The organism is Microbacterium resistens (assembly GCF_021172025.1).
Lineage (GTDB): Bacteria > Actinomycetota > Actinomycetes > Actinomycetales > Microbacteriaceae > Microbacterium > Microbacterium resistens.
The window spans coordinates 680629-737691 of sequence record NZ_CP082781.1; the positions used below are offsets into that span (position 1 = coordinate 680629).

The 57063-nt window shown below is 71.4% G+C and carries 51 protein-coding genes and 1 pseudogene (2 of these 52 cut by a window edge); 32 read left to right on the forward strand and 20 right to left on the reverse strand.

All coding sequences use genetic code 11. The annotated features are described in order from the left end of the window. The 3 genes in view from K8F61_RS03210 to nhaA are tightly spaced (at most 50 nt apart) and all read right to left on the reverse strand, a layout consistent with a single transcriptional unit that may run on beyond the window. Positions 1–159: the start of a YidH family protein gene (locus tag K8F61_RS03210; RefSeq protein WP_067242749.1), read on the reverse strand. It extends 201 nt beyond the left edge of the window; only the first 159 of its 360 coding nucleotides appear in the window; the start codon lies at positions 157–159; the stop codon falls past the left edge of the window. Next, on the reverse strand, positions 156–1157 hold the full coding sequence (locus tag K8F61_RS03215) for a formylglycine-generating enzyme family protein (protein WP_231820659.1): 1002 nt from the start codon (positions 1155–1157) through the stop codon (positions 156–158). Before K8F61_RS03215 ends, K8F61_RS03210 begins: the two co-directional genes overlap by 4 nt. A gap of 50 nt (positions 1158–1207) precedes the next feature. Further along, positions 1208–2425 carry a Na+/H+ antiporter NhaA gene (gene nhaA / locus K8F61_RS03220; protein WP_231820660.1) on the reverse strand — a complete coding sequence of 406 codons (1218 nt, stop codon included), beginning with the start codon at positions 2423–2425 and terminating at the stop codon, positions 1208–1210. Positions 2426–2561: 136 nt separating this feature from the next. Between nhaA and K8F61_RS03225 the strand changes: the two genes are divergently transcribed. From K8F61_RS03225 to K8F61_RS03240, 4 genes are read left to right on the forward strand one after another with little or no spacing between them, the layout of a single operon-like run. Next, positions 2562–3155 (forward strand): TetR/AcrR family transcriptional regulator, encoded by a 594-nt coding sequence (locus K8F61_RS03225; RefSeq protein ID WP_231820661.1) that lies wholly within the window; start codon positions 2562–2564, stop codon positions 3153–3155. Between the two features lie 35 nt (positions 3156–3190). After that, positions 3191–3955 carry a glucose 1-dehydrogenase gene (locus tag K8F61_RS03230; RefSeq protein WP_231820662.1) on the forward strand — a complete coding sequence of 255 codons (765 nt, stop codon included), beginning with the start codon at positions 3191–3193 and terminating at the stop codon, positions 3953–3955. A 34-nt stretch (positions 3956–3989) separates the two neighbouring features. Next, a complete protein-coding gene (locus tag K8F61_RS03235) occupies positions 3990–4589 on the forward strand; it encodes a CueP family metal-binding protein (RefSeq protein ID WP_231820663.1) in 600 nt (199 codons plus the stop codon). A 39-nt stretch (positions 4590–4628) separates the two neighbouring features. Next, the gene (locus tag K8F61_RS03240; RefSeq protein WP_336246444.1) at positions 4629–6659 is read left to right on the forward strand and encodes a glycoside hydrolase family 2 protein; all 2031 of its coding nucleotides are present in this window, start codon (positions 4629–4631) and stop codon (positions 6657–6659) included. Here K8F61_RS03240 and K8F61_RS03245 read toward each other — a convergent pair. Together K8F61_RS03245 and K8F61_RS03250 are read right to left on the reverse strand one after the other, a co-directional pair. After that, a pseudogene (locus tag K8F61_RS03245) lies at positions 6585–6833 on the reverse strand (nuclear transport factor 2 family protein); the annotation flags it as partial. The gene K8F61_RS03240 and the pseudogene K8F61_RS03245 sit on opposite strands and share 75 nt — an antisense overlap. Positions 6834–6854: 21 nt before the next feature. After that, positions 6855–7610, reverse strand: a complete 756-nt coding sequence (locus tag K8F61_RS03250; protein ID WP_231820664.1) for an SDR family oxidoreductase — start codon at positions 7608–7610, stop codon at positions 6855–6857. A 63-nt stretch (positions 7611–7673) separates the two neighbouring features. On the opposite strand from K8F61_RS03250, the gene K8F61_RS03255 reads away from it, so the two are divergent. After that, positions 7674–8357 carry a TetR/AcrR family transcriptional regulator gene (locus K8F61_RS03255; protein WP_067242727.1) on the forward strand — a complete coding sequence of 228 codons (684 nt, stop codon included), beginning with the start codon at positions 7674–7676 and terminating at the stop codon, positions 8355–8357. Here K8F61_RS03255 and aspS read toward each other — a convergent pair. Further along, positions 8354–9655: an aspartate--tRNA(Asn) ligase gene (gene aspS, locus K8F61_RS03260; protein WP_231820665.1), complete on the reverse strand. Its 1302-nt coding sequence runs from the start codon at positions 9653–9655 to the stop codon at positions 8354–8356. The two genes, K8F61_RS03255 and aspS, sit on opposite strands and share 4 nt — an antisense overlap. Before the next feature lie 289 nt (positions 9656–9944). Here aspS and K8F61_RS03265 point away from each other — a divergent pair, with 289 nt between their 5' ends. The 6 genes from K8F61_RS03265 (at position 9945) to K8F61_RS03290 (ending at position 14603) form a co-directional block, all read left to right on the forward strand. Further along, positions 9945–10262, forward strand: a complete 318-nt coding sequence (locus K8F61_RS03265) for a YciI family protein (protein WP_067242723.1) — start codon at positions 9945–9947, stop codon at positions 10260–10262. A 52-nt stretch (positions 10263–10314) separates the two neighbouring features. After that, the gene (locus K8F61_RS03270) at positions 10315–10809 is read left to right on the forward strand and encodes a methylated-DNA--[protein]-cysteine S-methyltransferase (protein WP_219086752.1); all 495 of its coding nucleotides are present in this window, start codon (positions 10315–10317) and stop codon (positions 10807–10809) included. 116 nt (positions 10810–10925) lie between these two features. Next, the gene (locus K8F61_RS03275) at positions 10926–12026 is read left to right on the forward strand and encodes a flavin-containing monooxygenase (protein ID WP_231821506.1); all 1101 of its coding nucleotides are present in this window, start codon (positions 10926–10928) and stop codon (positions 12024–12026) included. A 35-nt stretch (positions 12027–12061) separates the two neighbouring features. Beyond that, positions 12062–12850 (forward strand): DUF3592 domain-containing protein, encoded by a 789-nt coding sequence (locus K8F61_RS03280; RefSeq protein WP_231820666.1) that lies wholly within the window; start codon positions 12062–12064, stop codon positions 12848–12850. Beyond that, complete coding sequence (locus tag K8F61_RS03285) at positions 12850–13377, forward strand: hypothetical protein (protein WP_067242718.1); 528 nt, start codon at positions 12850–12852, stop codon at positions 13375–13377. The genes K8F61_RS03280 and K8F61_RS03285 overlap by 1 nt, the downstream gene beginning before the upstream one ends. 32 nt (positions 13378–13409) lie before the next feature. Beyond that, positions 13410–14603 carry a glycoside hydrolase family 3 N-terminal domain-containing protein gene (locus K8F61_RS03290; RefSeq protein ID WP_231820667.1) on the forward strand — a complete coding sequence of 398 codons (1194 nt, stop codon included), beginning with the start codon at positions 13410–13412 and terminating at the stop codon, positions 14601–14603. Here K8F61_RS03290 and K8F61_RS03295 read toward each other — a convergent pair. The 3 genes from K8F61_RS03295 to K8F61_RS03305 form a co-directional block, all read right to left on the reverse strand. Continuing rightward, the gene (locus K8F61_RS03295; RefSeq protein ID WP_231820668.1) at positions 14543–15484 is read right to left on the reverse strand and encodes a 3-methyladenine DNA glycosylase; all 942 of its coding nucleotides are present in this window, start codon (positions 15482–15484) and stop codon (positions 14543–14545) included. The two genes, K8F61_RS03290 and K8F61_RS03295, sit on opposite strands and share 61 nt — an antisense overlap. 46 nt (positions 15485–15530) lie before the next feature. After that, complete coding sequence (locus K8F61_RS03300) at positions 15531–16559, reverse strand: App1 family protein (RefSeq protein WP_231820669.1); 1029 nt, start codon at positions 16557–16559, stop codon at positions 15531–15533. Positions 16560–16784: 225 nt separating this feature from the next. Then, positions 16785–17432: a DedA family protein gene (locus K8F61_RS03305; protein WP_067242710.1), complete on the reverse strand. Its 648-nt coding sequence runs from the start codon at positions 17430–17432 to the stop codon at positions 16785–16787. A gap of 96 nt (positions 17433–17528) precedes the next feature. On the opposite strand from K8F61_RS03305, the gene leuS reads away from it, so the two are divergent. The 5 genes from leuS (at position 17529) to K8F61_RS03330 (ending at position 25872) form a co-directional block, all read left to right on the forward strand. Then, on the forward strand, positions 17529–20111 hold the full coding sequence (gene leuS, locus K8F61_RS03310; RefSeq protein WP_231820670.1) for a leucine--tRNA ligase: 2583 nt from the start codon (positions 17529–17531) through the stop codon (positions 20109–20111). 4 nt (positions 20112–20115) lie between these two features. Continuing rightward, positions 20116–21906: an SGNH/GDSL hydrolase family protein gene (locus K8F61_RS03315; protein ID WP_231820671.1), complete on the forward strand. Its 1791-nt coding sequence runs from the start codon at positions 20116–20118 to the stop codon at positions 21904–21906. A 118-nt stretch (positions 21907–22024) separates the two neighbouring features. Beyond that, positions 22025–22675, forward strand: a complete 651-nt coding sequence (locus K8F61_RS03320) for a ComEA family DNA-binding protein (protein ID WP_231820672.1) — start codon at positions 22025–22027, stop codon at positions 22673–22675. 104 nt (positions 22676–22779) lie between these two features. Beyond that, positions 22780–25059: a ComEC/Rec2 family competence protein gene (locus K8F61_RS03325; RefSeq protein WP_231820673.1), complete on the forward strand. Its 2280-nt coding sequence runs from the start codon at positions 22780–22782 to the stop codon at positions 25057–25059. Between the two features lie 147 nt (positions 25060–25206). After that, positions 25207–25872 carry a DsbA family protein gene (locus tag K8F61_RS03330; RefSeq protein ID WP_231820674.1) on the forward strand — a complete coding sequence of 222 codons (666 nt, stop codon included), beginning with the start codon at positions 25207–25209 and terminating at the stop codon, positions 25870–25872. A 9-nt stretch (positions 25873–25881) separates the two neighbouring features. Here the strand turns inward: K8F61_RS03330 and putP are convergent, their stop codons facing one another. Beyond that, positions 25882–27393, reverse strand: coding sequence for a sodium/proline symporter PutP (putP, locus tag K8F61_RS03335; RefSeq protein WP_231820675.1), 1512 nt, complete (start codon positions 27391–27393; stop codon positions 25882–25884). A gap of 146 nt (positions 27394–27539) precedes the next feature. Between putP and holA the strand changes: the two genes are divergently transcribed. Further along, on the forward strand, positions 27540–28589 hold the full coding sequence (gene holA, locus K8F61_RS03340) for a DNA polymerase III subunit delta (RefSeq protein WP_231820676.1): 1050 nt from the start codon (positions 27540–27542) through the stop codon (positions 28587–28589). Positions 28590–28672: 83 nt separating this feature from the next. Here the strand turns inward: holA and rpsT are convergent, their stop codons facing one another. Further along, positions 28673–28933 (reverse strand): 30S ribosomal protein S20, encoded by a 261-nt coding sequence (gene rpsT, locus K8F61_RS03345; RefSeq protein WP_067242701.1) that lies wholly within the window; start codon positions 28931–28933, stop codon positions 28673–28675. A 220-nt stretch (positions 28934–29153) separates the two neighbouring features. On the opposite strand from rpsT, the gene K8F61_RS03350 reads away from it, so the two are divergent. Further along, positions 29154–30434, forward strand: a complete 1281-nt coding sequence (locus tag K8F61_RS03350; protein WP_231820677.1) for an MFS transporter — start codon at positions 29154–29156, stop codon at positions 30432–30434. Here K8F61_RS03350 and K8F61_RS03355 read toward each other — a convergent pair. The 6 genes from K8F61_RS03355 to K8F61_RS03380 form a co-directional block, all read right to left on the reverse strand. Further along, positions 30358–31107 (reverse strand): alpha/beta fold hydrolase, encoded by a 750-nt coding sequence (locus K8F61_RS03355; protein ID WP_231820678.1) that lies wholly within the window; start codon positions 31105–31107, stop codon positions 30358–30360. The two genes, K8F61_RS03350 and K8F61_RS03355, sit on opposite strands and share 77 nt — an antisense overlap. Before the next feature lie 92 nt (positions 31108–31199). Continuing rightward, positions 31200–31352, reverse strand: a complete 153-nt coding sequence (locus K8F61_RS03360) for a hypothetical protein (RefSeq protein ID WP_157517848.1) — start codon at positions 31350–31352, stop codon at positions 31200–31202. Between the two features lie 201 nt (positions 31353–31553). Beyond that, a complete protein-coding gene (locus K8F61_RS03365) occupies positions 31554–33269 on the reverse strand; it encodes an ABC transporter family substrate-binding protein (protein ID WP_231820679.1) in 1716 nt (571 codons plus the stop codon). Positions 33270–33374: 105 nt separating this feature from the next. Beyond that, complete coding sequence (locus K8F61_RS03370) at positions 33375–35432, reverse strand: ABC transporter ATP-binding protein (RefSeq protein ID WP_231820680.1); 2058 nt, start codon at positions 35430–35432, stop codon at positions 33375–33377. Then, on the reverse strand, positions 35429–36349 hold the full coding sequence (locus K8F61_RS03375; protein ID WP_231820681.1) for an ABC transporter permease: 921 nt from the start codon (positions 36347–36349) through the stop codon (positions 35429–35431). The genes K8F61_RS03370 and K8F61_RS03375 overlap by 4 nt, the downstream gene beginning before the upstream one ends. A gap of 1 nt (position 36350) precedes the next feature. Then, positions 36351–37334, reverse strand: a complete 984-nt coding sequence (locus K8F61_RS03380) for an ABC transporter permease (RefSeq protein WP_231820682.1) — start codon at positions 37332–37334, stop codon at positions 36351–36353. 245 nt (positions 37335–37579) lie between these two features. Here K8F61_RS03380 and lepA point away from each other — a divergent pair, with 245 nt between their 5' ends. The 5 genes from lepA to hemW all read left to right on the forward strand — a co-directional run bounded on the left by lepA (position 37580) and on the right by hemW (position 43604). After that, entirely contained in the window at positions 37580–39430 is a 1851-nt protein-coding gene (gene lepA / locus K8F61_RS03385; RefSeq protein ID WP_231820683.1) for a translation elongation factor 4, read from the forward strand. A 4-nt stretch (positions 39431–39434) separates the two neighbouring features. Continuing rightward, positions 39435–39926 carry a DUF1990 family protein gene (locus K8F61_RS03390; RefSeq protein WP_231820684.1) on the forward strand — a complete coding sequence of 164 codons (492 nt, stop codon included), beginning with the start codon at positions 39435–39437 and terminating at the stop codon, positions 39924–39926. Between the two features lie 257 nt (positions 39927–40183). Further along, positions 40184–41527, forward strand: a complete 1344-nt coding sequence (locus tag K8F61_RS03395) for an HNH endonuclease signature motif containing protein (RefSeq protein WP_231820685.1) — start codon at positions 40184–40186, stop codon at positions 41525–41527. 178 nt (positions 41528–41705) lie between these two features. After that, a complete protein-coding gene (locus K8F61_RS03400) occupies positions 41706–42359 on the forward strand; it encodes a DUF1990 family protein (RefSeq protein WP_067242682.1) in 654 nt (217 codons plus the stop codon). A 27-nt stretch (positions 42360–42386) separates the two neighbouring features. Beyond that, positions 42387–43604 (forward strand): radical SAM family heme chaperone HemW, encoded by a 1218-nt coding sequence (hemW, locus tag K8F61_RS03405; protein WP_231820686.1) that lies wholly within the window; start codon positions 42387–42389, stop codon positions 43602–43604. Between the two features lie 61 nt (positions 43605–43665). On the opposite strand, the gene K8F61_RS03410 is transcribed toward hemW, so the two are convergent. The 3 genes from K8F61_RS03410 to K8F61_RS03420 are packed head-to-tail and all read right to left on the reverse strand — an operon-like array spanning position 43666 to position 48868. After that, complete coding sequence (locus tag K8F61_RS03410) at positions 43666–45090, reverse strand: carboxylesterase/lipase family protein (protein WP_231820687.1); 1425 nt, start codon at positions 45088–45090, stop codon at positions 43666–43668. Then, positions 45087–47507: an alpha-L-rhamnosidase-related protein gene (locus tag K8F61_RS03415; protein ID WP_231820688.1), complete on the reverse strand. Its 2421-nt coding sequence runs from the start codon at positions 47505–47507 to the stop codon at positions 45087–45089. The genes K8F61_RS03410 and K8F61_RS03415 overlap by 4 nt, the downstream gene beginning before the upstream one ends. Then, on the reverse strand, positions 47504–48868 hold the full coding sequence (locus tag K8F61_RS03420; protein WP_231820689.1) for an MFS transporter: 1365 nt from the start codon (positions 48866–48868) through the stop codon (positions 47504–47506). The genes K8F61_RS03415 and K8F61_RS03420 overlap by 4 nt, the downstream gene beginning before the upstream one ends. A gap of 98 nt (positions 48869–48966) precedes the next feature. Here K8F61_RS03420 and K8F61_RS03425 point away from each other — a divergent pair, with 98 nt between their 5' ends. The 9 genes in view from K8F61_RS03425 to era are tightly spaced (at most 55 nt apart) and all read left to right on the forward strand, a layout consistent with a single transcriptional unit that may run on beyond the window. After that, a complete protein-coding gene (locus K8F61_RS03425; RefSeq protein ID WP_231820690.1) occupies positions 48967–50196 on the forward strand; it encodes a PucR family transcriptional regulator in 1230 nt (409 codons plus the stop codon). A 43-nt stretch (positions 50197–50239) separates the two neighbouring features. Further along, the gene (gene hrcA, locus K8F61_RS03430) at positions 50240–51274 is read left to right on the forward strand and encodes a heat-inducible transcriptional repressor HrcA (protein ID WP_231820691.1); all 1035 of its coding nucleotides are present in this window, start codon (positions 50240–50242) and stop codon (positions 51272–51274) included. Positions 51275–51322: 48 nt separating this feature from the next. Next, positions 51323–52432 carry a molecular chaperone DnaJ gene (gene dnaJ / locus K8F61_RS03435; RefSeq protein WP_231820692.1) on the forward strand — a complete coding sequence of 370 codons (1110 nt, stop codon included), beginning with the start codon at positions 51323–51325 and terminating at the stop codon, positions 52430–52432. 12 nt (positions 52433–52444) lie between these two features. Beyond that, positions 52445–53173: a 16S rRNA (uracil(1498)-N(3))-methyltransferase gene (locus tag K8F61_RS03440; protein ID WP_231820693.1), complete on the forward strand. Its 729-nt coding sequence runs from the start codon at positions 52445–52447 to the stop codon at positions 53171–53173. 55 nt (positions 53174–53228) lie between these two features. Beyond that, the gene (locus K8F61_RS03445; RefSeq protein WP_067242665.1) at positions 53229–53576 is read left to right on the forward strand and encodes an HIT domain-containing protein; all 348 of its coding nucleotides are present in this window, start codon (positions 53229–53231) and stop codon (positions 53574–53576) included. A gap of 52 nt (positions 53577–53628) precedes the next feature. After that, positions 53629–54669: a PhoH family protein gene (locus tag K8F61_RS03450; RefSeq protein ID WP_231821507.1), complete on the forward strand. Its 1041-nt coding sequence runs from the start codon at positions 53629–53631 to the stop codon at positions 54667–54669. Continuing rightward, positions 54666–55127 carry an rRNA maturation RNase YbeY gene (ybeY, locus tag K8F61_RS03455; protein WP_067242660.1) on the forward strand — a complete coding sequence of 154 codons (462 nt, stop codon included), beginning with the start codon at positions 54666–54668 and terminating at the stop codon, positions 55125–55127. The genes K8F61_RS03450 and ybeY overlap by 4 nt, the downstream gene beginning before the upstream one ends. Next, positions 55124–56431 carry a hemolysin family protein gene (locus tag K8F61_RS03460; protein ID WP_067242658.1) on the forward strand — a complete coding sequence of 436 codons (1308 nt, stop codon included), beginning with the start codon at positions 55124–55126 and terminating at the stop codon, positions 56429–56431. Before ybeY ends, K8F61_RS03460 begins: the two co-directional genes overlap by 4 nt. Further along, positions 56421–57063 carry the 5' portion of a GTPase Era gene (era, locus tag K8F61_RS03465; protein WP_231820694.1) on the forward strand. Its footprint extends 323 nt past the window's final position, so only the first 643 of its 966 coding nucleotides appear in the window; the start codon lies at positions 56421–56423; the stop codon falls past the right edge of the window. The genes K8F61_RS03460 and era overlap by 11 nt, the downstream gene beginning before the upstream one ends.

Sequence of the window (57063 nt, forward strand, 5' to 3'; positions counted from 1 at the left end):
TTCCGGGAGGGAGAGGGCTTCGAGGGCGAACGCGGCGGCGTACATGGCGAGGGCCGTGCGCAGCCAGGCCAGGAACGTCCGTTCGTTGGCGAGGCTGAACCGCGGGTCCGGCTCCTCGCCGTCGCGGTAGACGCGGGAGGGGAAGCGTCGGGTCGTCATTCGGCGGCCTCCTCGGCACGCAGGGAGACGGTGCGGAACCCGGCGTTGCCCATGGAGGAGTCGGGCGTGTTCGACGACCGTGCCGAGTTGCGGTAGCGGTTGCAGTAGGAGATGTGGCAGAGGTAGCTGCCGCCGCGGAGCACGCGGGAGCCCGCCGTGAGCGGTCCGACGGGATCGACGGCGTCGCCGCGGCGGTAGGCTCGCGGATCGAACCCGTCGGCGCACCATTCCCAGACGTTGCCGACGGTCTGCCACAGGCCGTATCCGTTCGGGGCGAACGTCCGCACGGGCGCCGTGGTCAGGTAGCCGTCCTCGGCCGTGTTGATCCGCGGGAAGACGCCCTGCCAGATGTTCGCGCGCCATCCTCCCTCGTCGACCTCGTCGTCGCCCCAGGGGTACTTGGCGCCGTCGAGGCCGCCGCGCGAGGCGTACTCCCACTCGGCCTCGGTGGGCAGGCGGCGTCCGGCCCAGGCGCAGTATGCCTGGGCGTCGTTCCAGCTCACGTGGGTCACCGGGTGCTCCTCCATGCCCTCGATGTCCGAGAGCCGGCCGCCCGGGTGCGCCCAGTCCGCGCCCCGCACCCCCAGCCACCACGGCGTCCCGCCGGCCGGACCCATCACGTCCGACGGCTCGGCGGCGAGGGCGAGGTGGAACACAGCCGAGAACCCGAAGGTCTCGGCCTCGGTCCGGTAGCCGGTGTCCGCGACGAATCGCGCGAACGCCGCGTTGGTGACGCTCGTCTCATCGATGTCGAACCCGGTGACGGTGACGCGGTGCCGCGGGGTCTCGCCGTCGGCGGGGTTCTCGTCCCCGGACGAGTCTCCCATGGTGAACGACCCGGACGGGATCCGCGCCTGGGGGATCGTGTGACGTCCGGACGCCGGGGCGGGCGCCGGAGCGGCGGCGGTCGTGCTCAGGCTGAGGAACGAGGAGCGGCCGGGCGTCCCGCACCCGCACCCGCATCCCGGGTCGGCGGCGGCGTTCGGGGTACGGGTCATCCGCCCATCGTATCGGCGCCCGAGGGTCCGGTCGGGGGGAACGGCCGCGGTCACCGGACGCCGGCGGCGTCGGGCTCGGACGCGCGTCGGCGGCGCGCGGCGGCGACGCGCAGGCTGACGGCCGCGGCGGTCGCGGACAGCAGGCTGCCCGCCAGCACCGCCAGCTTGGCGGCATCGGCCGGGCCGGTCTCGTCGAACGAGAGACCGGCGATCAGCAGCGACACGGTGAACCCGATGCCGGTCAGCATCGCGACGGGGACGAGGTCGCGCAGGAGGATGCCGTCCGGGAGACGGAGCGGGGTCGTCCGGGTGACCAGTGCGGTCACGCCGAGAACGCCGAGCAGCTTGCCCGCGAACAGGCCCGCGACGATCGCGATCACGACCGGCTGCGCGACCACTGCGGCGATGCCCTCTCCGTCCACGACGGTGACGCCCGCCGAGAAGAACGCGAACAGGGGCAGTGCGACGCCGGCCGCCCACGGGCGCACGAGGCGCTCATACCGGTGCGTCCTCGTCTCGGTCTCGCCATGGCGCCGCCGCGCGGGGACGCTCAGCCCCAGCAGCACGCCGGCGATGGTCGCGTGCACGCCGGACTCGTGCATGAAGTACCACGACGCGCCCGCGACCGGGAGGAGCATCCACCACGAGGCTCGACGGCTGCGCGCGAGGAGGGCGAAGACGACGACGGCCACGAGCGAGAGCGCGAGCGCGACGAGGTCCACGGATCCGGTGTAGAACGCCGCGATGACGACGATGGCGAGGAGGTCGTCGACGACCGCGAGGGTGAGGAGGAAGACGCGGACCGCCCGGGGGAGGCCTCGGCCGAAGATCGCGAGCACGGCGAGGGCGAAGGCGATGTCCGTGGCGGTCGGGATCGCCCAGCCGGCGAGGGAGGCGGCATCGTCCGCCAGGAGGACCACGCCGACGAAGACCAGGGCCGGCAGGGCCATCCCGCCCACGGCCGCGAGGACGGGGACGGCCGCCTCGGCGGGCCGGCGGAGCGATCCCGCCACCAGTTCCTGCTTGAGCTCGACCCCGACGACGAAGAAGAACACGGCCAGCAGGCCGTCGGCGGCCCAGGCCGAAAGGGAGAGGTCGAGATGCAGCGCGCCGGGGCCGACGACGAACGACGACGCGGCGGCGTAGCTCTCGCGCCAGGGGGAGTTGGCCCAGACGAGCGCGACGGTCGCGGCGGCGACCAGGAGGGCTCCTCCGGTGGTCTCCTTGGTCAGGGCACGGGAAAGACGGGACAGGGGTGCGACGGGCATAGAGCGTCCTCGGTTCGGCGTCCGCCGACGGGTCCGCCGGCTCGAATCGTCGACCAGGCTTCCCGACACACCGCCTCCAGACTATCAGGGCCCTCGTGGTAGTGACAGTTACCCGCACAACGAGTACGATGGGAGGATGCCTCGCGCTCGGCTGTCGCCCACCGACCTCTCGGACGTGTCGCGTCGGTGCATCGCCGCTCTGGTCGACGGGGGCGGGGACACGACCACGACCGTCCTCGTGGCGGCGTCCGGTCTGTCCGAGCGCACCTTCTTCCGCTACTTCCCGAGTAAGGCGGACTGCATCCGCCCGGTCCTGGAAGCCGGCTACCGGCGATTCGTGGCCGAGGTCGTCGACCGGCTCGCGGCAGGTTCTGCGGGCACGCTCCTGGACCTCGCGCGTGACGCCTTCGTGGGCGCCTACCGCGCGGACGAGCTGCCCCGGGACGAGAGGTTCGTCCACCTGCTCGTGGAGATCCCGGCGTATCGCCGCGTCTGGCTCGAGATCAACGAGGACACGGCGCAGGCGCTGGCCGCCGCACTGGCGGAGCGGACCGGCGCAGGGCCGGACGAGATCGCCCTGCGGCTGACGGCCGACGAGATGACGCTGCTCGCGGTGTCGTCACTGCGCGTCATGGTCCGCTCCGGTCTGTCCGCTGCAGAGGCTGCGGATCTCGTCGTCGCGGCGCGGCGGCACGACCCCCTCGACCGGTCGACGGCGGACGCCGTCTGAGAAGAGGCCGCTGCGGCGGCGGGAAAGGACACATCATGGATCTGAACGGCAAGGTGGTGCTCGTCACGGGCGGGGCGAGCGGACTCGGGGAGGCGTTCTGCCGGGGCATCGTCGCGGCCGGGGGAAGCGTCGTCATCGGGGACATCGCCGAGGAAGGCGGCCAGGAGGTCGCGAGCCACCTGGGGGAGCGGGCGCACTTCGTCCGTCTCGACGTCACCTCCCCGGAGAGCTGGGAGAGCGCGATCGCCGCGACCGAGGAGCGGTTCGGCCGCCTCGACGGCTTGGTGAACAATGCGGGCGTCAGCGCGTCGGGAACGCCGGTCGCCGACGAGCCGCTGGAGACCTTCCAGCGCATCATCCAGATCAACCTCGTCGCGGTGCACATGGGCATCCATTTCGCAGTGCCCGCCCTGCGACGTGCCGGCGGTGGATCGATCGTGAACATCTCCTCCGCGGCCGGGCTGTTCGGGCTGGCCCTGACGAGTGGATACGGCGCGGCGAAGTGGGGCGTACGCGGTCTCACGAAGGTCGCCGCCGTCGAGCTCGGGCGCGAGCGGATCCGCGTCAATTCGATCCACCCCGGGATGATCCTCACCCCGATGACGGCGTCCATCGGGCTCACCGCCGACGAGGGGGCCTTCCCGAACAACCCGTACCGGCGGGTGGGACGACCGGAGGAGCTCGTCGGCACGGCCGTGCTGCTGCTGTCGGACGCCTCGTCGTACACGACCGGTGCCGAGATCGCCGTCGACGGCGGCTGGACGGCGGGGCCTACGATCGAGTATGTGACGGGCCAGTAGGCCCGGGATCCCCACCCCGAGGAGAGGACCACCCGTGACGACTCCGATCCCGCGCCGGCGACGCTGGACCGCCGCCGTGGCCGTCGTGGCCGCTCTGACTCTGGGCGGCTGCGCCGCCGCTCCCTCGGCGGGCGGCCAGGGGCCGGAGTCCGGGGCCGCGCTGCTGGCCGATCACGGGCTGGCGGGCCTCGACGCCGTGGGAGTGGTCGACGCGCTCGACGCGTTGCCCGTGGCCGAACGCTCGACGGAGCTGATGGCATCGGTCCGGCCCGACGCGGTCCTGCTCAGCGACGCCCGGGGGCGGGAGACCCGTCTGGAGATGCCCGGGGATCAGGTGTACCTCTCCGTGGCGCCGTATCGTTCCCGCACGCACGAGTGCTTCTTCCACAGCCTGACGACGTGCCTGGGCGAGCTCGGCGTCACGGAGGTGCACGTGACCGTGACGAGCGTCGACGGCGCCGTCCTGATCGACGAGACGCGACGGACGTTCGACAACGGCTTCGTCGGCCTGTGGGTCCCGCGCGGGGTCGAGGGCACGCTGTCCGTCTCGGCGGACGGACGGACCGGGACGGTGCCGTTCTCGACCCTGTCCGATGAGGACCCGACCTGCATCACGACCCTGCAACTCGCCTGACTCGGCGGGATCCCCGCCCGCACGCGGAACGGAACGACGATGATGACGGCCCCGCCTCCTGCGCCCTCCCCGCTCCGCGCGAGCCGGCTGGAGCCCGCGCGTCCGCGCCCGCAGCTCGTGCGCTCGTCCTTCCTGGAACTCGGCGGCACGTGGGGGTTCGCGTACGACGACGCCGACGAGGGCGTCGCGCGGTCGTGGTTCGACGGTCGTGAGCTCGGCGGCGCCATCACCGTGCCCTTCCCGCCGGAGTCCCCGGCTTCGGGCATCGGGGACACCGGCTTCCACCCGGTCGTCTGGTACCGCAGGGAGATCGCCGCGACCGAGATCACCGCGGCCGGCCACCGCCGGGGGAACCGGCTGCTCCTCCACTTCGGAGCGGTGGACCACACGGCGGAGGTCTGGCTGGACGGGCGACGCGTCGGCGGGCACCGGGGAGGGCACACGCCGTTCACGGTGGACCTCACGGACGCGTGGGAAGACCTTGTCGGCCGCCCCGTCGTCCTCGTCGTCCGTGCCGAGGACGATCCACGGGACCTGTCTCAGCCGCGCGGCAAACAGGACTGGGAACGGGAGCCCCACGAGATCTGGTACCACCGCAGCACGGGGATCTGGCAGCCCGTGTGGATCGAGTCCGTGCCGCCCCAGCACGCGACGGGTCTCCGTTGGCGCACTGACCGGGCCCGGGGGACGGTCACGGCCGAGGTCGCCCTCGCGCAGCGGAGTCCCACGCGGGTGAGGGTCGAGATCACCGGCGACGATCAGCTCCTCGGGGCTGCGACGGCGGAGGCGGACGCGTCGGCGGTCGCCGTGACCGTTCCGCTCGCCCGCCTTCGGGACGGCCCCGCCTCCGAGGACCTGCTCTGGCGCCCCGGGGCGCCGACGCTGCTCGATGCGCGCGTGCGCGTCGAGACCGGGCAGCAGGAACCCGACGAGGTGGCGAGCTACCTCGGGCTGCGCTCCGTGGCCTGCGCGGACGGGGCGTTCCTCGTCAACGAACGCCCCGTGGTGCTGCGATCCGTGCTGAGCCAGGGGTACTGGCCCGCGTCGCACCTCGCGGCGCCGGATCCGGACGCGCTGCGCCGGGAGGTCGAGCTGATCCTCGCGCTCGGGTTCACCGCGGTGCGCATGCATCAGAAGGTCGAGGACGAGCGCTTCCTCTATTGGGCGGACCGGTGCGGGCTGATGGTGTGGGCGGAGATGCCCGCCGCGTACCGGTTCGACGACGACGCGATGCGGGCGACGACCGCCGAGTGGACCGAGGCGGTGGTCCGCGACCGGAACCACCCGAGCGTGGTCACCTGGGTGCCGCTGAACGAGAGCTGGGGCGTGCCGGACATCGCGACCCGTCCGGAACAGCGGGCGTTCGCCGAGTCCCTGTACCTCCTGACGAAGGCACTGGACCCCACGAGGCCCGTGGTCTCCAACGACGGCTGGGAGCTCGCGGCGTCCGACATCTGGACCGTACACGACTACGAATCCGACGGCGAGGTCCTGCGCCGACGATACGACGTGGCCGCGGACGAGCTGCGATCGTTTCTCGACGGGATCGGCCCCGCAGGGCGGCGGCTGCGTCTGCCCGGCACATCCGATCACGCAGAGCCGGTGATGCTGACCGAGTTCGGCGGCGTGAAGTGGGACCCCGACGCCTCGGAGCCCGGGGCGTGGGGATACTCGGAGGCGGCGGACGAGGAGGACTTCGCCCGGCGGATCGAGGAGATCCTCTCTGCCGTCCGGGCGGCCACCCGCGGCGTCGACGGGCGCCGCGATGGACTCGCGGGGTGGTGCTGGACCCAGCTCGCCGATACCCGGCAGGAGCGCAACGGCCTGCTGACGGGCGACCGCCGGCCGAAGCTGCCCCTCCACCGCCTCCGCGGCATCATCGAGGGGCGCTCCGGCGGGCGATCACCCGCCGGGTCAGCCTTCGCGGATGGTCATCCGGCGGATCCGGTCCCCCTGGAGGTCGAACGTGAAGGCGGAGCGTCCGTTCGCGTAGGACGAGCTCCAGTCGCCGACGACCGTGACGCGCCCGTCCTCGGCTTCGACGGACTGGACGGCGAGGCGTCCCGCTGAGCCGAGGAACTCCTTGTCGCTCCAGGCCTTGATCTGCGCGCGACCGGTGAACACGCGTCCCCAATCGTCGACGGAGCCGTCGTCGGTGAACGCGCCGAGGAACGCGTCCTCGTCCTGGCTGTGCACGGCCTCGAAGAACGAGGACACGGGTTCGGGAAGGGTGGGGGTGGTCATGTCGATCTTTTCCTTTCGTTCTCAGCGGGTGGTGTAGCCGCCGTTGGCGAAGATGGTCTGTCCGGTGATCCACCAGCCGTCGGTGGCGAGGAACCGGACGATCGGGGCGATGTCCTCGATCTTGGTCAGGTCGCCGCCCATGGCCTGCGACTTGTGGAACGCGACGCGCTCCGGGGTCTCCTGGCCGTAGAAGAACGGGGTGTCCATCGGGCCCGGGGCGATCGCGGTGACGGAGATGCCGCGAGGGGCGAACTCCTTCGCCGCGGCGCGGGTGAAGTGCTCGACCGGGGACTTCCCGCCGGCATAGGTGGAGTAGCCGTCGGTGAACGCGGCGAGAAGCGACGTGACGATCGTGATGATCTTCCCTCCGTCCGCGAGGTTCTTCCCCGCTTCCTGCAGGAAGAAGTATGCCGCCTTCGCGTTGATGTCGAACATCGAGTCGTACTCGTCCTCGGTGGTCTCGACGATGGGCTTGCGCAGGACCTTGCCGACGGTGTTCACCGCCACGTCGATGGTCCCGAGGGCGGCCGCCGCGTCGGCGAACAGGCGAGTCACGTTCGCGGGGACGGTGAGGTCGCCCTGCAGGATGACGCCCTTGCGACCGGCGGCCTCGACGGCCGCGAGGGTCTGCTCGGCGTCGGCCCGGGTGCTCTCGGAGTTGTAGTGGATCGCGACATCGGCGCCGGCGTCGGCGGCCTGCCGGGCGATCAGCCCGCCCAGGTTCTTCGCGCCGCCCGCGATGAGCACGTTCTTCCCGGAGAGGGTGTGGTCGGCCATGGATGCCTCCTATAGCAATGGAATGGATTCGTGTAGTAACGCTACACGAGGTAATGTAGCAGCATGACAGCGTCGAGTGGAAGCGATACACGAGAGCGCCTCATCCGGGCCGCCGCGGATCTCATCGCGGCCGCTCCCGGCGAGGATTTCTCGCTGCGTGCGGTCTGCGACGCGGTGGGCGTCAAGATGCCGACGCTGTATCACTTCTTCGGCTCGAAGCAGGGGCTGATCGACGCCGTCGTGGAGCGCGGCTTCGATCTGTACCTCGGCGAGAAGTCCGCGATGGAGACGACGGGCGACCCGATCCAGGACATCCGTGCGGGGTGGGATGCGCACGTCGCCTTCGGTCTCGCCCATCCCGGCTTCTACACGCTCATGTACGGAAAGGTGCGCCCGGGGCATTCGCCGGCGCCGCAGGCCAGGGCGAGCGAGATCCTCCGAGGGCTCACCGGGCGCGCCGCGGCGCAGGGACGGCTCGTGACCACGCCGGAGCGGGCGGCCGCCCACGTGCTCGTGGCGAACATCGGCGTGACCCTCCGCCAGATCGTGCTGGCTGAGCCCGATCCGGACCTGTCCGCAGAGGTGCGCGAGGGCGTCCTCGCGGCGATCACCGGGACGGCCTCCGGGCGCGACGACGCCCTCGCGGCGGCGATCGAGATCGCCGCCGCGAGTCCCGGTGTCCTCGGCGCTGCGGAGACGGCGCTGCTCATCGAGTGGCTGCGCCGCTTGGGGGCCGCGGAGGGCTAAGGCGTCAGGCGGTGCAGGTCCCGCGGGTACAGGGTGACCTCGCGGACGTTGGCGGCTCCGATCACGCGTGCGACCCAGCGTTCGAGCCCGATCGCGAACCCGCCGTGGGGCGGCATCCCGTGCGCGAAGGCCGAGAGATACTCGGCGTGGTCCTCGGGACGTTCGCCCTTGGCACGAAGGGCGCTGACGCAGTCGTCGTACCGGTGCCGGCGCTGCCCGCCCGTCACGAGCTCGATGCCTCGGAAGAGCAGGTCGAAGCTGTTGCTCCAGCGCGGGTCGTCCGGCTGGGGATGGGTGTAGAAGGGCCGTTTCGCCATCGGATAGCCCTCGACCCCGAGGAAGTCGCTGCCGTGCTCCGAGCGGGCCCAGGCGCCGAGCGCGCGTTCGTGCTCGGGCGCGAGGTCGGGCTCGTCGGCCGGCGCGCCGACGAGCCGGAGCGCGTCCCGGAAGTGGATTGTCGGGATCTCGTCCGGGACGACGGGCAGGTCGGGGGAGAGCACCGCCACCGCCTCGTCGGCGGACCGGCGGATCTCCGTGACCATCCCGTCGAGCACGTCGCGCAGGCAGCGCAGGACGTCGCGATGGTCGTCGATGAACCCGAGCTCCGCGTCGAGGGACCGGTACTCGGCGAGATGGCGGACCGTGTCGTGGGGCTCGGCGCGGAACACCGGGCCCACCTCGTACACCCGCTCGAACACGCCCACGAGCTGCTGCTTGAAGAACTGAGGACTCTGAGCCAGGAACGCCGGCCGGCCGAAGTAGTCCACGGGAAACACGTCCGCCCCCGACTCGGTGGCGGACCCGACGAGCTTCGGCGTGTGCACCTCTCGGAAGCCCTGTCGGTCGAGGGTGTCCCGGAAGCCCCGGAGACTGGCCGCGGCGATCTCCCAGGCGGCGCGGCGGCTCCGGTGCCTCAGCGAGACCGGGGCGTGGTCGAGGATCGCGGCGAGGCCCGCGCCGAGGGACGGGCGCCACAGCTCGAACGGGGGAGTGCGGGCCGGGTCCGCGAGCAGGTCGATGCGGGGCGCGGTCACCTCGACGCCGCCCGGGGCGTTCGGGTTCGTTGTCGCGACGCCGGTGACGCGGATCGGCGTCTCCTCCGGCGGGACGTCGGTGCGGCCCGCCTCGTCGGCGCGCAGGACCACCTGCGCCGTTCCCGAGCGGTCGCGAACGACCAGGAAGGTCACGGCGGACAGGACGCGGCGGCGATGGACGTGGCCCCGCAGGGTCACCGTCGTGCCGGGGGCGGCTTCGGGCAGGTGCGCGGCGAGGACACGGGGGACGGGTGGTATCGACATTCTTCCTCCAGATGCGGGAAGCCCTGGAGGTGCGGGCGGGGGCCAGATCGCGGTGCCACCACACCTTCGCCGGCGAGCGCCGGCCTCTCGTCGGTACGCCGGGACGCGCGGGGGACGGGTGCCGGGGGATCCGGCGCGAGGGTCGTCACTCCTCACGTCCGCCGCGGACCACGTTACCGCTCCGGGGCGGTGTGGCGCGCACGCGCAGTGGGCGGCGGCGTGAGGCGACGGCCGACAGGGCGCGAGTGCGGGTGCGGCGAGTGTCGGTGGGGCGTGCCAGACTGCGGCGATGAACGAGTCGACGACGACGCACGTCTGGGTGGTCCGATCCGAAGCGGGAGCGGACCGCGACCTCCGCATCCCCATGCGGCAGCAGCCGTGGTGGGACGACCATGCGGCCTTCATCAACGCGCTGGTGGACGAGGGCGATGTCCTCCTCGGCGGGGCGTTCCCCGACGAGGGCGGCGCCGTGCTCGTGATGCGCGCTCCCGACGAGGAGACGATCCGGCGACGTCTGGCGAACGACCCCTGGTACGTCCACCGGATCCTCCGCCTCGCCCAGGTCTCGCGCTGGGACGTCCTCATCGACGAGTGGCCGCGGAACTGAACGCCGTGTGCCGTCGGTACCCGGTGTCGGTGCCCGGGACTAGCCTCTTCGCATGACCTCGTTCGGCCGCATCGACACACCCGTGGGAGTCCTGGGCGTGCTGTCCGACGGGCGGGCCGTCACCGCGGTCGGATGGCGGACGACGGCGCCTCCCGAGGCCGACGCGCGGCCCGACGAGGTGCTCGAGGCGGCGCTGCGACAGCTCGACGAGTACTTCGCCGGCGCGCGCCGTGCGTTCGACGTGCCGATCGATCTGGGCGAGCGTTCGGAGGCGGTGCGGGCGGTCCTCACCACCCTGTTCACGACGGTGGGCTACGGCGAGTCGCTCACGTACGGCGAGCTCGCCGCCCGGAGCGGGACGGGCGTCCCCGCACGCGCGATCGGCGCCGTCATGGGGGCGAATCCGATCCCGATCATCGTGCCGTGCCACCGGGTGCTCGCCAGCGACGGGCTGGGCGGCTATTCCGGCGGAGAACACGGCAACGGCCTGGTGACCAAGCGCTGGCTGCTGGAGAAGGAGGGGGCGCTGCCCGCCGCCCTGTTCTGACCAGGTCGTCCTGGTCCCGCTTCCGACCGGCGCGCCCGACGGCGTTGCCCTCGCCATCCGTGCTGCCCACCGGGGGCCACTGGAACAACACGACGCTGCGCGGCGTTGTCCTCGCCGTGGACATCCTTCCGAGCATCGTCATCGGCGCGGGCCAGGCCGGGCTGTCCGCGTCGTACCACCTGCGTCGTCTGGGGATCGCACACGTGGTCCTCGACGCCGACGACGCGCCGGGCGGCGCATGGCGTCACCGCTGGGACGCGCTGACGATGCGGGACGTCCATCGGGTCGCCGAGCTTCCGGGCGACACCCCGCCGGTCCACGACGACCGTCGGGCGAACGAGGCGATCCCGGCGCTGTTCGCGGCGTATGAGGAGGCCAACGAGCTGCCCGTGATCCGACCCGTCTCCGTCGAGAGGGTGGAGGACGAGGAGGGGATCCTGCTCGTGCGCGCGGACGTCGGAGAATGGCGCTCGCGCACCCTCGTCAACGCCACGGGGACGTGGACGCAGCCCTTCCTGCCGCACTACCCGGGGATGGAGACCTTCCTCGGGGAGCAGTTCCACACCGTCGACTACCCGGGGCCCGAGCATTTCCGCGGTCGCCGGGTGCTCGTGGTGGGCGGCGGGGCGTCGGCCGTGCAGTTCCTCGGCGCGCTTGCACCGATCGCGGACACGCTGTGGGCGACGCGTCGCGAGCCGGTGTGGCGCACGGACGACTTCACCCCGGAGGCGGGCGCCGCCGCGGTGGCCCTCGTCGAGCAGCGGGTGGCGCAGGGCCTTCCTCCCCAGAGCGTCGTCAGCGTGACCGGGCTCGCGTTGCGGGAGCAGGAGCGCGAAGCCGAGCGGCTCGGCGCCTATGCCGCGCGGCGTCCGATGTTCTCCCGCATCGAGCCCGACGGCGTCCGGTGGGCGGATGAATCGTTCGAGCCCGTGGACGCGATCCTCTGGGCGACCGGGTTCCGTCCCGCCGTCAGCCACCTCGCGCCGCTGCACCTTCGGAGCGCCGCGGGCGGCATCCAGCTCGATCGGGCGGGACGGGGAACGCAGGCCGTGCGGGACGCGCGCATCCAGCTCGTGGGGTACGGCCCCTCGGCGAGCACGATCGGCGCCAACCGCGCCGGCCGCACGGCGGCGCGGGGCGTGCAGAGGTACCTGGCCTCCGACGCCGCGAGAGAGCGGACGCGATCGACGCAGCCGGTCGGCGTCACGGACCTGTGACCGGGAGGGACGAGCGACGTCGGTAGCCTGAGCGCATGATCAGGGTCATCGGCATCGTCATCTGGCTCGCTTTGTCGGCCGTGCTCCTGCTGTGGGCGGGCATCGGCCTGTTCGGTGTCGATCAGCGCCAGAGCCCGCTGTCGTGGACCGGGGACTCCCTGGGGCTCCCGATCATGGTCGGCGTGGCGTGGGGACTGCTGCTGACCTTCGGCGGGACGATGATGCCGAGCTCTCGCAGCCGCGTCCGCGCCGGGCGTGCGGTCACCGCCACCGGCACGATCGTCGACGTCTCCCGCACGGGGCTGACGGTGAACGACGTGCCCCAGTTCGACATCTACGTACGCGTGACTCCGGCGCAGGGCGACGATGTCATCGGGCGGCTGCGCACCCTCGTCCCGTCCGAGGAGCAGGGGGCGCTGCAGGTCGGGACCCCGTTGCCGATCGCGTTCGATCCCGCGAACCCCGACGACCTCGCCCTCGCGGATCCGGAGGACCCGGCGGTGCGCGCGGCCCTGCTGGAGTGGCGGATCGCGAAGGGCCTGATCGCTCCGGGGCAGGTCCGGGCGCGCACCACCGGTATCCAGGTCCCGGCGTCGGTGGTCGCCGTGCGGCCGACCGGGCGGCGCCTGCAGGGGCAGGTGGAGCTCTCCCTGCGCGTGCTGCTGACGCCGGACGGTCAGGAGCCCTGGGAGGCGGACACCACGGTGTTCGTGTACCCGCAGGCGCTCGCGCATCTGCAGGTCGGGGCGCCGATCTGGGCGTTCTACCGGCGGGAGGACCCGCACACCGTCGCCGTCACCATCGAGAAGGAGGAGGCACGCTGATGCTCGACACGCTGATGTGGCTGCTGAATTTCCCGGCGTCGCACGGGTACCAGATGGTGTTCGTCGCGGGCTTCTCGCTGTTCGGGCTGATCGCGATGGCGGTCCGCCGGCCGGCCGGGCGAGACGCTCTCGCGGTGATCCGCGCGAGGGAGGGCCTGGCCGTGGCGGACACCGGGGAGGCGGCCCGACGGATCCGCGGTCGGCTGCGTCAGTGGTTCTTCCGGATCCTGCTGCTCGTCATGCTCACCGGTGGCGCGGTCGGCATCCTGTCCCTGGTCGGCGTGCCCGTCACCAACGCCTACATCCACGCGAACGGCGTCGCCGCGGAGGCGACCGTGGACGGGGACTGGGTCACGTTCACGGCGGAGGACGGGAAGACCTACACGCTGGAGAACCCCTTCTTCACCCCGGCCGCGTACCCGGACTCCCGTGCATGGGTGGGCAGCGGCGATCCCGTCGTCGTGCACTACCTGCGCGAGCACCCCCAGGCGTTCGTGATCGCGACGGACGCGTCCGGAACCTCCTGACCGCGCCGTCGGGACCCCGTACCCTGGAGGGGATGCGACGAACCGGACGCCTGCTGGCCGTGCCCGCGCTGCTCGGGAGCCTCGGTGCCGCCCTGGTGGCCGCACCCGCTGCGGCACCGGCACACGCGGCGGAGAAACCGGCGGTGCAGGTCGTCGCCGCGGAGGGGTCCTCGATCACGGCGGAGGCGCAGCGGATCGTCGCCGCGATGGACGTCGGCGCCCGGGCGCGGAGCGTCGTGATGGGGCACATCCCCACCACCGACGCGTCCGCTTTGGGCGACTACATGGCGTCGGGCCTGGGCGGCTTCATCCTGATGGGATCCAACGTCCCCGCCTCCGCGACCGACCTGCGTGCGGTGACGGCGGCGCTCGTCCGCGACCCCGCGATGCCGCCGCTGATCGCCGTGGACGAGGAAGGGGGAGACGTCACACGCCTGCCCTGGGACGGCCTTCCTGCGGGGTCGGCGTTGGCCGCGGGGCCGTCGTCCGCCGCGGAGGCCGCGTTCGCCGGCCGTGGCGCGCTGGTCGCGGCCGGTGGCGCCTCGGTGAACTTCGGCGTGGTCGCCGATGTCGCCACGGGACCGGCGTCCTTCATCTTCTCGCGCGCGCTCGGCACCACCGCGGACGACGCCGCGGCGCGGGTCGCGGCGGCCGTCCGGGGGGAGGCGCCCTTCGCGATGTCGACGCTGAAGCACTTCCCCGGCCACGGGGCGGCCGAAGGGGACTCGCATCGGGTCATCCCCGCCACGCCGATGAGCATGACGGAGTGGCGGCGGACGACGGCGCCTCCCTTCGCGGCGGGGATCGACGCGGGCGCGGACCTCGTGATGTTCGGCCATCTCGCCTACACCGCCGTCGACCGCGTGCCGGCCTCGCTGTCCCCGGTCTGGCACCGGATCCTCCGCGACGAGCTGGGATTCGACGGCGTCAGCGTCACCGACGATCTCGGGATGCTGGTCTCCTCGGGGGATCCGGCCTACGCCGACCCGGTCGGCAACGCCGTGGCCGCCATCGCGGCGGGAAGCGACATGGTGCTGATGGTCGTGGGTTCCGACGCGTCCACCGCCGGGCGGATGGCGGAGGGCATCGCCGCCGCCGTGAAGGACGGCCGCATTCCCGGCGACCGGCTCACGGAGGCTGCGGAGCGGGTCATGGCCCTGCGGCTTCAGATCGCGGCCGCGGCGCCGACGTGGCGGCCGTGCCCGGAGTGCACCCCGGCCGGTTGACCGGTGTCGGTCTCCGTGTGCGCCGATCCCGGTGACCAGGCGTCGAGGATCCGCTGCCGCAGGGTCGTCCCGCGCTCGGCGAAGGCGCGCTGGCGTCGGACGTACTCCGCCTTTCCCTCGGCGGTCTCGATCCGGACGGGAACGACGCCCCACTCCGACAGGTCGTACGGGGCGGCCTCCATGTCCAGCAGCCGGATGTCGCGGGCGAGCTCGAAGGCGTCCAGCAGCAGCTCGCCCGGGACGAGCGGCCCCAGCTTCATGGCCCACTTGTACACGTCCATGCCCGCGTGCAGGCAGCCGGGCTGTTCGTGTCGTGGCTGCGACGCGCGATCCAGCGTCTGCTCGTTGCGGGGAACGGCGGGAGGGGTGAAGAACCGGAAGGCGTCGAAGTGCGTGCAGCGCAGCTCGTGCGCCTCGACGACCGCGTCCGTGCCCGCCTGGCCGAGGCGCAGCGGCACGGGGTGGCGATGCTCCTCGGCCCGGTAGACCATGGCCCATTCGTGCAGGCCGAAACACCCGAACCGTGCGGGCCGGACGGCGGTGGAGCGGAGGATCCGTTCGACGAGGGCGGCGAGTTCGGGCTTCTCAGCGGCGAAGCGGGCGGCATCCGGGACCACGGCGTCCGCCGGCGCACTCGCATACCAGCGCCAGGAGGAGCGCTCGGCGGCGTCCGCCAGGGCGATGCCCGCTCCCGGGTGCCAGCGGCGCAGCTGCGCGGGCTTGTACCCGTAGTAGGTGAAGAGGAAGTCCCACACCGGGTGCTTCTCTCGGCGGCGCGCGCGGTCGCGGTGCGCGGCGGTCAGGGCGTCGGCCCGCTGCGCGTGCGCCGCTGCCCGGTCACGCCAGACGGCGGGGTCGAGCGTCGCACGGATCACGGGCATCCTTCGAGGATACGACCCGAGTCCTGCGTGACGCCGTCGTCCGGCCTCAGCGTACGATCCCCTCGGCGATCAGCCTCTCCAGGATGCCCGCCCCGTCCTCGTCGCTCACCCAGGGCACCGCGTCCTCGGAATGATCGTCGCCGGCGGCCCGCCCGCCGGCGAGGACGGCCTCGGCCGGCAGGAGCCGGCGGATCGCGACCCCGGCGACGGAGTCGGGGTGCTCGCCGAGGAACTCCGAGTAGATGGCCTCGTCGTGCTGCCCGTCGTCGCCGATGAGCAGCCAGCGCACCTGGGGGAACTCCGCGGCGAGGCGACGGAGGTTGGTCAGCTTGTGCTCACGCCCGCTGCGGAACCAGCGGTCGTGGGTCGGGCCCCAGTCCGTGAGCAGGATCGCGCCCGCCGGGAAGAGGTGGCGGGTGAGGAAGCGGCTCAGCGTCGGGGCGATGTTCCAGGCGCCCGTGGAGAGGTACACCATCGGGGCGCCGGGGTTCTCCCGCATCAGCCGGTCCAGGAGGACGGCCATGCCGGGGACCGGGAGCCGGGCGTGCTCGGTCACCACGAACGAGTTCCACGCGGCGATCAGCGGGCGGGGCAGCGCCGTGACCATCACGGTGTCGTCCACGTCCGACACGACCCCGAAGCGCACGTCCGCCGAGACCACGAACACGCGGGCCTCGACGGGCTCCTGCCCCTCGACGCTCATGGTCAGCGTCTGCCATCCGGGCGCGAGGTCCGCCTCGATCCGGCTGTCGACCACGCCGCCGCGGTCCGCGGTGACGTCGTGCGTGCGGCCGTCGATCGTGATCTGGACCGTCGCGAAGCTCACCGGGATCCCGACGAAGCTCCGCCAGCCGCGGACGCTCGCGTACTCGCCGGACGGGGTGCGCCGCCGCGGCGGGACGATGAGCACGCGCCCGACGACGCGGACCCATCCCTCTCCGCCGTAGCCGGGGAACGGGAGGATCGTCGCGGTGCGGCCGCGCCGACGTGCACGACGTTCCCGCCACGCGTGGAAGCGGTGCTCCAGGCGGGCGAACCAGTGGATCCGTGCCGGTCGGCGGCGGGCTGAGGGCATCGCTTCAGTCTTTCACGTCTCGCGGTGCCCCGCTGCCAGCCCCCTGCCGCCCGCGACGCCCGCCGCGCGCACCGTCGCGATCGCCGGTTCTCGCGCGCGTGAGTTCAGGCGATGGCGCGAGATCAGGCGGATGCGGGGGAAACACGCCTGATGCGGCGCGTTCGCCTGATCTCGCGAGGGAGTCCCCGCGCGCGCAGGACAGAACGCGGGAGGGAGAGGGAGGGATCAGGCGGGGTCGTCGTGCATGTGGCGGGCCTCGCGCTTCTCCAGCACCTTCTTCACGACGAAGATCGCGATGAGGAAGACGGCGATGACGCCGACGAACACGTAACCGGCGAAGTGCACGCGCTCGGAGAGCTCCCGGTAGCTGCCTGCGGCGAGGGACGCCACGCTGACGTAGGCGGCGGACCAGATGATGCACGCGGGAGCGGTCCAGGCGAGGAACCGGCGGTAGGAGTACCCGCTCATCCCGACGGTGAGCGGGACGAGGGAGTGCAGCACGGGCAGGAACCGCGACAGGAAGATCGCGATGCCGCCACGGCGTTGGAGGTAGCGCTCCGAACGGATCCAGTTCTGCTCGCCGACCCGGCGACCGACCCAGGAATGGCGGATGTGGGGCCCGAGCCAGCGCCCGAGCCAGAAACCGATGCTCTCGCCGATGAGCGCCCCGATCACGACGACGAGCGCCAGGACCACGCCCTCCACCGGACTGGCGACGCCCATGGCCGCGACGATCACCACGGTGTCACCGGGAACGATCAGCCCGATCAGGATGCTCGTCTCCAGCATGATCGCGATGCCGGCGAGCACGGTGCGCAGCACCGGGTCGACGGACTGCACGGCGTCGAGGAGCCAGCCCAGGATGTCGTCCACCCCACGAGGATACGGGCCGGGATATGGCGCCGCCTGGGATAACCTGGAATATCCCGAACTCCGGGTCCTTCCGTTCTGCAGAGATTGGTCGTTTCGTTGTCCGAGAACCTGTCGCCCACCGCCGCCGTGTCCGCTGAGGAGCCGCTGACGGCGCACGCGCTTCAGGCCAAGTGGCAGAAGTACTGGGCCGACAACGAGACCTTCCGCGCCGGCGGCGCCGACGACACCCGCCCGCGCAAGTACGTCCTGGCGATGTTCCCCTACCCGTCCGGCGACCTGCACATGGGGCACGCCGAGAACTACCTGTACTCGGACATCGTCGCGCGGTACTGGCGTCACCGCGGGCACAACGTGCTGAACCCGATCGGGTGGGACTCCTTCGGCCTGCCCGCCGAGAACGCCGCGATCCGCCGGGGAGCGGATCCGCGGGAGTGGACCTATCAGAACATCGCGCAGCAGCGGGAGAGCCTGGGCGACTACGGCGTCTCCTTCGACTGGAGCCGGGTCCTGCACACGTCGGACCCCGAGTACTACCGCTGGAACCAGTGGCTGTTCCTGAAGCTGTACGAGCGGGGGCTGGCGTACCGCAAGGAGAGCCCGGTCAACTGGTGTCCGAACGATCAGACCGTGCTGGCGAACGAGCAGGTCGTCGACGGGCGGTGCGAGCGCTGCGGCGCCGAGGTCGTCAAGAAGAAGCTGACGCAGTGGTACTTCCGGATCACGGAGTACGCGGACCGGCTGCTGGACGACCTGAACCAGCTGGAGGGCTCCTGGCCGCAGAAGGTGCTGCAGATGCAGCGCAACTGGATCGGCCGGTCGGTGGGCGCCGACGTCGACTTCCGCATCGAGGGGCGCGAGGGCGTCGTCACGGTGTTCTCGACGCGTCCGGACACCCTGCACGGGGCCACATTCTTCGTGGTCGCTCCGGACTCGGACCTGGCCGCCGAGCTGGCCGCGTCGGCCTCGCCGGAGGTGCGGATGCGCTTCCAGGACTATCTGACGCAGGTCCAGAAGACGAGCGAGATCGACCGTCAGTCGACGGAGCGGCCGAAGACGGGCGTGTTCCTGGAGCACTACGCGATCAACCCGGTCAACGGCGAACGGCTGCCGATCTGGGCCGCCGACTACGTGCTCGCCGACTACGGTCACGGCGCGGTGATGGCGGTTCCCGCCCATGACCAGCGCGACCTGGACTTCGCGCGAGCGTTCGATCTGCCCGTGAAGGTCGTCGTCGACACGACGGCGCCCATCACCGGGGCGATGCCCGTGATCGAGGTCGACGAGGACGGCGTCCCGATCGAGCCTGCGGGGACCCTGGACGACCAGCACCCCGCCACGACCGGGATCGCTCTGACCGGCGAGGGCCGGATGATCAACTCCGGCGAGCTGAACGGCCTCTCCAAGCGCAACGCGATCGCCCGCGCGATCGAGCAGCTGGAGGCGTCCGGGAACGGACGCGCCGCGAAGAACTACCGTCTGCGCGACTGGCTGATCTCTCGGCAGCGCTTCTGGGGGACGCCGATCCCGATGCTGCACACGACGGACGGCCGGATCGTCCCGGTGCCCGAGGACCAGCTCCCGGTCCGCCTGCCCAGCGTCGACGGGCTGGACCTGTCGCCGAAGGGATCGTCGCCGCTGGGGGCCGCCGAGGGCTGGGTCCGCACCGTCGACCCGTCCACCGGCGAGCCGGCCCTTCGGGATCCCGACACGATGGACACGTTCGTCGACAGCTCCTGGTACTTCCTGCGCTTCCTGTCGCCGACGTCGGACGCCGTGGCCTTCGACGTCGACGAGGCGCGGCGCTGGGCGCCGGTGGACTCCTACATCGGGGGCGTGGAGCACGCGATCCTGCACCTGCTGTACGCGCGGTTCCTCACCAAGGTCCTGTTCGACATGGGGCTGATCGACTTCACCGAGCCCTTCTCCAGCCTCATCAACCAGGGGATGGTCATCCTCAACGGCGCCAAGATGTCCAAGAGCAAGGGCAATCTGGTGCTGTTCCAGGAGGAGCTGGACGCGCACGGCGCGGACACGCTGCGCGTCGCCCTCGCCTTCGCCGGCCCGGTGGAGGACGACAAGGACTGGGCGGACGTCTCGACGACCGGCGCCCAGAAGTTCCTCTCCCGCGCGCTGCGCGTTGCGCAGGATGTCACGTCCCCCGTCGGCGTCCCCTTCGACGGCGGAGACGCCGCACTGCGCCGCGCCACCCACCGGCTGCTGGCCGAGGCTCCGGGTCTGGTGGAGCAGACGAAGTTCAACGTGCTCGTCGCGCGGCTGATGGAGCTGGTGAACACGACCCGCAAGACGATCGACACGGGCGCCGGAGGGGCCGACCCGGCGGTGCGGGAGGCGGCGGAGACCATCGCGGTGATGCTGGACCTCGTCGCGCCGCACACCGCGGAAGAGCTGTGGGAGATCCTCGGACACGAGCCGTCCGTGGGACTGGTGCCCTGGCGCCAGGCGGATCCGGTGCTGCTGGTCGAGGACACCGTCACGACCGCCGTGCAGGTGAACGGGAAGGTGCGTGCGACGCTCGAGGTCCCGGCACGGATCGGCGACGCCGAGCTCGAGGCCCTCGCCCGCGCGGACGAGCGCGTGCAGCGGGCCCTCGCGGACAAGGAGATCGTCCGCGTGATCGTCCGCGCGCCGAAGATCGTGAACTTCGCCGTCAAGGGCTGAACCGGTGCGCGGATCGCCCCGCCGGGTGCGTGCCCGCGCGCTGAGGGTGATCCGGCGTCTGTCCACGGTGCTCCTGACCGGCGGCGCTCTGGCGGGTCTGCTGCTCGGCATGGTCGCGCAGCTGGCGGCTCCCGTGGATCTGACGCGTCCGATCGGTCGCGCCTGGGCGGCAGCGCAGGAGGAGCTCGGCACCGCCCGAACGCCCGAGACGTGCGTCTCCCGCGGGAGCGAGTGCTCGCAGCGCTTCGACCACGGGTGGGTGTACTGGTCACGGGGGACGGGCGCTCACGCCGTGCATGACGGCGCTCTCGGAACGGCCTTCGCCGAGGCGGGCGCGGAGCACGCGTTCGGCCTGCCCGTGGACGATGTGCAGCGCGACGCGGACCGCTCGCTGCGGTGGCAGGAGTTCCAGCGCGGCGGGCTCTTCGTGCGCGGCGGCGACGCGGTGACCGCCGTCCGGGGGCCGATGTGGGGGGCCTGGCTGCGGAATCGTGAGGACCGCGGAGGTCTCGGCGAGCCGCGGTCCGGCGAGCGACGGGACGCCAACGGTGTGGGGATCCAGGAGTTCCGGCGCGGTTCCGTCTACCTGCGAGACGGCGTCGCCGTTGCGGTGCGGGAGGACATCGCACGCGCCTACGCCGACTCGGGCGCGCAGCAGGGGCCGCTCGGGTACCCCCGGCTGCCCGAGGAGGCCGCCGGCGACGGGCGCGTGCAGCGATTCGAGCACGGGGCGATCTGGTGGTCCGAGGCGACCGGTGCCGTCCCGGTCCTGGACGGGATGCGTGGGGACTATCTCCGGCGCGGCGCGCAGGAGGGCGATCTGGGCTGGCCGACGGCGGCGGAGACCGCCGTCAAGGGCGGAGCCCGGCAGACGTTCCAGAACGGCGTGCTCTACCGCGCCGACGAGGACGGCGCTGTCCACGCGACGTGGCCGGGCGATATCGAGGCGCGCTATCGCGAGCTCGGCGACGCCGGCGGGGCCCTGGGACTGCCCGTCGGCGAACGCACCGCGTTCGCCGACGCCTGGTATCAGGCGTTCTCCGGCGGGGTGCTGCTGTCGTCGCCGCGGGGCACGTCGGTGCTGGACCGCACCACCTTCGACCAGTGGACGCGGCTTCCCGACCGGTTCGGCTGGCCCGTCAGGGACGCCTGGAGCGACGAGCGCGGGTCCCACACGGCGTTCGAGCGGGTGGAGACGATCCAGCGGGACGGCATCCTCTACAGCGCGGAGCCGGTGGGACCGCAGACCGCGGTGCTCCTGTGCGACTCGCAGTGCGACGGCTCCTCGTGGGTCGAACAGGGCGCCCGTGCCAACGGCTTCACCGACATCGTGGAGCGCTCCTACGGCGGTGGCGGATACGTCGCGCATTCCGGCGCCCTGGGCATGAGCGTGACGGACGCGCTGGATTCCCACCTCGTGCTCCTCCCCGAGGGGAACCCGGGACTGGTCAGCATCACACTCGGGGGGAACGATGCGACCCAGGGGGTGCCGGGCGATCAGATCGTCGCGGCGGAGCGGCGTCTTCTCGAACAGGTGCGCGCGGCCTACCCGGAGGCGACCATCGTCGTGAACGGCGTGATGAGCCGGCGGGACGCGTCGCACGCGGAGCGGCGCGCCGTGGAGGCGCTCATCCTGCCCGAGGCCCAGGCGATGGGCTTCCCGACGATCTCGGTGGCGGGCTGGATCACGGATCGCCGCGCCCCGCAGGCGGATCCGATCCATCTGTCCCAGGCCGGGCACGACCGGGTCGCCGGTCCGTACGCCGACGCGCTCCGCGCGGTCCTCGGGCGATGACGGCATCACGGCCTTTCGCGCTCCCCGCTCGTCCTGCACGGGCTCGCGCAGGAGGCGCTTTTCCACGGAAGGCATGACTCGCGGTCCCGCGACCGCGCCCGGCTCGTAGCGTCGCGGTGTGACCCCAGAACCTCCGCCTCGCCCCACCTCTCGACTGCGCCCGGCCACGCCGCGGTTCCGTCTCGGAATCGGCGCCGCCGTGATCCTCGCGATCGTCGTCCTCTCCGTGACCGTGGGCATCGGGCTGGTCCGCGGACAGGGCGCGCTGCACCCGGACGAGCCGTTGCCGGTGACGACCGAGGCCCCCGGAGCACCTCGGGGCGGGGTGCCGGCCCCCGGGGCCGCGTCCGTCTACGTGCACGTGCTCGGCGAGGTCGAGCGTCCCGGGCTGTACGTGCTCGGAGACGGTGCGCGCGTCGCCGAGGCGGTGGCCGCGGCGGGCGGGACCCTGGCTTCCGCTGACCTGGGGAGCATCAACCTGGCGCGGCCCGTCTCCGACGGGGAGCAGATCATGGTCGCGGCGCCCGGCGCCGTCGCGCAGGCCCCGGGCGGGGTCGGCGGGGCGCCCGGTGCCGGCGGGCTCATCGACCTCAACACCGCTGACGCCGCGACGCTGGAGGAGCTGCCGCGGATCGGTCCCGCCCTCGCGGCACGGATCATCGAGTGGCGGGAGCAGAACGGTCGCTTCGTCGCCGTCGACGATCTCCTCGCGGTGCCGGGCATCGGGGAGAAGCTCCTGGCCGGGCTGCGGGACCGGGTCCGCGTGTGACCGGCGCCGCACGGGCAGGCTCGAACGGTCACCGGTCGGGGGAGAAGGGAGCCTCCTCCGTCGCGGACGGATCGATCCCGCGACGGGCCAGGCGGGATCTGCGCATGCTCCCGGTGGCGGGATGCGCGAGCGGTGCGGCGCTGCTCGGCGTCACCGTCCCGGCCGCGGCGCTCCCGCTCCTCGTCCTCGGGGGACTCATCGTGGCTCTCACCCTCTCCCGGTGGTTCCTCCGGCGTGCGCGGCGTCGGCCGGACGGCCCGGCCGGATTGGCGCTGCTGTGCGGCGCCACCGTGTGCGCGGTGGCGAGCACTCTCCTGATGTCGTCCCCCTCTCGGGTGCACGCGGCAGAATTCGAGGGCCGGGCCCTCGAAGCGGTCGCGGTCGTCTCCTCGTCGCCGACCGGCGGCGCGGACGGGCGATTGTGGGCGGACGCCGACTCGCGGAGCCTAGGGTCGCCGGGCCGTCCGGGAGCCATCCACGTCCCGGTGCGTCTGGGCGTCCCGGAGACGGAGGAGAGGATCGACCCGGGCACGGTGATCCGCGTCCGCGGACGGGCCGTGGCGACGGACGGAGGAGAGCGCGCCGCCCTGGTGCTCTTCGTCGAGGAGCCTCCCGAGATCCTGTCGCGCGGGCCGCTGATCGTCCGGATGGCGGCGGACGTGCGCCGCGCGTTCGCCGAGCGGGCGTCGAGGCTTCCCGGGCCCGGGGCGGCGCTGCTTCCCGGCCTCGCGATCGGGGACACCAGGGCGGTTCCCGGCGAGCTGGAGGACGCGATGATCGCCAGCGGACTGACGCATCTGGTCGCCGTCAGCGGCAGCAACTGCGCCATCGTCACCGCAGCCGGGTATGGGCTGGTCGTGCTGTTGCGCCGCGGTCGCGCCCTGCGCGTTCTCGGCGCCCTTGCTGCGCTGGCGGCGTTCGTCGTGCTCGTCACCGCCGAGCCGAGCGTCGTGCGCGCGGCGACGATGTCCGGGCTCGCGATGCTCGCGGTCCTCCGCGGCAGGCCCCGTGCCGGGCTGTCGATCCTGCTGCTCGCGGTCTCGCTCCTGCTCGTCGTCGACCCCTGGCTGAGCACGTCCATCGGCTTCGTGCTGTCCGCAGCGGCCACGGCCGCGCTGCTGGTGCTCGCCCCGCCGCTCGCACGGGGCTTTTCGCGATGGATGTCCTCTCCGGTCGCGCTGGTGCTCGCCGTGCCGCTGTCGGCGCAGCTGGCGTGCGCACCCGTCATCGCCCTGTTCGCGACCGAGCAGTCCCTTGTCTCCGTGGCCGCGAACCTGATCGCCCAGCCGGCAGCCCCGGTGGCGACGATGCTCGGACTGCTGGCCTGCCTCGCGCTGCCCGTTCCGCCGCTGGCGGACCTCCTCGCGGCCTGTGCGTGGCTGCCCTCGGCGTGGATCGCGGCGACCGCGGAGACCACCGCGTCGTGGCCGGGAGCGGCGGTCGAGGTGCCGCCGGGTCCGCTCGCCGCGCTGGTGACGGCGGTCCTGGGCGCGGCGGTGATCTGGATCCTCGTCCCGCATCCCCCGAACGCCGCGGTGTCCACCGCGTCGGTCGTCGTCGTCGCCGTCGTGATCGGCACGGGCACGGGCCTGGCGCTGCTGGGCGGCCCCGTCGCGCCGATGACGCGCCCCGGCGACTGGACGGTGGCCGCCTGCGACGTGGGTCAGGGGGATGCCGTGGCCGTCCGCAGCGCCGGCGACATCCTGCTCGTGGACACCGGGCCGGATCCCGACGCCCTCGAACGCTGTCTGAGGGAGCTCGGGATCGACCGGGTGGACCTCCTCGTGCTCACGCACTTCGACCTGGACCACGTGGGCGGGACCGAGGCCGTGATCGGCCGGGTCGACGCCGTACTGCACGGCGTCCCCGCCGACGGGGGCGACGAGCGGATCCTCGCTGCCCTGACCGATGCGGGAGCCCGCGCATCCGCCGCAGCGGCCGGAGACTCGGGGATGCTCGGGGACGCCTCCTGGCGGGTGCTGTGGCCCCGGCGCGACGAGCGGGTCTTCCCGGCGGGCAACGACACGAGCGTGGTGATGGAGGTCTCCGGTCCCGACGTGCCGCGCACACTGCTGCTGGGGGACACCTCGGCCCGTTCCCAGCGCATGATGGCGCGGACGCAGCCCCTGCGCGGTCCGTACGACGTCGTCAAGGTCGCCCACCACGGCAGTGCGGACCAGGATCCGGATGTCTATCGTCTGCTTTCCGCGTCCCTGTCGATCGTCTCCGTCGGCGCCGGCAACGACTACGGGCATCCCCGGGCGCAGACGCTGGAGCTGCTGCACGCCACCGGTTCACGGGTCGCGCGCACGGACCAGTCGGGCCTCATCCTCGTCAGGGACACGCCGGGCGGCCTCCGGTTGTGGGCCGAGCGCGCGCCGTGACGGAGAACGGACGATGCCTCCCCAGGGGGTGCATGGCACACACTGCTACCCTCGGCCGCGATCCGTCCACCGTCCTCATCCCCGGCTCCTGATCCCCGGCTCCTGATCCCCGATCCCGATCCCGATCCCGTTCCTTTGGAGGGTCCGATGAACCGCACACTCAGGGCAATCCTCGTCGCCGTCGGCGCGGCGGTGGTGCTGCTGCTCGGCGGGCTGCTCTTCGTCCTCGCCACCCGCGGCGCCGCGCCGGAGGCGATGGATCCTGCGGCGGACCCGACCGCCTCCGTCGTGCGTGACGACTCGCACGTGCTGGGGGAGGAGGGCGACGGCAGGGTCACCGTCGTCGAGTTCCTGGACTTCGAGTGCGAGGCCTGCGGCGCCTTCTATCCGGTGGTCGAGAACCTCCGCGCCGAGTACGCCGGCGAGATCACCTACGTCGTGCGCTATTTCCCCCTCCCGGGCCACGTGAACGCGATGAACGCGGCCGTCGCCGTCGAGGCCGCGGCGCAGCAGGGGCGATTCGAGGACATGTACCACCAGCTGTTCCGGACGCAGGCGGAGTGGGGCGAGGCGCCGGCGCCCGATCCCGCGGTGTTCCGCGCCTACGCTCAGGAGCTGGGTCTGGACATGGCCTCGTACGACCGGGCGGTCGCGGACCCCGCGACGACGGAACGGGTGAACCGGGACGTCGAGGACGGCCGTGCGCTCGGGATCACCGGCACCCCGACGTTCTTCCTCAACGGCGAGCAGGTCGCCCTGCAGCGCTTCGACGACCTGGGCGACGCCGTCCGCGATGCCGTGGGCGGGCGCTGACCCGGATCGTCACGGGGTGTCCCCGACGGCGTGTGGGCGGGGTACCGTGACCATCGTTCCGGTGTCGGTGAACTCCCGCTGGATCTCCTCGTTGTGCCGGTAGGTCGCCAGGCTCACGACGATCGCCGCGAGGAGAGCCAGGACGAAGGCGGGCAGGAGCTCGTAGAGCCCGGTGCCGAGCGCCTTCCAGATGAACACAGTCGCCGCGCCGACGACCATGCCGGCCAGGGCGCCCCAGTTCGTGAGGCGACGCCAGAACAGGCTGAGAAGGATCACCGGGCCGAACGCGGCGCCGAACCCTGCCCAGGCGAAGGAGACCAGACCGAGGATCGTGTCGTTCGGGGTGATCGCAAGGATTCCGGCGACGATCGCGACCCCCAGAACGGCGAGTCGCCCCATCAGCACGAGCCGCGCCGGCCTCGGCGGGGTGCGGCGGAAGACACGGTAGATGTCCTCGACCAGGGCGGACGAGCACACGATGAGCTGACTGGAGATCGTGCTCATGATCGCCGCCAGCACCGCCGCGAGGACCAGGCCCGCCACGAACGGGTGCAGCAGGGTCTGCGACATCAGCAGGACGACGGTCTCGGGGTTGGTGAGGTCCACCCCCGTCTTCGCGATGTACGCGACGCCGACGAGACCGGACAGCACGGCCCCGCCGAGCGACACCGCCATCCAGGAGATGCCGATGCGGCGCGCGCTCTTGGCCTCCTGGGGCGAGCGCAGGGCCATGAAGCGCACGATGATGTGCGGCTGCCCGAAGTACCCGAGCCCCCAGGCGAGCGCGGACACGATCGCCAGGATCGTGCCGCCGGTGAGCGCCGTGCCGGACAGCAGCGACAGGTGGTCGGGCGCGATCTCGCCGATCAGCTCGGAGGTCTCGCCGAGACCCCCGATCGCGACGACCGCGGCGACCGGGACGACGATGAGCGCGACGACCATCATCAGGCCCTGGACGACGTCGGTGAACGACGCGCCGAGAAAGCCGCCGAAGAGCGTGTAGAGGAGGGTGACCCCGGTCACCAGCATCATCCCGGTCAGGTAGTCGCCGTTGAAGGAGCTCTCGAAGAAGACCCCGCCGGCGACCATCCCGGAGGAGATGTACAGCGTGAAGAAGACGAGGATCACCGTTCCGGAGATGATGCGCAGCAGACGGGTGCCGTCGCGGAGCCGGTTCTCGAGGAAGCTGGGCACGGTGATGGAGTTCCGGGAGACCTCCGTGTACGCGCGCAGCCGCGGCGCCACGACCTTCCAGTTCAGGTAGGCCCCCAACAGCAGGCCGATGGCGATCCACGCCTCGATGAGACCCGCCGCGTAGATGGCGCCGGGCAGGCCCATGACGAGCCAGCCGGACATGTCCGAGGCGCCGGCGCTGAGCGCGGCGACCCACGGGGGGAGGTTCCGCCCGCCGAGCATGTAGTCCTCGTGATCGCTGGTGCGCCGGTAGGCCATCCAGCCGATGAGGAGCATCCCCGCGAAGTACAGCCCGAGGGCGGCGAACAGGAAGATCTGGTCGGACATCGTCGTCCCCTCCGCGGCGGCCTTCGCCGCTTCGATCGTGCTCCGATGATGCCAAACGGACGCCGCGGGCGGAACCATCCCGGCCGCGCGCCGCGAAGCCGGCGGCACCCGCCGGCGAGGTCGGTGCCCGCCGGTAGGCTGGACGCATGGCTGCCCCCCGTTCCTCTGCCCGCGGCGGCGCGAAGCGCGGGAGCAAGGCCGCGAGCATTCCGCAGGTGTCCTGGCGGGAGCCCCGACCCGCGCCGATCGTCCTGGTCTCGGGGCCCGAGGAGATCTGCGCCGAGCGCGCGATCGCCGGAGTCCGCGACTACCTGCGGCTGGAGGACCCGGCGCTGGAGGTCAGCGACGTCCGCGCTGACGACTACGCTTCGGGCACCCTTCTCGCGCTGACCTCGCCGTCGCTGTTCGGCGAGCCGCGCCTGGTGCGCGTGGCCGGCGTCGAGAAGGCGACGGACGCCTTCATCCAGGAGGCCGTGGCGTACCTGGGGCATCCTCAGGAGGGCGCGACGGTGATCCTCCGCCACACCGGGGCGTCGGTGCGGGGCAAGAAGCTGCTCGACGCCGTGCGCGCCGGCACCGGCGAGGGGATCGAGATCCCGTGCCCCGCGATCAAGCGCGACAGCGACAAGTTCGACTTCGCGGCGGGGGAGTTCAAGGCGGCCGACAAGCGCATCGCCCCCCAGGCGCTGCGAGCTCTCGTCTCCGCATTCTCGGATGACGTCACCGAGCTGGCGGCGGCGTGCCAGCAGCTCATCGGCGACGTCGAGGGAGAGATCACGCCCGCCGTGGTGGAACGGTATTACGGGGGACGGGTCGAGGTGTCGGCGTTCGTCGTGGCCGACACGGCGATCGCGGGCCGTTACGGCGAGGCGCTCGTGGCGCTCCGCCACGCCCTGTCCTCCGGCGCGGACCCCGTGCCTATGGTCGCGGCGTTCGCGATGAAGCTGCGCACGATGGCGCGCGTCGCCGGGTCCCGGGAACCGGCGGCGGCTCTGGCCTCACGGCTCGGGATGAAGGACTGGCAGGTCGATCGCGCCCGTCGCGATCTGTCCGGCTGGAACGAGCGCTCCCTCGGGCTCGCGATCCAGGCGACGGCGCGCGCAGACGCCGAGGTCAAGGGCGCCGCGCGGGATCCCGTCTTCGCTTTGGAGCGCATGATCACGGTGGTCGCGACGCGTCGTCCCTTCGGCGGCTGAGCACGTCGGAACGGCCGACGCCGTGCCGGACGACGACGAAGGCCCGCCTCCGAGGAGACGGGCCTTCGTGATGCGGCGAGGCGTCAGAGCGCGGCGACCTGCTTGGCGATCGACGACTTGCGGTTCGCGGCCTGGTTGGAGTGGATGACACCCTTGCTGACGGCCTTGTCCAGCTTCTTCGACGCCTTCTTCAGGGCGGCCTCGGCGGCGGCCTTGTCACCGGCGGCGATCGCGGCGCGCGTGGTGCGCACGGCGGTCTTCAGCTCGCTCTTGACGGCCTTGTTGCGCTCGCGCGCCTTCTCGTTGGTCTTGTTGCGCTTGATCTGCGACTTGATGTTTGCCACGTGCGGGAACCTTCGTTCGTGTTTCGGATGGTGTGCCGTCAACGGGAGAGGGGCGTTGAACGGCGGTCGTGAGGGCAAAACCCACACGCAAGCCAATCACCGAGTCTAACAGGTCTCCGTATCGGCGCCGAACGGCGTTCGGCCGTGTCGCGTGCGCGTCGTGCCGCGTCCCGTCGTGCTCGCGGGTCCATGCTGGGCGGAGGAGCCGAAGGAGTCCTCCATGCCCGAGTCGTCCGTGCCCGATCCCACCCGCCCCACTGCACGCAGGGTCGGGGGAGTCTGGTTCCTCCTGTTCACCCTGGCATGGCTGGCGGTGTGGACGGTGCAGCTGACTCCGATCCAGCTGCTGCTCCCGCTTCAGCTCGACACCCCCGGCGACGGGTGGATCGAGGGCGTGGTCCGCGCCGGCGTGGTGCTGTCCGCCGGCGGGCTCGCCGGCGTGCTGGCCGCGCCCTTGGCGGGCCGGATGTCCGACCGCACCCGGCTCGTATGGGGACGACGGCGCCCGTGGGCGGCGGGCGGATCGCTCGTCGCCGCCGTCGGCCTCCTGCTCACAGGCGCCGCGGAGGGGCCCCTCGGGATCGGCGCCTCGTGGGTGGTCGTGTCGGTCGGCGTCTCGACGGCGGGGGCGGCGTTCACCGCGCTCATCGCGGATCAGCTCGACACGCAGCGCGGGAGCGCGTCCGCGGCGGCCAGCGCCGCGCAGGCCGCGGGGGTGGTCGTCGGCGTCGGGGCGGTGGTGGTGCTCGGGCTCGGCACCGGGGCAGCGTACGCGCTCCTCGCCGGGATCATCGCGGTCGTCGGGGTGGGCGCCGCAGCGCTGCTCCCGGACCGGCCGGCGAGGCGCGGCACGGTCGACGCGCCCGGCGCACGACGGTCCTCCCTGCACGACCGCGACTTTCTCTGGCTTCTCGCGAGCCGGTTCGTGGTCAACGTCGGAAACGCCCTGGGCACCTCCCTCCTGCTGTTCTTCCTGCGATACGGCATCGGCGTGCCCGCCGCGGAGGCCGAGGACGACCTGCTGCTGCTCATCGTCGTGTACACGGCCTTCGTCGTGGCCGCCTCGGTGGTGGTGGGCATCCTCTCGGACCGGTGGGGCCGCCGCCGGCTTCTGACGGTGCTCTCGGCCGTCGTGCAGGCCGCCTCGGGCGTCGTCATCCTCCTGAGTTCCGACCTCGTGGTGACCTCGGTGGCGGCGGCGGTCATGGGCACGGGCTACGGCGCCTACATGGCGGTGAGCCTGGCCTTCGCCACGGACCTGCTTCGGGATCCCGACGACCACGCCCGCGACCTGGGGCTCGTGAACGTCTCCGCAGCCCTCGGCCAGCTCGTGGGGCCGCTGCTGGGTGCGGGACTGGTTGCCGCGGTGAGCGGCTTCTGGCTCCTGTTCGTCGGCGCTGCCGTGCTGTCGCTCGGGGGAGCTCTCATGACCGGGGCGATACGGGCGGGCGGGCGCCCTCCGACTCCAGCGTCGCGAGCGCCAGGCCCAGGACGGCGTTGAAGACGCGCGGACGCATCGCGGTGACGAGATGGGTCGTCCGGGGGACGAGGATCAGTTCGGCGTTCGGCGCGATCCCGAGGAACAGCCGCTCATGGATGCGCAGCTGGTCGTACTGCCCGTTCACGAACCAGGTCGGCATCGTCAGACGCTCGACCGCCGCCAGCAGATCGAGCGTCCGCAGCGCGCCCAGGGCGACGTCCTGCGCGCGCAGCGCGTAGCCGCCCGCTCCGAAATCCTCCCGGGTGTGCTCGGGCAGCGTGGCCGCCAGCACGCGCTGGCTCAGCCACATGCCCTGGTCCGGCAGTGAGTTCATCGCCCCGGCGAGCATCCGGTAGGCGGCGAGGCCCGCTCCCCGCGGCACGGCGGTGCAGGACGCCGCGACGAGTCCAGCGACGGGCGGGGTCGCGTCGCTGCCTGCGTAGACCGTGGAGAGCAGCCCGCCCATCGAGTGCCCCACCAGGAGGACCGGGCCCGCCGCCGCAGCGTCTCTGACTGCGGAATCGATCGTGGCGAAGGCCTCGTCGAGGGTGAAGACCTCGTCCATGCGGGTACCGTGTCCCGGCAGGTCGACGGCGAAGGCGGGAGTCCCCCGCTCGGCCAGATACGCCAGCTGGGAGCGCCACATCGTCGCCGACGTCCGGATCCCATGCACCAGCACCACGCTCACCGTCACGGCACCAGCCTAGGAGGCCCCCGGAAGGAGACTTCGCAGACGTGACGAGAAGGGGCCGGCGGAGGGATCCGCCGGCCCCGCCTGTGTCGATCTCAGCAGAGGTTCGCGCCGTTGCAGATCATCAGCAGCGCCTGCGGGGAGGAGGTCTCCACCTGCGATGCGGACGCGGCGACGCCCACCGCGCCGAGCGCGAGCGCGAACGCCGCCAGGACCCCGGCGGTCTTCTTCGTGAGAGAGATCTTCATCGAACTTCCTTCCGTGTCGTCGCCCACATCCGTTGTGGGTCGAACGATCGACGGCGGCGCAAGCCCAATCTGACGCCCCGCGACTCAGGGGAACGGCCCTGAGCCCGCTGACGGGGCCTGCAATGCCTGTGCGGGCAGCCCGAGCACGAGAAAGCGGGGTCGGCGGACGAATCCGCCGACCCCGCCCAGGAGGGGGAAGGGTTACTTCTCCCAGCCCACGTTCTCCACGGGGGTGACGCCGTAGCCGTCGAGGCCCACGTAGGGCTCCGGGGTCAGGTTAGCGAGACCCTTCTTGACAACAGAGATCGAGGGACCGTTGTAGAGCGGGATGACGCCCCAGGTCTCCTTGATGATCTCCGGCTCGAGCTTCATCGACGCCTCGGTCCAGGCCTCGGCCGTCGTCTGGGACTCGACCTTGTCCTTGATCTCCTGATCGATCTCCGGGGTGCTGGTCCCCGACAGGTTCAGGGTGCTGTCAGAGCAGTACAGCTGGCAGAACCACAGCGGACCGAACGGGTCGGAGTCCGTGAACCGCAGCGAGAACGCGTCCCAGTTCTTGGACGTGAAGTCCGGCGAGAAGTCAGCAGACGGCCGCTTCTCGATCTGGACGTCGATGCCGATGGCCTTCTCCTGCTGCTGGATGGCCTTGGCGAGTGCCTCGATCGTGGGGTCATCGCTGTGGATCGGGTAGACGACGGAGAGCTTGACGCCGTCCTTCTCGCGGATGCCGTCCTTGCCCTCGGTCCAGCCCGCGTCGTCGAGCAGCTTCTTGGCCGCGTCGACGTCGTGCTTCAGCCCGGCTTCGCCGAACGAGTCGTTGTAGCCGTCCTGGAACGAGTACAGGTTGAGCGAACCGGCAGGCGCCTCTTCGTAGCCGAGGCCGTTCCACGCGATCTGCTTCTGCTGGTCGATGTCGATGCCCATGAAGAACGCCTGACGAACCGCGATGTCCTTGAACTGGGGCTTGTCGGCGTCCACGATGAGGACCGTCTTCGCGGTCTGCTGAGCCCGGTAGGTCACCGAGTCCTCGACATCCTTGACCTGCTCAAGGCGGTCCTTGTTGTTGGCGCCGACCTGGTCGATCTCACCGTTCTTGAAGGCGTTGAGCGATGCCTGAGCATCCATGCCGGTGAAGGTCACCTTGTCCAGGAGCGGCTTGTCGCCCCACCAGTTCTCGTTGGGGACGAAGGTGATGACCTCGCCGTTCGGGTCGAAGTCGCCGATCTTGTACGGCCCCATGCCCCACTCGGCGTGCGGGTTGTCGATGAAGCCCTCGTTGAAGATCTGCGGCGTGTTGACGGCCGGGTGCATGATCCCCGTGAGGAACGGCATCTGCGGCCAGGCGAACTCCCCGTCGAACGTGACGACCACGTCCTTCGGCGTCGCGCCCTGCGTCACCGAGGTGATGGCCTTGTAGCCGTCGGTCGAGTTCGGGACGTAGGCCTCGTCCGTGCCGTTGTTGGCCTTCCAGGTGGTCTCGAAGGCGGTGTAGTCGAGGGGTGTGCCGTCGTTCCAGGTCGCCTTCTCGTTGACCTTGAAGGTGACCGTGGTGTTACCGCCCTCGACGCCGATCTTGTAGTCGGAGACGTAGGCGGGGTTCGGCTTGACCGTCCCGTCCGGATCCATCAGGAACACCTGCGGGGTGTACCACGAGGCGAGCCGCTGCGTGTCGGCGCTCGCGTCCCCGTTGAACGCATTGAGCTGCGGCGGGATCTCGTTGATGGGGAAGCGAACTTCGCCGCCCTCTTTGAGGTTCTCGCGCGGCTGCGGGTTGTAGTCCGCGAACTGGGTCTCGACGGGCTTGTCGCCGCCGTCGTTACCGCCGCCGGTGTTGCTGCCCGACGCACAACCGCTGATGGCGAGTGCGAGGGCGCCGCCGAGGGCGACGACGCCCATCAGCTTCTGGTGCCTTTTCATGGTGCTCCTTCGTTGCCTTTCGGCTCTTTCAGGGGATGAGGGCAGGATAACCACGTGCCACGGACGATCCGGGGTAGGGATCGCAAACCGTTACCGTTCCGATTCTCAGCGGTAGTGGCACGCGTTCCTGTGGTCGGGTCCGCCGGTCAGGGCGGGTTCCACCGTCTCGCAGCGGGTCTGCTGCTCGGGGGGAAGGATCTTGTACAGCGGGCACCGGGTCACGAACGAGCAGCCGGTGAGCTTCTCGGTCGGGCTCGGCAGGTCGCCCTGCAAGACGATCCGTTCCCTGGTGCGCTCGATGTCCGGGTCGGGGATCGGAATGGCCGACAGCAGCGCCTGTGTGTACGGGTGCTGCGGGTCGTCGAAGACCGCGTCGACGTCACCGTGCTCGACGAACTCGCCGAGGTACATCACTCCCACCCGGTCTGCGATGTGGCGGACGACCGAGAGATCGTGCGCCACGAACAGGTAGGACAGGCCGAGCTTCACCTTGAGCTCGTCCAGCAGGTTGATGACTCCCGCCTGGATCGACACGTCCAGCGCCGACACCGGCTCGTCGAGGACGACGATCTTCGGGTTGGTCGCGAGGGCGCGGGCGATGCCGATGCGCTGGCGCTGGCCACCGGAGAAGGCGCCGGGGAAGCGGTTGGCGTGGGCCGGGTCGAGGCCGACGAGGTCCATCAGCTCGTCCACGCGCGCGTTCGCCTCGTCGCGCGAGACGCCGATGGCGCGCAGCGGCTCGGCGATGACGTCGGTGACGGTCATGCGCGGATCGAGAGCGCCCATGGGGTCCTGGAACACGATCTGGATGTCGCGACGGAGTTCTCTCTCGGCACGGCCGCCGTGCAACTCGGAGACTTTGGTCCCGCCGATGGTGATCTCGCCGTCGGTCTGCTTGACCAGGTCCATGATCTGCAGCAGGGTCGTGGTCTTGCCGCATCCGGACTCGCCCACGATCGCCATCGTCTCGCCCTCACGGATGTCGAACGTAAGGCCCTTGACGGCGTGCACCTCGCCGACCTTGCGCTTGAGCACCGCGCCCTTGAGGAGCGGGAAGGTCTTGCGCATGTTCTGAACGTCGAGCGTGATCGGCCGGTCCTCACGAGGAACGCGGTCGATTGCGGCCTCCGGGATCTCGGGGACCGGGTAGACGGGACGCCCCCCGATGAGCCCGTCGTCGTCGATCTCCTCCGCGCGGATGCAGGCGACGAGGTGATCGCCGCCGCCGTCGGTCGCGATCGGTCGCAGTGGGGGCTCAGCGGTCCGGCAGGCCTCGACAGCGATCGGGCAGCGTGCCGCGAAGGGGCAGGCGTCGGGCAGGTTGACCAGGAGCGGAGGGTTGCCCTTGATGGGGACGAGCGGCTCCTTCTCGGCCTTGTCGATCCGGGGGATCGCGCCGAGGAGCCCGATCGAGTAGGGCATACGCGTCTGGTGGAACAGCTCCCGGACGGGAGCCTGCTCGACCGGGCGTCCGGCGTACATGACGAGCACGTCATCGGCGGTCTTCGCGACGACCCCCATATCGTGGGTGATCATCATGACCGCGGCACCGGTCTCCCGCTGCGCAGTGCCGATCAGGTCGAGGATCTGGGCCTGGATCGTCACGTCGAGAGCGGTCGTCGGCTCGTCGGCGATGATCAGCTTCGGGTTGTTCGCCATCGCGATGGCGATGACCACGCGCTGTCGCATACCGCCGGAGAACTCGTGCGGGAAGGACTTCATGCGCCGCTCGGGACTCGGGATCCCGACGAGGCGGAGGAGCTCGATCGCGCGCTCCGTGGCCTGCGCGGCCGACATGCTGCGATGTACCGTGAGCGCCTCGATCAGCTGGTCGCCGACGGTGAACACCGGGGTCAGCGAGGTGAGCGGGTCCTGGAAGATCATCGCGATCCCGTTGCCGCGCAGCGTCGACATCTGCTTGTCGGTCTTCCCGACGAGCTCCTGCCCGTCGAACCGGATCGACCCGGTGACCTTCGCGTTGTCGTCGAGAAGTCCCATGATCGCCAGCGACGTCACGGACTTGCCCGAACCGGACTCGCCGACGATGCTGAGCGTGCGGCCCTCCTCGAGGTCGAAGGATACGCCGCGGACGGCGTCGACGCGGCCGGCCTCGGAGGCGAAGCTGACGTGAAGGTCTCGGACAGAGAGCAGAGGAGCGGTCATGCGCGGCCTCCCGCCGCAGAGGTGGGATCGAGGGCGTCGCGCAGGCCATCGGCGACGAGGGCCATGGAGACGGTGAGCAGGGTGAGAGCCGCGGCGGGGAAGTAGAACGTCCAAGGGGCGCTTGTGACGGACCCGGCGCCGGTGCCGATGAGCGAACCCAGCGACACGTCCGGGATCTTCACGCCGAAGCCGATGAAGGACAGGCCGGTCTCCGCCATGACGGCGCTGACGATGCCGAGGGTGAAGTTGATGACCAGGAGCGAGCCGATGTTCGGCAGGAGGTGGCGGAGCACGATCTTCATGCCGGGAACGCCCATGTAGCGCGCGGCGTGCACGTACTCGCGTTCACGCAGAGAAAGGGCCATCGTCCAGATCACCCGGGCCGGAAAGAACCAGCCGGTGAAGATCATGACCAGGGCGATGATGCGCCAGTCGCCCCCTGCACTGTTCGAGACGAGGGCGAGGATGAGGAAGGTCGGGACCACGAGGAGGAAGTGGATGATCAGCAGCGTGACGCGCTCGAAGATCCCGCCGAAGTACGCCGCTGCGGTGCCCACGACAGCGGAGATCACCGTGGTGCCGACGGAGACAGCGACGGCGATCATGAGAGATCGCTGCGTGCCGATCGCGACCTGCGCGAACAGGTCGTTGCCTGAAGCGGTCGTGCCGAACCAGTGATCACTCGACGGCGGGGTGCCGAGGTTGAGGAAGTCGAGGTAGATGTGGTCGTACTTCGCCACGAGCGGGCCGATGATCGAGAAGAGCACGAGCGCGAAGAAGATGAAGACCCCGACGACGGCCGGCCGGTTCCGAATGAATCGTCGGTAGTACAGCTCCATGGTGGACATGCGCTTGCGGGGCAGGCGCGCGGCCGTGGTATCGGGGCCGACCGGGGGCTGGATGGTGTTCGCGGTCATGTCAGCTCACCCTCACTCGCGGATCAAGAACGACAACGGCGATGTCCGAGAGAATTGCTCCGATCGCGGTGAGGACCGCTCCGAAGGCGGCGATGGCGACCACGCCGTGGACATCGTTCTTGCTGATGGTGTCCGTGAAATAGCGGCCCATTCCGTTCCAGCCGAAGATCGACTCCGTCAGGATCCCTCCGGTGAACACCGTCGGGATCGTGAACGCGAGTTGCGTGGCGACGGGGATGAGCGAGGTACGCAGGGCGTGCTTGCGCACGGCCTGCGGCTTGGTGAGACCCTTTGCACGGGCGGTCCGGACGTAGTCCGCCTTGATGTTGTCCAGCAGGAGCGAACGCTGCAGGAAGTGGTACTGGGCGTAGCTGATCACGACCAGGGCGATCGTCGGCAGCGTGAGGTGTTGCAGTTTGTCGACGATGAACGGGAAGAAGCCCTCGACGTTCTTGCTGCCCGAACCGGTCACGAAGAAGACCCGCGTACCGACCAGGTCGTTGAACGCGATCGCGAGGAGCACGATTCCCAGCGCGGCGACGACGATGTTGATGTTCATCGTGATGATCGAGGTGGCCTGGCCGATCCGGTCTCCAAGCTTGTACTGCCGGGAGGCCGTGTAGACACCGAGCGCGATGCCGAGAACGGCAGCGATGATCGTGCCCCCGATGACGAGTTCCGCGGAGACCCACATCCGGTACGCCACTTGATCGTTGACGGATTGCCCGACGGGGCTTACTCCCCAGTCCCAGCGCAGGACGATGCCGGTGAACCAGTTCCACCACCGCTCGAGCAGAGGTGTCGCCTCGCTGAGGCCGCGAGGCGCGAGCAGCTTCTCGATCTCTTCGTCGCTGAGGGGCGGGCGCCGTCCCACATAGTTGCTACGCGGGTGCAGGAAGCCCCACGCGAGGAAATACGTGAGGTTCGTCGCCACCACGATCATGAGGAGCCAGCCGAGAAGTCGGCGGAGCAGATACTTGATCAAGACGGTGTTCTTTCTCTCTTCGCAGTCGCCGCACGGGTTCTCCGACGCGGCGCTGGGTCGAAGCCGTTCTCACACCGTCCGCGCCCCGGGGTGGGAGCGCATCCGGATGAGACGGAGCACAGTCGCGTGCGGAACTCGGTTTCGCCCCGCGGCAACTTCGCGAGACTATCACCGCCGTCGCCGGATCGCGATGAGGCGGGCCTCACGTAGAATCGTCCGGATCCCTTCGACCCGCTCAGGAACCCATGTCACCCCGCGCCCTCACCCCTCTCCAGCCGGCCTCGACGCCCGCTGCGCAGATCCGCAACTTCTGCATCATCGCCCACATCGACCACGGCAAGTCGACCCTCGCCGACCGCATGCTCCAGATCACGGGCGTCGTCGCCGATCGGGACATGCGTGCGCAGTACCTCGACCGCATGGACATCGAGCGCGAGCGCGGCATCACGATCAAGAGCCAGGCGGTGCGGATGCCGTGGCAGCTCGACGGCGAGACGTTCGCCCTGAACATGATCGACACCCCGGGCCACGTGGACTTCACCTATGAGGTGTCGCGGTCGCTCGCCGCCTGCGAGGGCGCGATCCTCCTCGTCGACGCGGCGCAGGGGATCGAGGCGCAGACGCTCGCGAACCTCTACCTCGCCCTCGAGAACGATCTGCACATCATCCCGGTGCTCAACAAGATCGATCTTCCGGCCGCGGACCCGGACAAGTTCGCCAAGGAGCTCGCCGACCTCATCGGCGGGCGCCCGGAGGACGTGCTGCGCGTGTCGGGCAAGACGGGCGTCGGCGTGGAGGACCTGCTGGACCGCCTGGTCACCGAGATCCCCGCTCCGGTCGGCGACGCCGAGGCGCCGGCGCGGGCGATGATCTTCGACTCCGTGTACGACTCGTACCGCGGCGTGGTGACCTACGTCCGGATGGTCGACGGCCGCCTGTCGCCGCGCGAGCGGATCCAGATGATGTCCACCGGGGCGACCCACGAGCTGTTGGAGATCGGCGTGTCCAGCCCGGAGCCGGTGCCGACGAAGGGCCTCGGCGTGGGCGAGGTGGGCTACCTCATCACCGGCGTAAAGGACGTGCGCCAGTCCAAGGTGGGCGACACCGTCACGAACGCCCGCAAGCCCGCCGCCGAAGCACTGGCGGGCTACACCGACCCCAAGCCCATGGTCTTCTCCGGCGTGTACCCGATCGACGGGAGCGACTACGCCGAGCTCCGCGAGGCATTGGACAAGCTGAAGCTCTCCGACGCGTCGCTGCAGTACGAGCCGGAGACGTCGGTGGCGCTGGGCTTCGGCTTCCGCTGCGGGTTCCTCGGGCTGCTGCACCTGGAGATCGTGACCGAGCGCCTGTCCCGTGAGTTCGGCCTGGACCTCATCACGACGGCGCCGAGCGTGATCTACGAGGTCACCACCGACACGGGGGAGAAGGTCACCGTCACCAACCCCAGCGAGTACCCGGACGGGCGGGTCGCCTCGGTGGCCGAGCCCATGGTCAAGGCCGCGATCCTGCTGCCCAAGGACTACGTCGGCACGGTGATGGAGCTGTGCCAGTCGCGCCGCGGATCGCTGCTCGGGATGGAGTACTTCTCCGAGGAGCGCGTGGAGCTGCGCTACAACATGCCGCTCGGCGAGATCGTGTTCGACTTCTTCGACCAGCTCAAGTCCAAGACCCAGGGGTACGCCTCGCTCGACTACGAGCCGTCCGGGCAGCAGGAAGCGGACCTCGTGAAGGTCGACATCCTGCTTCAGGGGGACAAGGTGGACGCGTTCAGCTCCATCGTCCACCGGGACAAGGCCTACGCCTACGGCACGATGATGGCGGAACGGCTGCGCAAGCTCATCCCGCGCCAGCAGTTCGAGGTGCCGATCCAGGCCGCCATCGGCGCCCGGATCATCGCCCGCGAGACCATCCGCGCCATGCGCAAGGACGTGCTCGCGAAGTGCTATGGCGGCGACATCACCCGCAAGCGCAAGCTCCTGGAGAAGCAGAAGGAGGGCAAGAAGCGCATGAAGATGGTCGGGCGCGTCGAGGTCCCCCAGGAGGCGTTCATCGCCGCGCTGTCCGGGGACGTCGAAGGCAAGGACAAGAAGTAGTCCGATGCGCCGACCGGCGTATCCGCGCGGGATCACACGTGAGCCGGTGCAGCGCGTTCCCCGCGGGATGCGGCTGATCGAGCGCTCCACGGAGGTTCCGCCCGCGGCGCGGACCGCGGTGGCGTCGTTGATCTCGACGTGGGACTTCAAACGCCGGGTCGGTTTCGGCGCGCCCGAGGCGGCGCCCGCGCCGGGGCAGGTCGGCACGTTGTCCCTCCGCGTGGTCGGGAAGCGGTTCGACGAGCCGGTGCGCGTGGTGTGGGCGGGGGCCTCGGGGTTCGGCTACGAGGCGATGCCAGGACACCCGCTGTACGGCGAGGAGTCGTTCGTCCTTGATGAGTCGGGCCGCTTCACCGCCCGCTCGATCTCGTGCCCCGCCGCGTGGCGCTGGCGCGTCGTCACCCCGGCCCTGCGGATCCTGCAGCATCGCACCATGGCCGCGTACGTGCGCGTGGTGAACGACGCGGTCCGTGAATCGGCGTCGACAAGACGCTGACGGAGCGCCCGGCAAGGAAGGACCTTCTCCTGCGCCCGCCCTCGGTCGTTGTGCGCCCCCGGCCGTTGTGCGAGTGCCGTCCCGGTCGTTGAGCGAGCGGAGCGAGTCGAAACGCACTCACGCCTCGGCCTCCTCCCGGTCGCCGTGGTTGTCCACACCTCCACCCGAGTGTCGTACATATGTTCTACTCTGGGGTCATGTTCACCACCGCCCCGTCGTCTACCGCTCGTTCGCGGGAGGGGTTGTTGGATGCGTGGGTGGCGACGCGTCGGCAGATCGCCCGGTTGGAGGCGGAGGCCTCGGCGTTGTTGGCGGAGCGGGTGACCCTGTTCGAGGGGGATGTGCGGGCTCAGCCGGTGCATCGTGACAGTATTCGCCGGTCGATGATCGCGGAGTACGCCGCGGCGGGGCGGGTGTCGCGGGGGACGGTGGAGCGGGCCTTCGCCGACGCGGAGGTCCTGGCCGCGCAGCTGCCGGACGTGAAGGAGCGGTGGCCGGAAGGGACGATCACTGCTGCGCATGTGCGGGAGATCGTGCACGCGTCGCGGATCCTGCGCGACGCGATCGTCTCGGGCTCGGCGGACCCCGAGGTGTTGACGCTCTATCAGGCGGCGGTGTTGGAGGTCGCGGAGCACGAGTCCCCGGCACGGACCCGGGTGTTGGCGCGGCAGGTCGCCGCCGCCCTGGCGCCTGCCGCGGTGGTGGAGCGGCATCGTGCGGCCTGGCCGGACCGGTGCGTCACGATCCGGTCCCTCGATGACGGTCTCGCGTTGATCACCGCGGTGATCCCCGAGGTCTACGCCGTCGCGATCATGGACCGCCTCACCCGCATGACCCACCACATCCGCCGCCGTCCGGCACCGGACACCACCTCCGGCAACGAAACCGACACCAGGGACGTCATCAACGCCGATACCACCGACGCCGCTGAGGCCCTGGACCTCACCGTTCCCTCCGGTCCTGACACCGCCGATGTCGCAGAACCCACGGGCACCGCGGACACCGCCGATGTCGTGGATGGGCGGACAGCCGATCAGGTCCGCGCGGACCTGTTCACCGACCTGCTCCTCGCCGCCGACCCCACCCCCGTCCACGGCACAGGGCTGGACCGCATCCAGGCGCACATCCAGGTCACCGTCGCCGCGACCACCCTCGCCGGACACGACGACCGACCCGCCGAGCTCGACGACCACGGCCCCCTCCACCCCGACCTCGCCCGCGCCCTCGCCGGCCGACACACTGGATGGACCCGCCTCTTCCTGGGCCCCGACGGCATCCTCACCCACACCGACACCTACACGCCCACCATCCCCATGCGCCGTCACCTCCGCGCCCGCGACCAACACTGCCGATTCCCCGGCTGCACCACCCCCGCGCACCACTGCGACATCGACCACACCCACGATCACGCCCGAGGCGGACCCACCACCCTCACCAACCTCGCCCACCTCTGCCCGACCCACCACACCCTCAAACCCCCCGACATCCCGGACGCCCACCGATGGACCGCACGACAACACCCCGACGGCACCATCCAATGGACCAGCCCTCTCCAACGCACCTACGCCCACCCACCGCCCCGACGCATCATGTTCCTCTAGAGGAGCATTGCCACCCGCGGGACGCAGGGCCGCAGAAGGCGCAGCCGGGGAGAAGGGGCCATGTTCGCCGCGGACGCTGCGCCGGAGAGACGCGCGACGAGGACCGGCGGTGACGCGAACGGCGCACAATGTGGAGAACCTGAGTGAGCGCCGAGAGGTCGGCAAGTAGGCTGGTCTCATGCGTCGCGGGACTTTCCGAGAAGGCACGGTGGACTATGCCGCCGTGGGGGCCACTCACGCCCCCGACCTCATGCAGTATCCGCCGGAGCACAGTCTTCCCGCCGAGGAGTCGTGGCGCATCGGCAGTGGCGAGGAGCGTTTCCGCGTCGCCAGCGAGGCTCTGCTGTCATGGACCGCGCAGCGGGCCGCGGGTCTCGAGATCGAGGATCTGCGCCCGGCGTCCGGCCCCGCCTACGCGGGCGTCAGCTTCGATGCCGAGGGCACGCCCATCGCGCCGAGCAAGAACGAGATCGAGCAGCGCTTCGATGCCGACGGCACGCCGTTCGTCGGCCCCGGCATGACGCTGCGCGTGCGCGGGCGAGCGGGCGGGATGCGTGCGGACGCTGAGCTGCGCGTCATCTCCGTGACGGAGGAGCCGCGGCGGGTGGGCTTCGTGCTCGGCACCGTCGGCGGGTCCGTGGTGAGCGGCGAGGAGTCGTTCGACCTGGACTGGCGCGAGGACACCGACGAGGTCTGGTTCACCGTCCGCGCCTTCGACCGGCCCAACGCCTTCCTGTACCGGACGATCCCGGCGCTCGTGCGCCGTCGTCGACGCGAGCTGTTCGCCCGCTACCTGCGCGCCATCTCGCCGCTGTACACGACGCCGCTGTGAGCGCCGCACGATGAGGGGTCGGCGCTGATGGCCGGGCCCCTTCCGCTCGGCGATGCCGCCCCGGCCGACGGCCGTCTGCCGGAGGACCTGCCGATCGACGCGTCGACGCCCTTCTCGGCGTACCTGCACGTGCCGTTCTGCCGGGTCCGCTGCGGATACTGCGATTTCAACACCTACACCGCCTCCGAGCTGCGCGGCGCCCGTCAGGACACGTACGCGGACACGCTGCTCCAGGAGGTCGCGCTCGCCCGCGGCATTCTGGCGGAGCGGGGCGCGCTGCGGCCCATGGACACGGTCTTCTTCGGCGGTGGCACGCCCACGCTCCTGCCGCCCGGGGACCTCGCCCGGATGCTGGCCGGCGCCGTGGACGCGTTCGGCCTGTGCGCCGGCGCCGAGGTCACCGTCGAGGCGAATCCCGACACCGTCACGGCTCCGGTCGCGCGGGAGCTGGCGGCCGCGGGGGTAACCCGGATGTCGATCGGCATGCAGTCGGCGGTACCGCACGTGCTCGCGGCGCTGGACAGGACCCATCGCCCGGAGAACGTGCGCACGGCGGTCGAGGCCGCTCGGGAAGCGGGCCTGTCCGTCAGCGTCGACCTCATCTACGGCGCCCCCGGCGAGACCCTGGACGACTGGCGCGCCTCGGTGGACGCGGCGGTCGCGCTCGCGCCCGACCACGTGTCGGCCTACGCCCTGATCATCGAGGACGGCACCAAGCTCGCTCGCCAGATCCGCCGTGGTGAGGTCGCCGCTCCCGACGACGATCTTCAGGCGGACATGTACGAGCTGGCCGACGGGCGGCTGGCAGCGGCGGGTCTCGGCTGGTACGAGGTGAGCAACTGGGCGCGCAGCGCCGACCAGCGCTCCCGGCATAACCTCGCGTACTGGCGCGGTTCCGACTGGTGGGGCTTCGGTCCCGGCGCCCACAGTCACGTCGCGGGCCTGCGCTGGTGGAACGTGCGGCACCCGGCCGCGTATGCCCAGCGCCTGGCGGCGGGGGAGTCGCCGGCCGCCGGCACCGAACGGCCCGATGCGCAGGCGGCGCTGCTGGAGCGCATCCTGCTCGGATCCCGCCTGGCCGAGGGACTGCCGCTGGAGGCCCTGCCCAAAGCCGTGCGGCCACGCGTGGCCGGACTCATCGCGGACGGTCTCGCCGAGGGCGGCGCCGCCGTGCGCGGGCTGCTCGTGCTCACGCGGCGCGGGCGCCTGCTGGCGGACGCGGTCGTGCGCACCCTGACCGACTGACCGGGCGGCCGACTGACCGGCCGTCGGCCGACTGACGGGCGAGCAGGGCGGGCCGAGCCGCTCAGGGAAGCAGATCGAGACCGGACGTGCGCCGTTGGGGCACGGTGGCGGACGCCGCGTCGAAGAGCCGGGTCGTGCGGCGCTCGTCGAACGCGCGCCACCCCGGATCCTGCTCGCGGATGAACCGCACCCAGGCCGAGTGCATCTCGTCGGCCAGCTCCTGCGGGGCCTCCGGGCCGGTCATGCGCTGCGACTCGGGATCCGACAGCGCATCGAAGACGAAGCCCAGCTCCAGGGCGTGCGCGGCGCGAAGGTCGCGGATGCGACTGCGCCATGCGAACTCGTAGACGTAGGTGGGGGAGCGGCGGGCCCGTGCGGCACGGGTCATCGGGGCGCGCAGCAGCACGTCGGTCGCGAGCTGTCCGAAGTTCTCACCGGTCGAGGCGCCGGGCGCATCCGCGCGGTACGCCCGGACGGCGCGTCCGGGGATCCGCAGCGCGAGGCGGGCGAGGAGCAGCTTCGCCGGACGGATCTCCGCGAGGGACTCCGGGGGAAACCACAGCCGGTACTCGTCGGTGTTCGTGCCGATCAGGACGGGGATTCCCGCGTCCGCCACCGCCTCACGCGGCTGGCGGGGGAGCGTCTCCGGATCGATCACGAGCTGATAGCCCGGCGCGCCTCCGAGCGGGGACGATCCCGCGGACTGGCGGCGGCGTGCGTCGAGCAGGCGCTCCGGCGACACCGCGGCGAACGACGCGCGATCCGTCCCGACACCCAGCAGCCGTGCGACCTGTGCGGTGACGCGTCCGCCCTTCTGCGGCGTCTGGGCGTCGAGCGGTCCGGACTGGATGATGGCTCCGGCCACGCGTTCGCGGGTGTCGTCGCGGGCCAGCAGCGCGGCGACCAGGGCGCCGCCTGCGGACTCGCCCATCAGGGTGATCCGCGCAGGGTCGCCGCCGAATGCCGCGATCTCGCGGTGGACCCAGCGCAGGGCGGCCGCCGCGTCCTGGAGGCCGAGGTTGCGAGGCGCATCGTCCAGGACGGAGAAGCCTTCGGCGCCGAGCCGGTAGTTGATCGAGACGAAGACGATGCCGGCGCGGGCGAACGGAGTGCCGTCGTAGATCGTCAGGGCGGCGGTGCCGCGCTCCAGCGCCCCGCCGTGGATCCAGAGCACGACGGGCGCCCCGGACGCCGACGACGGGGCCCACACGTTCGCGGTGAGGATCTCGTCGCCCTCGATCCGGACCGATCCGAGCAGCTCGGCGGTCGCACCCCCGTACGGGGACTGCGGGGCGGTGGCGCCGAAGGCGGTGGCCGTCCGGACGCCCTCCCAGGCGGGAGCCGGCTGCGGGGAGCGGAACCGGTTCTCGCCGAACGGGGCCGCGGCATAGGGGATCCCGAGGAATCGGTGGACTCCGGCGATCTCCTCGCCGCGTACGGTACCCGGGGACAGACGGACCTCGACGGCATCGCTCACGCTCGTCATCGTACGGCTCCGGACAGTACGTGCGTTCCCGGGCTGAGGTCGTGCTCCTCGCCGTTCCACCGGACGGTGGCGGGCACGGGCGTCGCGACGGTCAGTGCGTCGCCCTCCACGCGCACGTCGATGGCGCCGTGCGGAGTCGGAACGACCGCGCGGACACGCTCCAGCGTCTCGGGCCTCGGCGCGACCCGCGCCCGCTCGTATCCGGGGAGCTCCGGCGTCACCCCGAGGGTGTGCACGATGACGTCGTGTGCGACCGTCGCTGACCAGCCGTGACAGTACGACCCGCCCTCCCAGCACTCCCGGAGAGCGGTCGGTCCCGTCGCCAGGAGCAGATCCCAGTCCCGGTACAGGGGCAGAAGATCGCCGCCGAGCTCCGCGATGGCGGCATGCACGAGGGAGCGGAAGAACGGCTGCGCGCCCACGACGAACCGCTCGGTGTCCCAGTCCGGCTCATCGCGGCGCCACACCGGCGAACCCGCGCTCGGGCCCCGCTGATCGGCACCATGGTCGGCGAGCGGACTCCGGGTGAACATGACGGCGCGGTCGGTGAGGAGGCGGCGGACGTCGCTGCGGCGATCTGCCGGGACGATGCCGGCGAGGACCGCCGCCGCGGCGACGTGCTCGCTGACACCGGAGCCGAGGGACCCGTCGGGCAGGATGTTGTCGCGATACGCGCCACGGGCCTCGTCCCAGTACGCCTCGAACCCGTCGCGGACGTCGGCGTGAAGCCGGTCCGCCCAGTCGGCGCGGCCCCGGTCGCCCTGCCACGAGGCCATCTCGGCGAACTGCCGCAGCGCACGCGCCCACAGCGCGGTGAGCGCGGCGCTCGAGCCGCGCACCTGCACGGGAGACCAGTCGATGAGCACCCACCCGGGCACGTCGACGAGCCGTCCGTCCCGCAGATAGGGCAGGAACCAGCGGAGGACACCCTCGACCGTCGGCAGCAGGGCGCCGACGAGCCCGCGGTCGCCGGTGTACCGGAAGAGGTTGTGGACGGATGCGATCCAGTGCAGTGCCCAGTCCGGGATCGGCGGGATCCGGGGTGAGGCGAAGTCGCCCGCCGCCGCCATCGGGAGCATTCCGCCCGGACGGGGCCGCGCGAGCAGCTGCGGGTTCCACACCGCGAGGGACCAGTCCGCGTTGGCGACGAGATCGACGCTCTGATGGACCACCGCGTCCCCTGTCCAGGCGCGGCGCTCGCGGGTCGGGCAGTCGAGGTACGCGTCCGCCGCGCTGAGGTCGACGGTGCGCAGACTCACCTCCACGACCCGGTTGAGGAGCTCGTCGCTGCTGGAGAACGAGGCACCGTGGCGCGGTCGGTGCGTCTCCACGAGCTCCGCACGGATGAGTCGAGGCAGCGCCCCGGCGGCCGAGGCGCTGAGGGCCAGGAAGCGTCCGGCCACGAGATCGAAGGGCTCGACCACGGTCTCGCCGTCGCGGAGCACGAGCTGCAGCGGGGCGGCGCTCTCGAACGCAGCCGGTCCCACCGCCTCGAGGAGACCGCCGCGGACGATGTCGCCGGCGGTCCCGGCGAACGTCAGCCGCAGCCGGCCGGACACGATGCGGCCGACGTCGAGGACGGTGACGCGTCCGGTGGAGATGTCGTCGGCGAGCGCGGCGACGAGCTGCGCGGTCGTCGCGGCGACGGCGTCGCTCCCGCTGCGAGCCAGCTCGCCGGTCGGCAGCGCCAGGGGCGTCTCCGCGAGGGCGGGGGCCTGCCGCGGGAGCACCGCGCCGTACGGCTCACCGCCCGGCGTGGTGCGGCCGCGGGGGCCGATGATCGACTGCTCGCGGATCTCCCTCGCCGGGTGCCACGCACCGGACGGATCCGGTCGCGTGGTCCAGTCCGGGTCCAGACGGCGCGCGTCGAAGAGCTCGGCAGGCTGCGACGCGAGGACGCCCTGCGGCGCGGCGGGCGTCCACGCGTCCGCGTCGCAGGCGATCCACTCCGCGTCGGTCGCGACGATTCCCTCGCCGTCGGCCTCCAGCTCCGCGGCGAAGGCTCCGGCGCCCATCGTGTGCGACGCCCGGGATGGGGTCCACCACGGGACGGGGTCGCCGTAGAAGCGTGCCAGGACGGCGATGGTGTTCAGGCCGGGGCGCAGTAGGGCCGTCACGTCCCACTCGTCGTACGTGAGCGCGTCGGCGTCATGACGTGCCGGCCCCGAGCCGACCCGTTCCCCGTTGATCCAGGCGGCGTAGCGCGCGTCGGCCGTGGCGAACAGCGTCGCGCGGCCGGGGGTCGACGGCAGGCTGAAGGATCGGCGCAGCAGGACGCGCTGGTCCGACGTCCCGGGGTCGAGAGCCCCGAGGGGCTCCTCGGGTCCGGGGACGACGAGGCCCGTGGTCCGCGACCAGATCCACCGGCCGCGCCACGGGCGCGCCGTCGTCTGCCGTGGCCAGGTCGCGGTGCTCATGGGCGATTCCTCTCTGCCAGGGCGGCCCGGGTGCGCGCCGCCTCGTCGCGGGTGATGGGGTAGGCCAGGAACACGAGACCTCCGAGCAGGACGAGCGCCACGGGAACCCCCGACTGGGCCAGGGCGATCCCCATGAGCGACAGCGGCGTCTGCTCGCCGCCGGGGACGTAGCCGGTGACGGCGAGGACGTAGGCGACCAGGGCGCCGCCGATCCCGGCGCCGGCCTTGGCGGCGAACGAGCCGATCGAGGCGAGTGCGCCTTCGGTCCGGAACCCGCCGCGCAGCTCCACGTGGTCGGTCAGCTCGGCCAGCAACGCGTAGTTGAGGGCGACGGCGCCGCCGAAGCCCAGTCCGGCCGCGCCGAAACAGACGAGGTAGACGGATCCGGGAAGACCGGGGAGCAGGAGGATCGAGCCGATCCCGACGGCGGCGACGGCGAGGCTGGCGAGATAGGCGGGCTTGAACCCGACCCGCTGGCCGATGAGCGGGCCGCCGATGCTGCCGATGACCATCGGCGCGGCCATCACGAGGGCCACCGCGCTGACGAGCCCGGCGCTTCCCGCGTAGTACGTGAAGAAGAACGGGATCCCGGCCATCAGGGCGGCGTTGCCGGCGCTCGTGGCGAGCTTGGAGACGAGGAGCACCGGGACGGCACGGGAGGAGAAGAACAGCGCCCGCAGGTCGCGGAGGCCGTACCTCTCGCTATGGACGGGCGTCACTCGCTCCCGGGTCAGGAGAGCGCCCGTCGCGGTGAGCGCGAACGAGACGACGGCGACGACGACGGCGTAGACCTGCCACCCCGCAGCACCTCCGCCGAGCAGCGAGACGAGGGGGAGGGACACGCCGATCACCAGTACGGTGCCGAGCAGGTAGGTCGCGCCCTTGATCGCCGCGAGACGACCTCGGGTGCGCGGGGACGCGCTCATGGTCGGCAGGAGCGCGTTCAAGGGGATGTCCATGAGATCGAAGGCGATGCCCCAGACGAGATACGTGATCCAGGCCGCCAGGAGCGCGCCGCCGGCCCACCCCGGCACGAGGAACAGCGCCGCGAAGCTCACCGCGGCGACCCCGCCCCCGAGGAGGAGATACGTCCGGAAGCGGCCCCAGCGCGTCCGCGGCAGGTGGTCGACGAGGTACCCCATCAGCGGGTCGGTGGCCCCGTCGACGATGCGCGCGACCAGCAGGAGCGTGCCGACCGCGGCCGCGCCGATGCCGACGTGGTCGGTCAGGTAGATCAGCAGGAAGGACCCGATCACGGTGGACAGCACGATGTTGCCGAGGTTGGCGGCGAGATAGCCCGCCTTCTCGGAGAGTCGGACGTCGGCGGCGGCCGGGGCCGTGGGAAGCGCGGAGGCGGTCATCGTCGACCTTTCTTCGGGGGTTTCTCTCATGGTCGGTCACAGCCCTCCCTCGGACCAGTGGGCGACTCCCGGAACTCGCGGGGCGTAGTTTGTGATGTATGACAACATCCGCTATCCGACTCTCCGGGCGCGACCTCTCTGCCGAGGTGCGGGATTCCCGGGAGCTCGTCGAACGGGTGATCGCAGCGATCGCGCCGACCGACCCGGCGGCCCACGGCATGGGCGCGACGTCGATCGCCGCGGACATCCGGTGGTCCGTGGCGCAGAGCCTCCGGGCGGTCGCCGATGTCCTCGCCGGGCGCGAGGCGGACTTGGAGCTGATCCGCGCCTCTGCGATCCGGCGGTTCGAAGAGGGCGCCTCGCTCGCCTCGGTCATGACCGCGTACCACCGCGGGATCCAGGAGGTCTGGGCGCTCGTGCGCGAGCGCGCGGCACGGGACGAGGCGGCGTCGCTGGCGGACGCCGGCGAGCGGCTGATGCACCTGCTGGAGCGGATCGGCGGCGCTCTCGCGGAGGACCAGGAACGCGTCTGGACCGTCGTGCACGCGGGGGAGAGGGAGGGGCGGTTCGCCCTGTTCACCGCGCTGACCCAGGGTGGGGACGCGGTCTCCGCGGCGCACCGGTCCGGACGGCCGCTCGCCGATCGGTACGGGGTGCTGGCGGTGCGGATCGTGGGAGAGCCCGGCGGGGCGCCAGACGGCGTCGCCGCGCGACGGGACGTCCAACGGCTCCGCGCGGCGATCGACGCCGCGGTCCCGGGCGAGGAGGTGCTGGCGGTGCTCACGTCCGCGGGCGGCACGGCCCTCGTTCCGGTGCGGGGACCGGGCGTGGCTGAGCGGATCGGCGAGAGTCTGGCGGCGGCATTCGGAGACCGGTCCGCAGCAGGCTGGAGCGAGGCGTCGCCGGCCGGGGTGGCCGACGCGGTCGGCGTCGCGGAGGAGCTGCTCGCCCTCGCGCTCGTCCGGGACGACGTCGGCGGGACCGATCGCGTCGCGACCTTGGACGCGATGCTGCTCGACTACCAGAACTCCCGTCCCGGGCCCGCGCGGCAGGCCCTCGCTCGCTCCCTGGATCCCCTGAGCGAGGATCTCGTCCTCACGGCGCGACGCTATCTGGCGCTGGAGGGGGACAGGAGGAGGACGGCGGCGGCTCTGCACGTGCACCCGAACACGGTCGACTACCGTCTCGGCCGCATCGCCGTCCTGTGCGGATGGGACGCGACCACGCCCACCGGGGCCGCCCAGCTGCGGGCAGCGCTGATCGCGGCGCGACGGGAGGAGGACGCCCGCGGCGGTGCGGCGGGGAGCGTTTCCGGCGGAACCGAGTAGAATTGGCACTCAGTACGGGCGAGTGCCAGCGAAGGAGGGCGGGATGGTCAGTGAACGGGGCCTCCAGGTCCTTCGCGCCATCGTGGAGGACTTCGTCGAGACGAACGAGCCGGTCGGCAGCAAGTCGATCGTCGAGCGGCATGCCTTCGGAGTGTCCGCGGCCACGATCCGCAACGACATGGCGCAGCTGGAGGACGAGGACCTGATCGTCGCGCCCCACACGTCGTCGGGCCGGGTGCCGACCGACAAGGGCTACCGGGTCTTCGTCGACCACCTGGCGCAGCTGCGCCCGCTCTCGAGCGCGCAGCGCTCCGCGATCACCGCGTTCCTCACGGATCCCGCCGATCTCGACGACCTCATGGTGCGGACGGTGCGGGTGCTGACGCGGCTGACCGGCCAGGTGGCGCTCGCGCAGTACCCGTCGTTCGCGCGGGCGCACGTCACGCACGTGGAGCTGGTCGCCCTCGCGCCGAACCGCCTGCTGACCGTGCTCGTCACGGATGCCGGCGGGGTCTCGCAGCGCATCGTGACCCTTCCCGCCGACCTCGACGACGCCGAGATCGCCGTCGTGCGGGCACGTCTCACGGTCCTGCTCACGGGCCGTTCGGTGCGTCGGGGCCTCGAAGGGATCGCGGCCCTCCAGGACGCCCCCGAGGCCACTCCGCTCGGGATCGCGCAGGCCGCGCTGGTCCGTGCCGTGTCCGAGGAGCTGGAGGAGTTCCGCCAGGAACGGCTGGTGATGGCGGGCGCGGCGACCCTCGCCCGCCGGGAGCACGACTTCCGCGGCAGCATCCACCCGCTCCTGGAGGCGATCGAGGAGCAGGTGACCCTGCTGCGTCTGATGAGCGAGATGGTCACGGACGAGCAGGGGCTCGCCGCGAGCATCGGCGCGGAGAACGAGGCCTTCGGGCTGCCCGAGGCGTCGATCGTGGCGAGCAACTACATGTCGCCGGGCGGGACGGCGCGCGTCGGCGTCATGGGCCCGACGCGCATGGACTATCCGAGCAACCTCGCGGCGGCGCGGGCCGTGGCCCGCTATCTGTCGCGGCTGCTCGACGAGGATGAGGCGGGTCGCTGAGCGACGCGCGGGGGACGAGGCGGAGCACGCCCGTCCGGAAAGGTGACTGTGGCTGACCACTACGAGGTCCTCGGCGTGTCCCGTGACGCGAGCGAGGAGGAGATCAAGAAGGCGTACCGGCGGCTGGCGCGCCAGCTCCACCCGGACGTCAACCCGAGCGAGGAGGCCGCCGAGCGGTTCAAGCTCGTGACGCACGCGTACGACGTGCTCAGCGACGCCGATGCGCGGCGCCGCTACGACATGGGCGGCGACGAGAACGGCGGCGGATTCGGCGGATTCGGCGGGTTCGGCGACATCTTCGAGACCTTCTTCGGAGCGGCCGGCGGCGGGCGCTCCGCACGTCCGCGTTCCCGGCGCGAGCGGGGACAGGACGCGCTCGTGCGGATCACCCTCGACCTCGGCGACGTCGTGTTCGGCGTCCACCGCGACATCGAGGTCGACACTGCGGTCCTCTGCGAGACCTGCCAGGGCTCGTGCTGCCAGGAGGGGACCTCTCCGGTCACCTGCGACATCTGCCGCGGCACCGGCCACGTGCAGCAGCAGGTCCGCGGTCTGCTGGGCACGGTGCTGACGACGGCGCCGTGTGGATCCTGCGAGGGATACGGCACGACCATCCCGTATCCCTGCGCCACCTGCAACGGCCAGGGTCGCGTCCGTTCGCGGCGCACCGTCGGCCTCGACATCCCCGCCGGCGTCGAGACCGGGCTCCGGCTGCAGCTTCCCGGGTCCGGCGAGGTCGGGCGCGCGGGCGGGCCGAACGGCGACCTGTACATCGAGGTCACCGTCACGCCGCATCCGACGTTCAGCCGGGAGGGCGACGATCTGCTCGCCACGCTCGAGGTCGCGATGACCGATGCGATCCTCGGGGCCACGACGACGATCGACGGCCTGGACGGGTCGGTGGATCTGGAGATCCGCCCGGGTGTCCAGTCCGGCGACGTGCTGACGATCAAGGGGCGGGGGATCACCCCGCTGCGCGGCAGCCAGCGCGGAGACCTGCGCGTCGGCGTCCAGGTGCTCACCCCGACGAAGCTCGACGGCAAGCAGCGCGCGCTGATCGAGGACTTCGCCAAGCGCGCCAAGGCGCCGTCCCCGCGGCTGTCGGAGTTCCATCAGGGGCTCTTCTCCAAGCTTCGCGACCGTTTCCGCAACGGCTGATCGGGGCTGGCCATGGCGCTGCACTTCCTCATCGACGACGCCGCGGGCGCCGAACCGGGCGCGGTCGTCTCGCTCACCGGAGCGGAGGCCAAGCACGCGGCGGTGGTCCGCCGCGTCCGCCCCGACGAGGTCGTGACCCTCGGCGACGGGCGGGGCGTCTGGCTCGAAGGCCGCGCCGAGCACGTCGAGCCCGGGCGGGTCGACGTGCGCATCGCCGAGCGACGGGAGGTGCCCCGTCCGGCCCCGCGGATCGTGCTGGCGCAGGCGCTCGCGAAGGGGGACAGGGACGAGCTCGCCGTGCAGGCCGCGTGCGAGCTCGGGGCCGACGAGATCGTGCCGTGGCAGGCCGCGCGCAGCGTGTCCCGCTGGGAGGGCGCCAAGGCGGTCAAGGGGCGCGAGCGCTGGAGCAGCATCGTGCGCGAGGCCGCGAAGCAGGCGCATCGCGCCTGGATCCCGGACGTCGCCGCCCCGGAGCGCACCGCCGACCTCGTCGCGCGGGCGGCCGCCCAGCGCGTGCTGCTCCTCGACCCCACCGCGCCCGGACGGCTCTCGGCCATCGAGGTCGATGACCGCGACCTCGTCCTCGTCGTCGGCCCGGAGGGCGGAATCGCACCGGAGGAGCTCGAGCGGCTCAGCGACGCGGGAGCCGAGCGCGTCCGGCTCGGCGACACCGTGCTGCGCACCTCCACGGCGGGTCCGGCCGCGATCGCCCTGCTCTCGTCCGCGCTCGGACGCTGGTGAGGAGAGGCGCCGCGACGACGGACGCGGGCCCACCGGCGCGGATAGACTGGCACGCATGACCGAGCCCTCGATCTTCACACGCATCCTGAACGGCGAGATCCCCGGCGAGATCCTGCTCGACACCGGCCGCGTGTTCGTGATCCGGGACATCAACCCGCAGGCGCCGCTGCACGCGCTCGTCATCCCGAAGACCGAGGAGTACCGCGACGTCACGGAGCTGGCGGCGGGCGACCCCGGTCTGCTCGCCGAGCTCGTCGCGGCCGCGAAGCGCATCGCCGATGAGCACGCGAACGGCGAGTACCGCCTGATCTTCAACAACGGCGCGAGCGCCGCCCAGTCCGTCTTCCACGTGCACGCCCATGTGCTCGGCAACATCGAGGAGAACAAGCTCGTTGGCTTCTGACGAATCGGCAGACCGCCGTATCACCGCGCGCATCGAGGCGGACGGCATCGCGATGGTCCAGCTGCTCGGACCCCAGGACCGGCTCCTGCGCGTGCTGGAGAAGGAGCACCCGGAGGTGGAGGTGCTCGTGCGCGGGAACGAGATCACGCTCACCGGCGCTTCGGAGGCCGTGGCAGCGGCCCGCGCCCTCGTGGAGGAGCTGATCGCGATGACGAGGTCCGGGCACGATCTCGGTCCCGCCGACGTGACGCAGTCCGCCCGCATCCTGGGCCGCGGCGACGGTCCGCGCCCGAGCGAGGTGCTCGGCGAGGCCATCCTGTCCTCTCGAGGACGCGTGATCCGCCCGAAGACGCTCGGACAGAAGGAGTACGTCGACGCGATCGAGGAGAACACGATCGTCTTCGGCATCGGACCCGCCGGCACGGGGAAGACCTACCTCGCGATGGCGAAGGCCGTGCAGGCGCTGCAGCGCAAGGAGGTCGAGCGGATCATCCTCACGCGCCCCGCGGTGGAGGCGGGGGAGCGGCTCGGGTTCCTCCCGGGTACGCTCACCGACAAGATCGATCCGTACCTGCGCCCGCTCTACGACGCGCTCAACGAGATGATGGACCCCGAGATCGTGCCGCGGCTGATGGCCACGGGGACGATCGAGGTGGCTCCGCTCGCCTACATGCGCGGCCGCACGCTCAACGACTCCTTCGTCGTGCTCGACGAGGCGCAGAACACCACGCCGGAGCAGATGAAGATGTTCCTGACCCGGCTGGGCTTCGGCACGAAGATGGTGGTCACCGGCGACATCACGCAGGTCGACCTGCCGCAGGGCGCCTCCGGTCTGCGGCTCGTCACGCGCGTCCTCAAGGACATCGACGACATCCACTTCTCCCGGCTCACCAGCGATGACGTCGTCCGGCACACGCTCGTGGGCCGCATCGTGGACGCGTACAGCGAGTACGACGAGCAGCGCCTGGCGGCGCGGACCGAGCGTGAGCAGGCCGCGGAGTTCGCCAATCGCGCGGAGCGGCGATCGTCCCTGCGGGGGCACGGGACACAGGGCGGGCCGCGGGACCGCATGCCGAAACGAGGACGCTCATGATCGAGATCAACAACGAGTCCGCCATCGACGTCGACGAGACGGTGCTGCTGCGGCTGACGGAGCACAACCTCGCCCAGCTCAACGTGAGCCCGGACGCCGACGTCGCGATCGTGCTCGTGGACGAGGGCGCCATGGAGGCCCTGCACGTGCAGTGGATGGACGAGCCCGGTCCCACCGACGTGCTGAGCTTCCCGATGGACGAGCTTCGGCCGGGCACCGTGGACCGCCCGACGCCGCCGGGGCTGCTCGGCGACATCGTGCTGTGTCCCCAGGTCGCGGAGGGACAGGCCGTCACCGCCGGCCACAGCCTCATGGACGAGCTGATCCTGCTGACCACGCACGGTCTCCTGCACCTTCTCGGTTTCGACCATGCCGAGCCGGATGAGGAGCGGGAGATGTTCGGGCTCCAGAAGGAGCTGATCGTCGGCTTCGCGGCCGCCGAACGTCGCCGCCGATGACCGTCACCGCGCTCCTCCTCCTCGCCGGCGCCGTGCTGCTCGTGGGCTTCGGCGGGCTGATGGCGGCCATCGACGCCGCGTTCTCCGTGACCTCACGCTCGGACCTGGTCGAGATGAGCGGCGAAGGGCGAAACGCCGTGGCCCTCCAGCGCATCGCGCAGGATCCGGATCCGCACGCGAACGCCGTCGCCTTCATCCGCGTGCTGTCCGAGACCACCGCCGCGGTCCTCGTGACCGTCGCGTTCGTGCTGCTGCTGGACGAGATCTGGTGGGCCATGCTGGCGGCCGCGGTGCTGATGACCGGCATCACCTTCGTGCTGGTGGGCGCCAGCCCGCGCTCCTTCGGGCGCCGGCACGCCGACACCATGCTGCGCGGGTGCGCGCCGGTGATCCGCGGCCTGCGGATCATCATGGGGCCGCTCGCGCAGGGGCTGGCCGTGCTCGGTGCGCGCGTGACCCCCGGCGGGGGGCGGACGAGCTTCGCCTCCGAGGAGCAGCTGCTGAGCATGGTCGACGAGGCCGCGTCCCATGACCTCATCGAGGCCGACGACCGCGCGCTCATCCATTCCGTGTTCGACTTCACCGATCAGTTCGTGCGGGCGGTGATGGTGCCGCGCACCGACATGGTCACCGTGGATGCGGATGCCACGCCGACGGAGGCGATGTCGCTGTTCCTGGACCGCGGCGTCTCCCGGGTGCCGGTCGTCGACGACGATGCCGACGACGTCGTCGGCGTGCTGTACCTGAAGGATCTCGTCCAGTTCGCCTTCCGCGACGAGACCGGGTGGCGCAACGCCACGATGCGCGAGATCGCCCGCCCGCCGGCCTTCGTGCCGGAGTCGATGCGCGCGGAGACGCTGCTGCAGCAGATGAAGCGGGATGCCGTGCACGTGTGCCTGGTGGTCGACGAGCACGGCGGCATCTCCGGGCTCATCACGCTGGAGGATCTCATCGAGGAGCTCGTCGGGGAGATCGCCGACGAGTACGACCAGCCGATCGCGGAGGTCGTGGCCGTCGCGCCCGGACGATACCGGGTGAGCGCGCGCACGAGCCTGGAGGATGTGGGCGACCTGTTCGGCGTGGAGCTCGAGGACGACGACGTCGATTCCATCGCGGGTCTTCTCGCCAAGGAGCTGGGCCGGATCCCGCAGCCCGGCTCGACCGCGAACGTCCGAGGGCTGGTCCTCACCGGGGGGACGTCCCGAGGACGGGGCCGCGGGCTCGCGACGGTGTTCGTCGAGCGCGCGGAGGAGCCCCCGGGCGAAGAGGCGCAGCAGCAGGAGGAGGACCAGCATGGACACTGAGCACGACGCGGGGGCCGAGCCGGCCGGTCTCGAGCAGGCCCGCCCGGAGCGGACCGGCCTGGAATCGCCGCACCGCAGCGGGTTCGTCACGTTCGTCGGCAGGCCCAACGTCGGCAAGTCCACCCTCACCAACGCCTTGGTGGGCGAGAAGATCGCGATCACCAGCGAGAAGCCGCAGACCACGCGCCGTGCGATCCGAGGGGTCGTGACGCGTCCGGACGGCCAGCTCGTCATCGTGGACACCCCGGGGATCCATCGCCCGCGCACCCTGCTCGGGGAGCGGCTGAACGATCTCGTCGAGCAGGTCCTGGGAGACGTGGACGTCATCGGCTTCTGTGTGCCCGCGGACCAGAAGGTCGGGCCCGGGGACCGCCGCATCGCGGCATCGCTCGACGGCTACCCGCGCGCGAAGAAGGTCGCGATCGTCACCAAGGCGGATGCCGCCGCGCGGGACGAGATCACCGAGCGGCTCATGGAGGTCGATTCCCTCCGCGAGGACTGGTCGGCGGTGATCCCGCTCTCCGCGCTCACCCGCCTGCAGCTGGACGTGCTGGCCGACGAGCTTCTCGCCCTCATGCCGGAGGGGCCCGCGCTGTACGCGGAGGACACGGTGACCGACGAGTCCGACGAGG

Coding starts and splice junctions, on each gene's coding strand:
- K8F61_RS03215 (WP_231820659.1), bottom strand. CDS start 1,157: ATGACCCGTACCCCGAACGCCGCCGCCGACCCGGGATGCGGGTGCGGG.
- nhaA (WP_231820660.1), bottom strand. CDS start 2,425: ATGCCCGTCGCACCCCTGTCCCGTCTTTCCCGTGCCCTGACCAAGGAG.
- K8F61_RS03225 (WP_231820661.1), top strand. CDS start 2,562: ATGCCTCGCGCTCGGCTGTCGCCCACCGACCTCTCGGACGTGTCGCGT.
- K8F61_RS03230 (WP_231820662.1), top strand. CDS start 3,191: ATGGATCTGAACGGCAAGGTGGTGCTCGTCACGGGCGGGGCGAGCGGA.
- K8F61_RS03240 (WP_336246444.1), top strand. CDS start 4,629: ATGATGACGGCCCCGCCTCCTGCGCCCTCCCCGCTCCGCGCGAGCCGG.
- K8F61_RS03250 (WP_231820664.1), bottom strand. CDS start 7,610: ATGGCCGACCACACCCTCTCCGGGAAGAACGTGCTCATCGCGGGCGGC.
- K8F61_RS03255 (WP_067242727.1), top strand. CDS start 7,674: ATGACAGCGTCGAGTGGAAGCGATACACGAGAGCGCCTCATCCGGGCC.
- aspS (WP_231820665.1), bottom strand. CDS start 9,655: ATGTCGATACCACCCGTCCCCCGTGTCCTCGCCGCGCACCTGCCCGAA.
- K8F61_RS03265 (WP_067242723.1), top strand. CDS start 9,945: ATGAACGAGTCGACGACGACGCACGTCTGGGTGGTCCGATCCGAAGCG.
- K8F61_RS03270 (WP_219086752.1), top strand. CDS start 10,315: ATGACCTCGTTCGGCCGCATCGACACACCCGTGGGAGTCCTGGGCGTG.
- K8F61_RS03280 (WP_231820666.1), top strand. CDS start 12,062: ATGATCAGGGTCATCGGCATCGTCATCTGGCTCGCTTTGTCGGCCGTG.
- K8F61_RS03285 (WP_067242718.1), top strand. CDS start 12,850: ATGCTCGACACGCTGATGTGGCTGCTGAATTTCCCGGCGTCGCACGGG.
- K8F61_RS03290 (WP_231820667.1), top strand. CDS start 13,410: ATGCGACGAACCGGACGCCTGCTGGCCGTGCCCGCGCTGCTCGGGAGC.
- K8F61_RS03295 (WP_231820668.1), bottom strand. CDS start 15,484: ATGCCCGTGATCCGTGCGACGCTCGACCCCGCCGTCTGGCGTGACCGG.
- K8F61_RS03300 (WP_231820669.1), bottom strand. CDS start 16,559: ATGCCCTCAGCCCGCCGCCGACCGGCACGGATCCACTGGTTCGCCCGC.
- K8F61_RS03325 (WP_231820673.1), top strand. CDS start 22,780: ATGCTCCCGGTGGCGGGATGCGCGAGCGGTGCGGCGCTGCTCGGCGTC.
- K8F61_RS03330 (WP_231820674.1), top strand. CDS start 25,207: ATGAACCGCACACTCAGGGCAATCCTCGTCGCCGTCGGCGCGGCGGTG.
- putP (WP_231820675.1), bottom strand. CDS start 27,393: ATGTCCGACCAGATCTTCCTGTTCGCCGCCCTCGGGCTGTACTTCGCG.
- holA (WP_231820676.1), top strand. CDS start 27,540: ATGGCTGCCCCCCGTTCCTCTGCCCGCGGCGGCGCGAAGCGCGGGAGC.
- K8F61_RS03350 (WP_231820677.1), top strand. CDS start 29,154: ATGCCCGAGTCGTCCGTGCCCGATCCCACCCGCCCCACTGCACGCAGG.
- K8F61_RS03360 (WP_157517848.1), bottom strand. CDS start 31,352: ATGAAGATCTCTCTCACGAAGAAGACCGCCGGGGTCCTGGCGGCGTTC.
- K8F61_RS03365 (WP_231820679.1), bottom strand. CDS start 33,269: ATGAAAAGGCACCAGAAGCTGATGGGCGTCGTCGCCCTCGGCGGCGCC.
- K8F61_RS03370 (WP_231820680.1), bottom strand. CDS start 35,432: ATGACCGCTCCTCTGCTCTCTGTCCGAGACCTTCACGTCAGCTTCGCC.
- K8F61_RS03375 (WP_231820681.1), bottom strand. CDS start 36,349: ATGACCGCGAACACCATCCAGCCCCCGGTCGGCCCCGATACCACGGCC.
- lepA (WP_231820683.1), top strand. CDS start 37,580: ATGTCACCCCGCGCCCTCACCCCTCTCCAGCCGGCCTCGACGCCCGCT.
- K8F61_RS03390 (WP_231820684.1), top strand. CDS start 39,435: ATGCGCCGACCGGCGTATCCGCGCGGGATCACACGTGAGCCGGTGCAG.
- K8F61_RS03400 (WP_067242682.1), top strand. CDS start 41,706: ATGCGTCGCGGGACTTTCCGAGAAGGCACGGTGGACTATGCCGCCGTG.
- hemW (WP_231820686.1), top strand. CDS start 42,387: ATGGCCGGGCCCCTTCCGCTCGGCGATGCCGCCCCGGCCGACGGCCGT.
- K8F61_RS03410 (WP_231820687.1), bottom strand. CDS start 45,090: ATGACGAGCGTGAGCGATGCCGTCGAGGTCCGTCTGTCCCCGGGTACC.
- K8F61_RS03415 (WP_231820688.1), bottom strand. CDS start 47,507: ATGAGCACCGCGACCTGGCCACGGCAGACGACGGCGCGCCCGTGGCGC.
- K8F61_RS03420 (WP_231820689.1), bottom strand. CDS start 48,868: ATGACCGCCTCCGCGCTTCCCACGGCCCCGGCCGCCGCCGACGTCCGA.
- K8F61_RS03425 (WP_231820690.1), top strand. CDS start 48,967: ATGACAACATCCGCTATCCGACTCTCCGGGCGCGACCTCTCTGCCGAG.
- hrcA (WP_231820691.1), top strand. CDS start 50,240: ATGGTCAGTGAACGGGGCCTCCAGGTCCTTCGCGCCATCGTGGAGGAC.
- K8F61_RS03440 (WP_231820693.1), top strand. CDS start 52,445: ATGGCGCTGCACTTCCTCATCGACGACGCCGCGGGCGCCGAACCGGGC.
- K8F61_RS03445 (WP_067242665.1), top strand. CDS start 53,229: ATGACCGAGCCCTCGATCTTCACACGCATCCTGAACGGCGAGATCCCC.
- K8F61_RS03450 (WP_231821507.1), top strand. CDS start 53,629: ATGGTCCAGCTGCTCGGACCCCAGGACCGGCTCCTGCGCGTGCTGGAG.
- ybeY (WP_067242660.1), top strand. CDS start 54,666: ATGATCGAGATCAACAACGAGTCCGCCATCGACGTCGACGAGACGGTG.
- K8F61_RS03460 (WP_067242658.1), top strand. CDS start 55,124: ATGACCGTCACCGCGCTCCTCCTCCTCGCCGGCGCCGTGCTGCTCGTG.